This window comes from Azospirillum rugosum (genome assembly GCF_017876155.1).
Taxonomy (GTDB): domain Bacteria; phylum Pseudomonadota; class Alphaproteobacteria; order Azospirillales; family Azospirillaceae; genus Azospirillum; species Azospirillum rugosum.
This window is the reverse complement of the sequence record NZ_JAGINP010000009.1, coordinates 55,631-111,497: the sequence shown is the minus strand read 5'-3', so window position 1 is coordinate 111,497 and position 55,867 is coordinate 55,631. Positions and strand designations below refer to the sequence as shown.

The following is a 55,867-nucleotide window of genomic DNA, read 5'->3' as shown; positions in this document are numbered from 1 at the left end:
CACCGGCTCGAAGGGCGCCTTGGTCGCCTTGTCGGCCACCAGCTCGATGGCGCCGATCAGCCCGACGCCGCGCGCCTCGCCGACCAGCGGGTGGTCGGCCAGCGCCTTCAGCCGGCGCTGGAACAGCGGGGCGACCGCGCGGACATGGCCGACCGTGTCCCGCTCCTCGTAGATCTTCAGCGTCTCGATGGCCACCGCAGCCGCCACGGGGTGGGCGGAGTAGGTGTAGCCGTGACCGAAGGTGCCGATCTTTTTGCTCTCGTCCACGCAGGCCTGGTAGATCTTTTCGCTGACCATGACCGCGGAGATCGGCAGGTAGCCGGACGACAGCTGCTTGGCGCAGGACAGGATGTCCGGCTGCATGCCCATGGTCTGGCTGCCCCAGAAATTGCCGGTGCGGCCGAAGCCGCAGATCACCTCGTCGGCGACCAGCAGGATGTCGTATTTCTTCAACACCGCCTGGATCTTCGGGAAATAGGTGGCCGGCGGCACGATCACGCCGCCAGCCCCCATGACCGGCTCGGCGAACATGGCGGCGATGGTGTCCGGCCCCTCCGCCAGGATCTGCGCCTCCAGGCTCTCGGCCAGGCGGGTGGCGAAGTCCTCCTCCGTCTCGCCCGGCTCGGCGAAATGGTAGTGGTGCGGGCAGTCGGCGTGCAGGATGCGCGCGATCGGCAGGTCGAAGTCGCGGTGGTTGTTCGGCAGCCCGGTCAGGCTGGCCGTCGCCACGGTGACGCCGTGGTAGGCCTTCACGCGCGACAGGATCTTCTTCTTCTCCGGCCGGCCGAGCGCGTTGTTGTAGTACCAGATCAGCTTGATGACCGTGTCGTTCGCCTCCGACCCGGAGTTGGCGAAGAACACCTTGGACATCGGCACCGGGGCCAGCTTGATCAGCCGTTCCGCCAGGTCGATGCCCGGCTCGTGGCTCTTGTGCCCGAAGACGTGGTAGGTGGGCAGCTTCCGCATCTGCCGCGTCGCCGCCTCGACCAGCCGTTCCTCGCCCCAGCCCAGCGACACGCACCAGAGGCTGGCCAGCCCCTCGATGTATTCCTTGCCGCCGTCATCGTAGACGCGCACGCCGTCGCCGCGCTCCACGATCAGCGGACCCTGGGTCTCGTGCAGGTGCAGGTTGGTGTAGGGGTGCAGGAAGTACGCCTTGTCGCGGCTCGCCGCGGAGTTGCCCGCCGCGCCGCTGGACGTTGGGGCGTCGGTGGCCGAAGTTCCGGTCATGGTGTGTCTCTTTCCCTGTGTTCGCCGCCGGTGTTTTTGCTGCCGGTGTTCGAAATGTTAAACGGCACCGCCGATCATACGCAGGGAACGGCTTTCCGACAAACCCCCTTCGGGCAAACTCACAACGCGGTCATCCCCGCCGCGCGTCGCACGGCAGGGTGGCGCGTGGCCGGAAATTGGAAAAAGGGGGTGGGGCCTTACCGCGGCTCCTGCCAGGGCAGATGCTCCGCGCCGACCAGGGCTTCCGCGTCGGCGGCGGGCAGGGGCCGGGCGAAGTGGTAGCCCTGGCCGTAGTCGCAGGCGAGCGCCCGCAGCAGGTTGGCGTCGGCGCTGGTCTCGATGCCCTCGGCGATGACGTCGAAGCCGAGCAGGCGCGCCAGGTCCATGATGATGCGGACGATGGCGCGGTTCTCCTCCGACTGGTGCATGGCCATGACGAAGGAGCGGTCCACCTTCAGGCTGTCGATCGGCAGCTTGTGCAGGTAGGACAGCGACGAATAGCCGGTGCCGAAATCGTCGATGGACATCTTGATGCCCAGGCCGCGCAGGCTCTGCAGCAGCTGGATGGCCTGGTCGGCCTTCTCCATCACCGCGCTCTCGGTGATCTCCAGCTTGATCCAGGAGGGCTCGGCCCCCGTCTCCCGCAGCACGTCGCGGACCAGCGGCACCACGTCCGGGTCGTTCAGCTGGCGGGTGGACAGGTTGACGCTCATGAACAGGGCGGCGGAGCCGGGAAGCCGCTTCTCCTGCCAGTCGGCGATCTGCCGGCAGGCCTCGCGCAGCACCCAGGCGCCCAGCGTGACGATCAGGCCGGTGCTCTCGGCGATCGGGATGAAGACGCCGGGGGGGATGTTGCCGCGTTCCGGATGGTTCCAGCGGACCAGCGCCTCGAAGCCGGCCAGGCCGCCGGTCACCATCTCCACGATCGGCTGGTAGGCGACCCACAGCTCCTCGCCGCGCTCCAGCGCGCGGCGCAGGTCGTGCTCCAGCCGCACCTGCTCCACCACCCGCGCGTGCATCGCCGGGTCGAACCAGGAATGGCGGCCGCCGCCCTGCTCGCGGGCGCGGCCGGTGGCGATCTCCGCGTCGCGCAGCACGTCCTCCGCGCGCTCGTGCGCGGCGCTGGCGCAGGCCACGCCGATGCTCGCCGACAGGAAGACCGAGGCGCCGGAGCTGGACCGCGCCGACCGCACCAGCGCGGCGATGACCTCCAGCCGCGGCTCGATGGCGGCGGGGTCGCACAGCCCGCCGATCAGCAGGGCGAAGGCGTGGTCGCTGATGCGGGCGATCAGGTCGACCGCGCCGGCCTGGTTGCTGAGCCGCGTCGCCACGTCGCTCAGGATCTCGTTGGCGAAGCCCTGGCCCAGGCTGGTGCGGATGTCCACGAACCGGTCGAAATCGACGATGACGACCGTGAAGGGCTCCCCCATCGTGTGGAAGTCGCCCATGTGCTTGACCAGCAGCAGCCGGTTCGCCAGCCCGGTCACCGGGTCGTAGTAGGCCAGCCGGAACAGGTCGTCCTGCGTGCGCCGGCGGTCCGTCATGTTCTGCATGATGACGAAATAGCCGGCGACCGCGCCGTCCGGGCCGCGGTGCGGCACATGCATGCGCACCACATAGTCGTTCCCGCCGCCGGCGCGGGGCAGCCAGCCCTCCGCCTGCACCACCTCGCCCTTCAGCGCGCGCTCGGCCGTGTCCTGGGTGCCGCGCAGCGTGTCGGGGCCCAGGAGGTCGCCGACGGTCAGGCCGAGGATGTCGTCCGCCGTGCGCCCCATCCGTTCCAGATACGCGCGGTTGGCGTAGACGTGCCGTCGCTCCCGGTCCATCAGGGCGACCATCACCGGCAGGATGTCGAGGACCTGGCGCAGCGTGTCCAGCGCCGGAGCGCCGCCTTCGGTGCCGGACAGGGCTGCGGCCAGCGCGACGATTTGAGGATCCGGCTTCATGGGCGAGAGAGGTCGGGGCACCGTTGGAAAATCAATATCCAACAATTACGCGAAACATCGCCCGCGCGTCAAAACCAAAGCCACCGGAAATGGCAATTTGCTCCGACGCTCTATTGTTCGGGCCTGAGCCGGAGGGTTCTCATACCCCAGTATTCCTGCAAACCCAGGTTGACCGGATGATAAGTTCAGGAGTGTTTTCGTTGCGCGCTGCGGTGCAATCGGCGGGTGGCGGCCAACGGGTTGATTCGTATACGTGCATTCGGTTGCCGCCGGCCGAAGCCGGGGCCGGCGAAGCGCAGAGACGTCATGCCTGCGTTCTCCATTCTGATCATCGCCGATGGGCTGGGGCGGAGCTATAATTTCGACCAACGCGCGAGTGGCGGCGCACTCGAATGCCCGGCATTCCCGGCCTTGCCCCGCGCGGCCATCAGGGAGAATCGCCATGGCGTTCAAAGATCTGCTGGTTGTGGTCGACGACAGCGCGGCCTCGGCGGCGCGAATCGACGTTGCCGCCCAGCTTGCCGCCCGCAACGACGGGCATGTCACCGGCCTGTACGCCGTCACCCCGATCGTCCTTCCCGGCTACATCGAGTCCGAGCTGCCGGAGGAGGTGCGCGACAACCAGCGCCGCTACGCGCAGGAACTGGCGGCCAAGGCCGAGGCGCTGTTCGACGCCGCGATGCGCCGGCACGGCCTGACCGACCGGTCCGAATGGCGGCTGGCGCACGGCAACCCGACCGACGCGGCGGCGCTGCACGGGCGCTACGCCGACCTCGTGGTCGTCGGGCAGGTCGACCCCCGGCGCGACCGCGACCGTCCGGTCGTGCTGCCGCAGGATCTGGTGTTCGAATGCGGGCGTCCCCTGCTGGTGGTGCCCTACGTCGGCAGCTTCTACCGGGTGGGCGAGCGCGTGCTGGTCGGCTGGAACGGCAGCCGCGAGGCGGCGCGCGCGGTCGCCGACGCCCTGCCGCTGCTCGCCGCGGCCAAGCGGGTGGTGCTCCTGGCGGTCAACCCGAAGCCCGGCGCCACCGGGATCGGGGACGAGCCGGGGGCAGACATCGCCCGCAACCTGTCCCGGCACGGCTGCCGGGTCGAGGCGACGCGCGTCTCCACCGACCAGGTCGACCCCGGCGACACGCTGCTGAACACCGTGTCCGACGAGTCCTGCGACCTCGTGGTGATGGGCGCCTACGGGCGATCCCGCCTGCGGGAGCAGGTGCTGGGCGGCATGACCCGCTTCATGCTGGAGCACATGACCGTCCCGGTGCTGATGAGCCACTGAGGGCCGGCCGGGCCGTCAGGGCTGGCGTGTGAGCAGGGGGCGGAGGACGGGCGGCGTCCTCCGCCTCTTGCGTTTGCTTGCCTCAAAGGACCCGATGGTGATCCTACGAGGCGCGATGACCAAAGCCATGTGGGAGCAGGTCCAGGCCTGGGTCATCGAAAAGCCGCGCGTTGCTGGTCACCGAATGGAATCGGGTCAACCCGCTTTACCCGATGTGACGGAGGCAGCATGAGCGACGAAATGGCCCACGGCTCCGATCCGCGACCCATTTTGCGGATTGCCACCGTGGCCGCCGAACCCGGTCATGTCCTGCGCATTCGGTGGACCGACGGCACGTCGGCGCGGGTGGACCTGTCAGGCTGGATCGGGTTGCATGATGTTGCGGAACTGCGCGACGACGCGATGTTCCGCCAGCCGGAAGTGGGCGAGTTCGGCGCGTCCGTCCAGTGGGCGGGCAACGAGGATCTGTCCATCGACACCCTGCACCTGGAACTTCTGGCCGAGCAGCAGGCTCCGTTCGGCGCGGCCGAGATCGCGGCGTGGCAGGACCGCCATCGGATTTCCAACCAGGAGGCCGCAGACCTTCTCGACGTCGCCGTGAACACCTGGATGAACTACAAGTCGGGCGCCACCCGCGTGCCACGAGGCGTCGCAATCGCCTGCCGGGCCATGGACCGCGACCCGCTTTTTTTCACCGCCCACTTCCATCCACGGCGCAATGGACGCCCGCCAGCGGCGGCCGAGTAGGCGCGCGCTGTTCCCCCTGAGCCCCCGGCGCCATCCCCATAAAAAAACCGCCGGCGAACCCGTTGGGTTGCCGGCGAGTTGAACAGGGAGGCTTCACGTCTGGGAGACGCTGGGTCCGAAGACCCAACCCCGGAAGCGAGCTTCCGGGACGAAACGCCGGATGCTGCGGCGCAACATCCAACGCTCAAGAATTGACCATTCTGCCCAAATGATTCCACCCCCGAATCGCAAAATCGGCCATGCGATATCCGCATGGCTTCCAAGTCGTTGATTTTGTAAAAGGAAATCTCACAACGATGGTGGTGATGCCAAAGGATAAGGGCATCACCACCCGGCGCGGCAGCGCTATTGCACGCTGCCTTTGTGGGCAGACGGTCCGATCAAAAAGCGGACTCGGCGACCTTCTTGACCAGGAAGTCGCGGAACACGGCGATGCGCTTGGAATGGCGCAGTTCCTCGGCGTACACGAAGTAGGCGTCGACCTTCGGGCCGTCGATGTCCGGCAGCACGCGGGTCAGGTCCTTGCTGTCGCTCACCAGGTAGTCGGGCAGGGCGGCGATGCCCAGACCACTCTCCACCGCGCGGTAGATGGCGTAGTTGCTGTTGACCTGCAGAATCGGGCGGCGGGCGTTGGGGGCGGGGTCTCCCACCTCCATGATCCAGTTCACGTTGGCGATCGGCGCCCGCACGTCCGGCGGGTAGGCGATGATGTCGTGCCCGTCCAGGTCCGCGGCCACCTTCGGCGCGCCGCGCTTCTTCAGGTAGCTCTGGTGGGCGTAGAGGTGGAAATGCACCGACATCAGGTGGCGCTGGATCAGGTCGGGCTGGCGCGGCGTGTTCATGCGGATGGCGATGTCCGCCTCGCGCATGGCCAGGTCCAGCTCGTTGTCGTCGATCAGCAGCGTCAGCTGGATGTCCGGGTAGATCGACAGGAACTCGTTGACGCGCGGCGTCAGCCAGGTCGAGCCGAAGGCCACCGTGGTGGTGACGCGCAGCGGGCCCTTCGGATGCTCCCGGCTTTCGGTCAGCATCGCCTCGGTCATCGACAGCTTCGCGAACACGTCGCGCGCCGTGCGGTGCAGCAGCTCCCCCTGCTCCGTCAGGATCAGGCCGCGGGCGTGCCGGTGAAACAGCGGCACCCCAAGGCTTTCCTCCAGCGCGCTGATCTGGCGGCTCACCGCCGACTGGCTGAGGTTCAGCGTTTCGCCGGCGTGCGTGAAACTTCCAGCCTCGGCCACGGCGTGGAAGACCCGAAGCTTGTCCCAGTCCATCATGCCTTGTCTCGCCCCCGCGCCACGGCGGGAAGCCTCCCGTTCATTCTATAATGGCGGCGCATGGCCGCCATGCATGTTTATACCGGTAACGCGCGGCCAACGCACGCCCGACGACAGGGGCTCGGCACGAAAAAGAGCAAAGCTTGGCAAGAATTTTCGGGCGGGAGGACAAATCAGCACATAAATTTTAGGCGATTTGTTTGAAACTCCGGTGGGCGCAACTGTGGGGTGGTGCGGCCGCCCCTGAAGTTCCCCGGCATCAGGCGGAGTCCGGCGCGGACAGGCGCCCGACTCCGGGAGAGCCCCGTCAAGGCCGACGATCCGTGCTGGGACGGCCGGTGGGGCTTTTCTCCTCTCCGACTTCGCTTTTGGCACCGGCTTCCGGCCGCGACGGCGCGCGTCCGGGCAGCGGGGTCTGCGGGATGGTGCTGGGCGTCGTTTCGATGGACGGCGCCTGGAGGCCGTCGGTGTCGTTGGCGAAGGCGGGCTTGTCGGCGTCCTTCTCGGTCATGGCGGTTGTCCCCTGCGGTTCAGTCGTACCAGGGGACAACAGCGCAGCCCGTCAATCCGCCGAATTCAATCCGCCGCTTCCAGGGCCTGCGGCGGCTCCTTCGCCCGCGCTCGCGCGCGGTGGCCGCTGATCTCCGCGCCCGCGTCGGGCGGCAGCCGCACGAAGAACAGGGCCGACAGACAGGCCATGCCGCCCACCGTCAGGAAGGCCGGGACGAAGTCGGCGGGCGCCAGCTCCGCGCCGCCGGAGACGGCTTGCGTCAGGTGCAGCACCAGGGCGCCCACCGCGACGCCCAGGCTCAGCGACACCTGCTGCACCACGCTGGACAGCGTGTTGGCGCGGCTCAGCCACGGCTTCGCCACCTCGGCGTAGGCGAGGCTGTTCAGGCCGGTGAATTGCAGCGAGCGGAAGAAGCCGCCGGTCAGCAGCGCGCCCAGGATGACCCAGTGCGCCGTGTCCGGCCGGAAGGCCGCGTAGCCCATCAGGATCGCGCCGCTCAGCAGCGCGTTGCCCATCAGCACCCGGCGGAAGCCGGCCATGCGCAGGATCGGCTTGGCCAGCGTCTTCATGGTCAGGGCGCCGACCGCCCCGGCGAAGGTCAGCGCGCCGGATTCGAAGGCAGTGCGGCCGAACCCGACCTGGAGCATCAGCGGCATCAGGAAGGGCACGGCGCCGATGCCGATGCGGAACAGCGTGCCGCCCAGCACCGCCGCGCAGTAGGTGGGCAGCCGGAACAGGCTGGGGTCCAGCACCGGCTTGGGCACCCGGCGGGCGTGGCGCAGGTACAGCCAGCCGGCCGCGACCCCCACCGCCAGCACGCCCACGACGGCGGCCGGCGGCATCACCGTGCGCCCGACATTCTCCAGCCCGAACATCAGCGCGGCCAGCGACACGGCGCTGAGCGCGAAGCCGGCGCCGTCGAAGGGCTCCACCTCCTCCTCCCGCACGTTCGGAATCAGGGTCAGGACTAGCGCGATGCCGACCAGGCTGATCGGCACGTTGATGAAGAAGATCCAGCGCCAGGACGCGTAGGTCGCGATGAAACCGCCGACCAGCGGCCCTACCGCCGGCCCGATCAGCGCCGGGATGGTCATCTGCGCCATGGCGCCGACCAGCTGGTCCTTCGGCACGGTCTTCAGCAGGATCAGCCGCCCCACCGGCACCATCATGGCGCCGCCCAGCCCCTGAAGCACCCGCGCGCCCACCAGCTCGAACAGGCCGTTGGAGAAGCCGCAGAGCACCGACCCCACCGTGAACACCCCGATGGCCGAGGCGAAGACCGTGCGCGCCCCGAACCGGTCGGCCATCCAGCCGCTGACGGGCAGGAACACGGCCAGCGCCAGCATGTAGGAGGTCATGGCGAGGCTGAGCCGCAGCGGCGACTCGCCCATGGAATGGGCGATCTGGGGCAGGGCGGTGGCGATCACCGTCGCGTCCAGGTTCTCCATGAACAGGGCGCAGGCGATGATGAAGGGAGTCAGGCGGGTGGAGCGGGGCATGAGGGGGCAGGGACCGGGAAGGGGAGGTGGCGCGGTTGGTCAATCGTCCAAAACTGGACTTTTCCGGCCGCGCGACCATCGCTATCGCGGGATCCCTGGCATGCGTGGGGATGTTCGGGCGTTGGGCCCCCTCCCACCCGCTCCCGCGGGCACCCTCCCCCGCTTTGCGGTGGAGGGAGGGGCAGCGGCAGTCCCCTCTCCCGCGAAGCGGGGGAGGGTTAGGGAGGGGGCATTCGCCGCTACCCCGCTCACCGCCCCCGGAACACCGGCTTGCGCTTCTCCAAAAACGCCCGATACCCCTCGCGGAAGTCCTCTGTGCCGAAGCAGTCGTAGCATTCGGCCATCTCCGCCTCGGTCAGCGGGGCGGGGTCGGACAGGCGGCGGACGAACTGCTTGTGCAGGCGCGCGGCCAGCGGGGCGCCGCCCGTGATGCGCTCCACCGTCGCGGCGATCTCGCCCTCGAAGGCGTCCTCGGGCACGATGCGGGTGACGAGGCGCTTGTCCTTGGCCTCCGCCGCGCCGAACACCCGGCCTTCCAGCAGGATCTCCAGCGCCGCCGGGCCGCCGGCGATGTCGTGGACCAGCTTCAGCTCCGGCAAGGCCATGGAGATGCCGAGCCGGCTGACCGGCACGCCGAAGCGGCTGTTCTCCGTGCAGACCCGCAGGTCGCAGGCCAGCGCCACCGCCAGCCCGATGCCGCAGCAGGCCCCCTGGATCGCCGCCAGGGTCGGGTGCGGCAATTCGCGCAGCAGGGTCAGCCCCTCGTCCATCAGGACGCCGTAGGCGGCGCCCTGTTCGGGGCTGTTGCGCTCCGTCTCGAATTCGGAGATGTCGGCGCCGGGGCTGAAGGCCCGCCCGCCGGCCCCGCGCAGCACCACCGCGCGCACCGAGTCGTCGGCGCCCAGCTGGCGCAGCAGCGGGATCATCGCGTGCCACATCGGCTTGTCGAAGGCGTTCAGCTTGTCCGGGTTGCTGAGCGTCAGGGTGGCGACGGCGCCGTCGCGCGTCAGGGTCACGGTGCCGGGCATGGCGTTCTCGGGCTCCCCACTTCCATGCGGTTGCGTATGGTGCCTTGCACAAACACCCGCAGCCCGTTCCAGTCAAGTGTGTCGCGTCAAGGCGTTCCGCGCTGGACCGGAGCGTTGCCCGTCCCCATAGTTCGTAACCGTGACCACGGGAACGGAGACAAGGCCGCGATGCGAAACGGACTGGCCGCGCTGCTGCTTGCGGGACTGCTGACGGGAACGCTCGGGGCGCCGCCCGCGCAGGCGGCGAAGGACGAGCTGACCATCGGCCTGACCCAGTTCCCCAGCAACTGGCACCCCTCGGTCGAGGCGATGTCGGCCAAGGCCTACATCCTCGCCATGGTGCGGCGGCCCTTCACCGCCTACGACGCCGACTGGCGGCTGACCTGCATGCTCTGCACCGAGCTGCCCTCCATCGAGAAGGGCACCGCGGAGTACGAGACGCGCCCCGACGGCAAGAAGGGCATCAAGGTCACCTACACCATCAACCCCAAGGCCACCTGGGGCGACGGCAAGCCGGTGACCACCGACGACGTGCTGTTCACCTGGACCGTCGGCAAGCACCCGCAGAGCGGCTACGCCAACTTCGATCTGTTCGCCCGCGACATCGTCGCCATCGACGTGAAGGACGAGCGCACCTTCACCATCCACCGCGACAAGGCGGTCTGCACCTACGCCGAGATCAACGACTTCGAGATCCTGCCGGCCCATCTGGAACGGCCGGTGTTCGAGGCCGACCCGGCCAACTACCGCACGCGGTCCAAGTACGAGACGGACACCACCAACCCCGGCCTCTATTTCGGCCCCTACCGCATCGCGCAGGTGGAAACGGGCAGCCATGTGGTGCTGGAGCAGAACCCGACCTGGTGGGGGCCGAAGCCGCCCTTCAAGCGCGTGGTGGTGCGGGCCATCGAGAACACCTCGGCGCTGGAGGCCAACCTGCTGGCCGGCCAGATCGACATGGTGCCGGGGGAGACGGGCCTGCCGCTGGACCAGGTGCTGGCCTTCGAGAAGCGGCACGGCAGCCGCTATAATATCATCTACAAGCCCGGCCTCTTCTTCGAGCATGTGGAGCTGAACCTGGACAACCCGGCGCTGGCCGACGTGCGCGTGCGCAAGGCGCTGCTGCTGTCCATCGACCGCCAGGCCATCTCCAAGCAGCTCTATGAGGGCCGGCAGCCGGTCGCCGACAACGAGATCAGCCCGCTCGACCGCGTGCATGTGCCGGGCTACCCGACCTATTCCTACGACCCGAAGGAGGCGGCGAAGCTGCTGGACGAGGCCGGCTGGACCGAGCGGCGCGCCGGCGTGCGCCACAACGCCAAGGGGGAGCGGCTGTCGCTGGAGATCATGACCACCGCCGGCAACCGCTCCCGCGAGGTGCTTCAGCAGGTGTTGCAGGCGCAATGGCGGCAGGCCGGCGTCGAGGTGCGCATCGTCAACGAGCCGCCGCGCGTCCTGTTCGGCGACACGCTGGAGAAGCGCCGCTTCAAGTCGATGGCCCTGTTCGCCTGGGTCAGCGCGCCGGAGAACATCCCGCGCACCATCCTGCATTCCAGCATGATTCCGAGCGAGGCGAACAACTGGGCCGGCCAGAACTACACGGGCTACAAGAACCCGGAGATGGACAAGGTCCTGGAAGACCTGGAGCATGTCTGCGAGCCGGACGCCAACCGCGCGCTGTGGGCGAAGCTGCAGACCATCTACGCCCAGGACCTGCCCAACCTGCCGCTGTTCTTCCGCGCCGACCCCTACATCCTGCCGCAATGGCTCGACAACGTGGTGCCGACCGGGCATCTGGACTCCAGCACCCTGTGGATCGAGACGTGGAAGCCGAAGGGGTGAGGGGGGTGAGAGGTAGGTTGTCGCACTGGGCCCCCACCCTAACCCTCCCCCACCTTCGGCGGGGGAGGGAACTCCGCCGCGCGTCCCTGAAAGCCCTCCCCCGCGAAGTGGGGGAGGGTTGGGTGGGGGCCCAACCCAAGCACTTTTCCCCAACCCACCCATGACCCGCTTCCTCGCCTCCCGCCTGCTCCAGGCGCTGGTCGTCCTGCTGCTGATGAGCCTGGCGGTCACCGTCCTGATGACGCTGATGCCGGGCGATCCGGTGGACATGATGCTGGCCGGCAACCCGCGCGCCACGCCGGCCGATGCGGCGCGGCTGAAGGCGCTGTACGGGCTCGACCGGCCGCTGCTGGAGCGCTACTGGCACTGGTTGACGGCGGCGCTGGCCGGCGACTTCGGCTATTCGCGGCTCTATGCGCAGCCGGTTCTGTCCATACTGGGCCCAAGGCTCGGCAACACGCTGCTGCTGCTCGGGCTGTCCATGGCGCTGACGCTGGCGGTGGCGCTGCCGCTCGGCGTCTATGCGGCGCGGCGGCCCTACAGTTGGGCGGACAACGCCATCAACCTGTTCTGCTTCGCCGGCATCTCCGTCCCGGCCTTCTGGCTGGCGCTGCTGCTGATCCTGCTGTTCGCGGTGGAGCTGCAATGGCTGCCGGCCTCCGGCCTCGGCCCCGTAGGAAGCGAGGGCTGGTGGCAGCGGCTGCCCTACCTCGTGCTGCCGGTGGCCTCGCTGACGCTGGCCAGCATCGGCGGCTACACGCGCTACGTCCGCGCGGCGATGCTGGGGGAACTGCGGCAGGACTACATCCGCACCGCCCGCGCCAAGGGGCTGGGGGAGGAGCGGGTGGTCTGGCGCCACGCGCTGCGCAACGCGCTGATCCCCATCGTCACCGTCGTGGCGCTGGAGTTCGGCGCGCTGTTCTCCGGCGCGCTGGTGACGGAGACGATGTTCGCCTGGCCGGGCATGGGCAAGCTGATCTACGACAGCATCATGGGCAACGACCTGAACGTGGCGCTGGTGGCGCTGCTGTTCGCCACGCTGACCACGCTGGTCGGCAACCTGCTGGCCGACGTCGCCTACGTGGCGCTCGATCCGCGCATCTCCTTCAAGGGCGGGGAGTCGTGAGGCCCCGGGTCTCCATGTCACGCTTCCTGCGGCGCTTCGCCCGCCACCGTCTCGCCGTGGCGAGCGCGCTGCTGCTGGTGATCCTGGCCGGCGCCGCCCTGGCCGCCCCGCTGATCGAGGCGCAGCTCGGCCTCGACCCCACGGCGGTCAGCCTGCTCGACCGCTTCGGCCCGCCGTCCTTCGACCACCCGCTGGGCACCGACGAGCTGGGGCGCGACGTGCTGGTGCGGCTGCTCTACGGCGGGCGGGTGTCGCTGTTCGTCGGCGTGGCGGCGGCGCTGGCCTCCGCGGTGATCGGCACGGGCATCGGGCTGCTGGCCGGCTACTACGGCGGGCGGCTGGACGACCTGCTGATGCGCGTCACCGACGGGCTGATCGCGCTGCCGCTGCTGCCCCTGCTGATCGTGCTGGGCGCCATCGACCTGACGCGGCTGGGCATCCCGCCGGAGGTCGCGGGCAGCGAGGACGCCAGCCTGATCCGCATCGTCGTGCTGGTCGCCCTGTTCGGCTGGACGACGGTGGCGCGGCTGGTGCGCGGGGCGACCCTGTCGGCGCGGCGGCGCGACTATGTGCTGGCCGCCGTCGCCATGGGGGCGGACAGCCGCCGCATCATGCTGACCCACATCCTGCCGAACGTCGCCGCCCCGGCCGTGGTGGCGACGACGCTGACCGTCGGCAACGTCATCCTGCTGGAATCGGTGCTGAGCTTCCTCGGCCTCGGCATCCAGCCGCCGCTGCCCTCCTGGGGCAACATGCTGACCAACGCGCAGGAACAGGTCGGCAGCGCGCCGATGCTGGCCGTCTGGCCGGGCCTGCTGATCTTCCTGACGGTGATCGCCGTCAACCTGCTGGGCGACGGGTTGCAGGACGCGCTGGACCCGCGGACGTCGGGGAAGCGGTAATCCACAGCAAAATTTCGTAGGTTGGGTGGAGGCGCCAGCCGCAACCCAACACGCGCGACACCGCGGACGATGTTGGGTTGCGCTGGCGCTCCACCCAACCTACGAAACCTCGAACTGCGGATGTTGGGGAAGCGGTGATCAGCATGGCCCGCGCAGGTCGTTCAGCAGTTCCGGATGGCGATCGAGCAGGAAGAGCAGGTTGCCCATCACCCGGCTCGGCTCGACCTCGCCGCGTTCGTACTTCTCGAACGCGTTCGGGCCGCCGCCGAGGATGCGCGACGCCTCCCGCTGCGACAGGCCGAGCTTCTTGCGGATGCGGCGGACCGTGTGCTGCGACGGAATGCGGTCGACCTCCTCCTTCAGCGTTCGCAGAGCCTCATCCGTGACGGCCATGTCGTCGCCGACATGCACGCTCTCGCCATCATCCTCGGGATAATATCCGGGCAAATCCACGGTCTTGCTGAAGCCCTTGTAGGCGACGGTGAAGGGGCGCACGTCGCGGCGCAGCGTCCGCCCGGTTTCCGGGCAGCGCATTGTTTCCGGTAGCTTGGGGGCCGGCAGGTTGGGGCTTTGGCTTGCCATCGGTCACTTCTCCTTGAAGGACAGCAGGCGGAATTCCGTGATCACGTCGGCGCAGAACTTGACGTAGAGCAGCATGCCCTGCGCGGGTACATGGTAGACGTCCTGCCACAGCGTGTGGTCCGCGTGGGACGTCATTGATTTGTAGAAATGCCGCCGTTCCATGGTTTGGATGACGGCAATCATGCCTGAACGATCAAACCCGAGCGCCAGGGCGTCGGCCAAGGCGGTTCGGGTCGCCGCCAATCGCGACGGCGACGCGAAAGCGGCCTTGAAGGCGTCCAGGTCATAGGTTGGGCGGCGCTTTTCCACGGGCGGAGCATGCCACCAATATGGTGGCGCGCCAAGCGGGTTCCACCATTATGGTGGATCGAATCCTCACTTCTCCCGCTGGAACTTCGTGGCACCCGGTGCCTTCGGCAGCAGGCGCACCGCGTAGGGGCTGGTCTGCATCTGGGCCACGGCCTGGGCCGGGCCGGGCACGCGCTCGTGGTAGCCGACGATGATGTCGGACCCCTCCTGCCGCACCGTGTCGATGGCGACGCCGTAGCCGGCGGTGTCGCGCGGACCGAGGAAGACGCCGACCGCCATCCGGTCGCCGGGCAGGTCGGCGGGGGCCGGCTCGCCGACGCGGGACCACAGCTCGGTCCATTCCTGCGGGGTGCGGGCGACGACGTAGGCGCGCTCGAAGGCCTGGCTGCGGTCGCCCTGCCAATAGGTGCCGGGGGCGGCGTCGGCGGGCAGCAGCGAGCGCGACGCCGTCGCCGCGTCCGGGGCCGTCTGGCAGGCGCCCAGCAGGGGCAGGGCGACCGCGAAAGCGATCAGAGATAGGGCCAGGGAAGCGGCGCGGGACGTCGTCGTTCGCATGCGGTCAGGCGCTCCGGGGCAGGATGGTCTCGACCAGCGTGGCCCAATAGCTGGCGCCCGTGGTCAGGATGTCGTCGTTGAAGTCGTAGTGCGGGTTGTGCAGCCGGCAGGCCGGTCCCGTATGGGCGCCATGGCCCAGCCAGACATAGGCGCCCGGCCGCTCGCGCAGCAGGTAGCCGAAGTCCTCCGCCGCCATGGACGGGTTGGGTGCCCAGGTCACGTTGGCCTCGCCCACCACCTTGGCGGCGATCCCGGCGGCGACCCTGGCCTCGGCCTCCGTGTTCACGGTGGCGGGGTAGCCGGGCCGGTAGTCCAGCACCGCCGTGGCGCCGAAGCCGGCGGCGATGCTCTCCGCCAAGCGGCCGAGCTGCTCGCGGATGCGGGCGCGGGTCGGCTCGGTGAAGGTGCGCACGGTGCCGTGCAGCTTCGCCTCGTCGGGGATGACGTTGTAGGTGGTGCCGGCCTGCACCCAGGTGACGGAGACGACGGCGCTGTCTGCCGGGTCGGTGCCGCGGCTGACCAGGCTCTGCGCCGCCGTGACGATGTGGGCGGCGACCAGGACGGGGTCGATGCTCCGGTGCGGGATGGCGGCGTGGCCACCGTGGCCCGATACGGTGATGGAGAACTGGTCGGCCGCGGCCATCACCGGGCCGGGATGCACGGCGATCCGGTTGGCCGGCAGGTCCGGCCAGTTGTGCATGCCGTAGACCTGCTCGCAGTCGAAGCGCTCGAACAGCCCATCCTCGATCATCCGCCGGCCGCCGCCCTTGCCCTCCTCGGCGGGCTGGAAGATGAAGTGGACCACGCCGTCGAAGTTGCGCGTCTCCGCCAGATAGCGGGCGGCGCCCAGCAGCATGGTGGTGTGGCCGTCGTGGCCGCAGGCGTGCATGGCGCCGGCGTTGGTGGAGGCGTGGGCGAAGCCGTTCGCCTCCGGCATCGGCAGCGCGTCCATGTCGGCGCGCAGGCCGATGGCGCGGGTGTTCCCGCCGCGGCCCGTCAACGTGCCGACCACGCCGGTGCCGGCCAGCCCGCGTTCCACCGCGATGCCCCAGTCGGCCAGCTTCGCGGCGACGAGGGCGGACGTGCGGTGCTCCTCGTAGCCCAGTTCGGGGTGGGCGTGGATGTCGCGCCGCCACGCGGTCATGTCCGCGTGGAATTCGGCGATTCGGTTGATGATGGGCATGTCTCTAACGGTTCTTGTTGTCTTTGTGCGGCAAGCCTGGAAACGGCGGCTCAATAGTCGGGGACGGCCATGCCGCGCTTGACCGCCGGCCGCTCGGCGATGGCGTCGTGCCAGCGCTTCATGTTCGGGTAGCGCTCCAGCAGGCCGGGGTTCGCCAGGCCGGCCACGGCGATGAAGGGATAGCAGGCGATGTCGGCGATGGAGTAGGTCCCGGCGAGGTATTCCACCTCGGCCAGCCGGGCCTCCATGGCGGTGTAACAGCGCACCAGCTCGCCCTTGAACAGGTCGATGGCGTAAGGGATCTTCTCCGGCGCCCGGACGGAGAAGCGGAACATGTCCACCGCCGTCGGGCCCAGGTCGCTGATGCCCAGCTGGAACCAGCTCATCGCCTCGGCGCGGTCGTCCACCCCGTCGGGCAGCAGGCGGCCGGTGCGTTCCGCGTAGTGCAGCAGGATGGCGCCGGAGCCGAACAGGCGGCGCTTCTTGCCGGCGGGCAAATCCTCGACCACCGCCGGCACCTTGCCGATCGGGCTGACCGCCAGATAGTCGGGATGCCGGTTCTCCCCGGCCACGACGTCGATCTTGTGGACCTTGTAGGTGAGGCCCAGCTCCTCCAGCAGGACGGAGGCCTTGTGCCCGTTGGGCGTGGCGAAGGTGTACAGCGTGATCATCGGTGCCCGTCCCCCGGCGCTTCCGAAAGCGTTCGTCGGCGACCACTGTCGCCGATTTGCCCGCGGAAGGCCAGAGGGAGGGGCATCCAGGGACGGCAGGCCGCCTAGGTCGGCCTCCAAAGGAGTCAGTCCGTGCGCGTGGGGAACGCGCCCTGGACCGCGATGCAGTAGGTGAGGCCGAGCTGCGGCGGCTGGGTGGGGATCACCACCGGCATGGGCGCGGCGGTGGGGGGCGCCAGATAGGAGAGCGTCGTGGTCGGCGGCGGTGGCGAGCCGGCGGGCGGCGTGGCCGGAGCGGCAATGGTGGCCGTGCTGGGCGTGGCCGGTATCTGGCTCGGGGCCAGGGTCGTGGTCACCGTGTTCTGGCCGCTCGCAGCGCCGAGCTTGACCGTGGTGAGGCCCGGCGCGCTGCCGGCGCCGACGACCATGCGGCCCTGCAGGTTCGGCAGGTTGAAGGTGCTTCCCGGCGTTCCGCCGTACGTGTTTCCGATCAACGCGTACAGCGCCTGATACTGGACGACCTGCAAGGGCTGGCCGTTCGCCGGCAGGAAATATTGCGGGCAGTAAGGGGTGACGATGGCGCAGACGCTGCCGATGTACGGTTCCGTTTCGCAGGCCGACGCGGGGGCCGCGGCCAAGACGGCGGCTGTTCCCGCCAGGGCCAGCAGGGCGAGTGACGTGTTGTTCATGGGTGATTCTCCATCCGGTGGCGAAGAGGAAGATTATTCGCCATTGGTGGACAGATAATCGAACAAACACAATCCAGGGGTGGGCCTACACAGCCCGGCTGTGGCGCCCGGCGCCCGTGGACAGGTAGGTGTCGAAGCGCGCGGCGACGATGCGCATCAGCGGGCGGGCGGACTCGGGCACGGCGACCCGGCGTCCCTCCACCACGGCGACGCCGTCGGCGACGAGGTCGTCCATGGCGGCGAGATCGGCGTCGAAAGCCCCCGGGTCGCGCCCGTGGGCCGCGGCGACGGCGCCGACGTCCACCGACAGGTCGCACATCAGCCGCACGATCAGGTCGCGGCGCAGCCGGTCCTCGTCGGTCAGGGCGAGGCCCTTGGCGGTGGGGAGGGTGCCGGCCTCGATGGCCTGGGCGTACTGGTCGAAGGGCACGGTGTTCTGCACGTAGCCCTGCGGCAGCGCACCGATGGACGACGCGCCGAAGCCCAGCAGCACCTCCGCATCATCCGTGGTGTAGCCCTGGAAGTTGCGGCTCAGCCGGCCTTCCGCCTGCTGCACGGCCAGCTCGTCGTCCGGCCGGGCGAAGTGGTCGAGCCCGATGGGACGGAAGCCGGCGGCGCCCAGCACGTCGGAGATCGCCGCGAACTGCTCCCACCGGCCGAGCGTGCCGGCCAGCGCCGCCTCGTCGATCTTCTTCTGGTGCGTCTTCATCCAGGGGACATGGGCGTAGCCGAACACCGACAGCCGGTCGGGATCCATGGCCAGCGCGATCTCGGCGGAGCGCGCGACGCTCTCCACCGACTGCTTGGGCAGGCCGTACATCAGGTCCAGGTTGATGTGGCGGATGCCGTTGGCGCGCAGCCACTCCAGCGTCTGCTCCGTCCGCTCGCGCGGCTGGATGCGGTTGATCGCCGCCTGGACGTCCGGGTCGAAGTCCTGCACGCCGAGCGAGGCGCGGTTCACCCCGGCGCGGCCCAGCGCCTCCGCCATTTCCTTCGTCAGGGTGCGCGGGTCGATCTCCACCGCGATCTCCGCGTCCGCGGTGACGTCGTAGCGGGCGCGCAGCAGCGCGATCAGCGATTCGAAGTCCTCCGGGGCCATCATGGTCGGCGTGCCGCCGCCGAAATGGATGTGCCGCACGCGCAACCGGCCGGGGATGCGGTCGGCGACCATGCCGACCTCCCGCCGCAGGTGGCCCAGATACTCCGCGATGGGGGCGTAGCGCGCCACGATCTTGGTGTGGCAGCCGCAGTACCAGCACATCTGCGCGCAGAAGGGCACGTGCAGGTACAGCGATCCCGCGTGGGCGGCGGTGTCCAGCCCCTCCAGCCAGCCGCCGTAGACGCCGGCGTCCACCGCGGCGGTGAAGTGCGGGGCGGTCGGGTAGCTGGTGTAGCGGGGCACGCGCAGCCCGTCGTACTTGGCGAGCAGGCCGGCGTTGAGGGCGGGGGCGGCGGAGCGCACGGGGAGGATCGCGTTCATGGGCGGGAGGATCGTCCAAGCCCGGCCCCCTCGCTTTGACCCACGTCAAGAGTTGACTTCAAGCGACGCGCGGGTCCGGCGACGAAAGGTCTTACTCACCCCGGCAGGCACCCCGGCAGGCACCCCGGCAGGCACCCTCCGGCCAGCGTCATCCGCCCGCCGGCCTGCTCCAGCTGCCGGAAGATCGGTTCGAAGCGGCGGTAGACGCGCTTGCGCATCTCCTCCGTCCCTGCGCTTTCCAGCTCCCGCCGGAACCGTTCGGAGACGCGGCCGGCGGCCAGGAAGGCGTTCCCGCCCGCGACCTCGCGGTACTGGTTCGCGAGGCCCGCGTCCTCGGCGAACAGGCGCTCGATCGTCGCCTTGTCCGGGTGGTCGCCGCGCACCACGACACGGCCGTCGGAAGCGACGTCCAGCGCCACGGGCACGCCGGTGTCCACGCCGGCCAGCGCGAAGCGGCGGTTCAGTGCTTCGTTCAAGGCGGCAGTTTTTGCCGCCAGCAACTCGGCAAAACGTGCCCCGGGGAAAAGTTTGCCGGGTTCCGGCCCACCCGATGCCGGTCCGGCCGATACCGGTGTCGCTGCGACCGGGCACTGTGCGGCCACGTCGGCCTTCATCCGGTCGGCGGTCGATAGGGCTGTCATGCGTCGCTCCCGCTGCTGTCCTTTGGGGACACACAACCGGGGCGATGCAAGGGCTTTGCCGGAATGACTCGTGCCGCCCTTACGCCAATCCCGCCAGCCGGTCCTCCAGGTGCTTGTGCAGCAGGTCCAGGTTTTTGCGGTTGGCCTTGAAGGCGATGTCGAAGATGGTGCCCAGCACCGGGACCGACCCGCCCGCCCAGTCCAGCGCCAAGTTCGCGACCATGCGCGCGACGAGGCTCTTGGGGATGCCGAAGCGGGTGGCCTCCAGGATGATGTAGGCGGACACCACCGCGGTCGCCGTGTCGCCGACGACGGGGAAGAGGCTGGCGATGCCGTCCAGCCCCACCGGGATCCGCGTGCCGGGGATGCGCCAGCGCGTGTCCATCAGCCGGGTCAGCCGGCGCAGGCGTTCCAGCCGATTGAAGTCGATGTCGATGCTCGGCGGCGCGGCCGTGGCGCGCGGGTAGGCTGAGGCGGGCGCTGGACGGGTGCGGGTGGCGGTCATGGCGGTCACCGGAGCGGGGGATGGGGTGCCGGCTGAGGGCACTTCAAACAACCCGCGGCTGCGTCGTCCGGTTCCCGGCCTATCACTCCCGGGCGGAGCCTTCTTTCGGTGTGCCCTTCGGGCGCCGGCTCCCCCTTTGATCGGCCCCGTTCGGTGAGATCCGGCCGCTCAGCGCGCCTCTTCCGCCATCGGCGCCGTCCGCGACGTTCCGGCGGCGTAGAGCAGGCCGTAGCCGAACAGGGCCGACGCGATGGATCCGGCCAGCACGCCCAGCCGCACCGCCACCGCGTGCTCCGGGTCGGGGAAGGCCAGCGTGCCGATGAACAGGCTCATGGTGAAGCCGATGCCGGTCAGCACCGCCACGCCGTAGAACTGCATCCAGTTGGCCCCGGCCGGCAGGGACGACAGGCGCAGGCGGATCGCCAGCCAGGAGGCGAGCAGCACGCCCAGCTGCTTGCCGGCGAACAGGCCCAGCGCGATGCCCAGCGGCACAGGCTCCGCCAGGCTGGAGGGCGTGATGCCCGACAGCGACACGCCGGCGTTGGCCAGCGCGAAGACCGGCAGGATCAGGAAGGCCACCCAGGGGTGCAGCGCGTGCTCCAGCCGGTGCAGGGGGGAGTCCTCGCGCACCTCCTCGGTCCGGTCGCGGCCGTCGGCGCGCAGCGGGATGGCGAAGGCCAGCGCCACGCCGGCCAGCGTGGCGTGGATGCCCGACTTCAGCACGCAGACCCACAGCACGAAGCCCAGCAGCATGTAGGGCGTCAGGCTGCGCACCCCGATCAGGTTCATCCAGAACAGCCCCAGCCCGGCGATGGCCGCGAAGCCCAGCGCCATCGGCACGATCCCGTGGCTGTAGAAGGCGGCGATGATGATGATGGCGCCCAGGTCGTCCATGATCGCCAGCGCCAGCAGGAAGATGCGCAGGCTCGACGGCACCCGCGACCCCAGCAGCGCCAGGACGCCAACCGCGAAGGCGATGTCGGTGGCCGCCGGGATGGCCCAGCCCTGCATCGTCACCGGGTCGCCCCAGTTGCAGACGACGTAGACCAGCGCCGGGACGGCCATGCCGCCGACCGCGGCGATGCCCGGCAGCATGGCCTTCGCCCGGTTCGACAGCTCGCCCGCCAGCACCTCCCGCTTGATCTCCAGCCCGACGACCAGGAAGAACACGGCCATCAGCCCGTCGTTGATCCACAGGATCAGCGGCTTGTCGAGGCCGACCCCGCCCGCCGTGACCGTCACCGGCATGGCCAGCATCGCCTCGTACAGGGGCGCGGCGGCGGAGTTCGCCCAGACCAGCGCGACCGCCGAGGCGATCATCAGGGCGATGCCCGCGGCGGCCTCGTTCTCCAGGAAGACTCGGATGGCGGGGAGCTTCATCGGCAATGGCCTCTCGTCGTCGTTTCAATGTTCAGGGCGTCGGTGACTCCCCAACCTCAACACCGGCGGCGCCGAAGGGTGCTCTGGAATCGGTATGCCGGGCATCTGGGGGGCATGTGGGGACGGGCGGCCGGAAGAATAAGCCGAAGCCAGAGCCGGAATCGCGGCGAATCGACGCGCCCCTGTCGCGCGTTGCCCTGGGCATCGGGTCTAAACCATTGCGGATGCAACGAATAGGCCCGTCGTCTGTTTGGGCATGGCCGCGGGTCCGGATGCCATATGTCCATTGCCCCGCTGGCGCGAAGACGGTGGGTGCGGGAAGAATGCCGGCCACAAGACAACCGAACCAACACGAACCAGAACCCGGTGGAGCAGGCCGTCCGCCAAAGAAGAAGAACGGCCGTTCCGGAAAGGGAGAGCCAATGGACACCTTGTACTGCGCCTGCTGCGGACAGCCGTTCCGCCGTACGTCGCCGCGCGGCCCGGCGCCGCTCTACTGTTCCCGCGACTGCCGCCGCCAGATCGAGGTGCGCCGCCGCGTCTGGGCGGCCATGGGGGGAATCTCCGGAACGCCGTCGGTCGGCGTCCCGGTCCTGGAGCCGATGCGCTCGGCCTGGGCGCTGGAGCATGGGCGCCATGATGGAGGGGGACGGGCGACGGCCTGACCGGCCTCCGGCCTTATGGCGGTCCGTTGCCCGTTTGCCCGGCTTTTGCGCATTTTGTTGCCGATTGTCCGGGGGACCCTCTAAAACGGGGGCAGCGACCACACCATATGTGTGGGCGTCCCCGATCCGAGGGATTTTTCGAACACGGCCATGACCCAGAACACTCGCACTCCCCGCACCACAACTCATCGCCCGACCCGCACCCCGGCCCGCGCCTTCGGCGCGGTCGCCCTGGCGCTGGCCGTCGCGCTGACCGCCGGCACGGCCGACGCCCGTGCGGGCAAGAGCAGCTCGATGGGCAGCCGCGGCTCGCGCACCTACGAGGCCCCGGCGACGACCAACACGGCGCCGAACGCCGCCGCTCCGATGGAGCGGTCGATGGCCTCCCCCGGCATGCAGCAGCAACGTCCCGGCATGGGCGCGGCGGCTCCGGCGGCCCAGTCCGGCGGCTTCTTCTCGCGCGGCGGCTTCCTGCCCGGCCTGATGGGCGGCCTGATCGGCGCCGGCATCGGCGGGATGCTGTTCGGCAGCGGCTTCTTCGACGGCATCGGCAGCTTCGCCGGGATCCTGGGCTTCATCCTGCAGATCCTGCTGGTCGTCTTCCTGGTCCGCCTCGCCATCCGCTTCTTCCGCAACCGCTCCGCCGGGGCGGCGCGGCCGATGGGCATGAGCATGGGCAATGGGATGGGCGCCCCCGGGACGGCTTACGCCGGCCCGACCCAGGCCGGCCCAACCCAGGCCAGCCCGCTGAACCGCGACCCGGCCGACGTCCGCTACAACCCCGTTGGTGGCGGCCTCGGCGGGGGCGGCGCTGCTCCTGCCGGCCGTCCGGGCGTCCGGCGTGACGACGTCGGCATCGGCCCGGCCGACTACGAGGCCTTCGAGAAGACGCTCGTCACCGTCCAGACCGCCTACGGGAACGAGGATCTGGCCGCGCTGCGCTCCGCCACGACGCCAGAGATGAACTCCTACTTCGCGGAGGAACTGGCCCAGAACAACGGCCGCGGCGTGGTGAACAAGCTGTCCGACGTCCGCCTGCTCCAGGGCGACCTGGCCGAGGCGTGGCGCGAGGGCAACATGGAATACGCCACGGTGGCGATGCGCTTCTCGCTGGTCGACGTCACGGTGGACCGCGCCACCAACCGCGTGGTCGACGGCGACCCGAACCGCCCGGTCGAGGCGACGGAGCTGTGGACCTTCACGCGCTCCCGCGGCGGCCGCTGGCTTCTGTCGGCGATCCAGCAGACGCGCTGACCGGTTTCCACATCACCGGGAGTTTCGAAGGGGTGCCCGCAAGGGCACCCCTTTCGATTTTCCGGACTCCCCTGGACGAACGGGTCGTGCTAGAACATATCAGGAACAAATACCTGATGCAGAGACTCGAGTCATGCCCTCAGCCGAGCCCGACCTGCTGCCGTCCGACCCACAGATTCCAGCACCCCGGTCGAACCGGGCCGCGCTGCTGGACGACCTGCGCGCCCGCATCCGGCGGATGGAAGGGCTGGGCGGGGAGGGGGCGCGCACGCTGCCCTTCGGCCTGCCCGAGATCGATGGGGCCTTGCCGGGGGGCGGCCTGCCGCTCGGCTGCCTGCACGAGGTGGCGGGGGATGAGCCCGGCGCCGCCACGGCCTTCGCCGCGGGCCTGCTGGCCCGGCTGGCGAGTGGGGCCGCGCCCGTGGTCTGGGTGGTGCGGGGGCGCGACCTGCACGCGCCCGGCCTGGCGGCCTATGGGCTGACGCCCGACCGGCTGATCGCGGTGCGCGCGACGCGCGAGGCCGACGCCCTGTGGGCGATGGAGGAGGCGCTGCGCTGCCGGCGCCTGTCGGCCGTGCTGGGGGAGGCGGGGGCGCTCGACCTGACGGCCAGCCGGCGCCTTCAGCTCGCCGCCGAGTCGTCGGGTGTGACCGGAGTCCTGTTGCAGCTCGGCCCGCGCCGGTCGGCGGCGAGCGCCGCGGTGACCCGCTGGCGGATCGCGCCGGCCTCCAGCCAGTCTCCGGAACCGGGCGTGGGGGATCCCCGCTGGAGCGTGGCGCTGGAACGCTGCCGCGGCGGACGGCCGGGCGCGTGGCTGCTGGACTGGCGGGACGGCGCGCTGGCCGAGGTCGCAGCGCCGGGCGAAATCGCGAAGCCGGCACGAACCGCGCCGGCCCCAGCACCAGTCCCCGCACCGCTCATCGACCGCCGCGCGGCGATCGCCGCCTGGGCGAACGTCGCGTGACCGACTCCGCCCCGGCGTCCACTGTCGGACAATCAACGCCGGGCGGATGTCGGAAAGGCGTCAGTAGTTGGTCGCCCAGTCCGGCAGGGCGCGCGGGGCCTCGCCGTCGTCGTCCCCATCGGGCGGGAGGGGCATGTCCTCGGCGTAAAGCGGCAGTTGCCGGGCGAATTCCGCGGATTGCTCGGCCCGGCGTTGCTCCAACAGGCGGGCGGCCAGATGTGCGGGCAGCATGGCAGGTCTCCTTCTGAGCGTCGGGGGAGCCTGGGGAGCGGTCCATTTGGCCGCCGCGGCCCAACCCGTCCTGTGTGCCTGGACGCTATCATGCAAGCTACGGGCCTCCGCGTGACCCAGATCACGCTTTGTCGAAACTTTCATGCGGCTGGTTCCTTTTTGCGGCCCGGGACGCCATAGTCGCCGTTTCCTGGGTCGCCTTTTCCCGGACATCGTTTCCCTTCGCTCCTTTCGAGACCGCCATGCACGCCGAATCCTGCCCCACCTGCCTAAAACCTGAGCACCTGTGCGTTTGCGAGGCGGTGGAGCCGATCGACAACGACGTCTTCCTGCTCATCCTCCAGCACCCGCAGGAGAAGCGGGAAATCCTGGGGACGGCGCAGATCGCGCACCTGCAGTTCAAGAACTCGGCCGTGAAGGTCGGGCTCAGCTGGTCGAACCTGAAGCGCATCCTCGGGCGGGAGGTCGACTACAAGCGCTGGGGCGTGCTCTACCTCGGCCCGGTGAAGCAGGGCGACAACGCGCCGAAGGCGGAGGTCGCCGTGGTCGACAAGGCCGGCACTCCGCAGAAGGACAGCGAGGCGGTCCTGGCCGACCTGGAAGGCGTCATCGTGCTGGACGGCACCTGGAGCCAAGCCAAGACCCTGTGGTGGCGCAATCCCTGGCTCCTGAAGTGCCGCCGCATCGTGCTGCACCCGCAGTTCCGCTCGCTCTACGGCCAGGCCCGCAAGGAACCCCGCCGCGAGAGCGTCTCCAGCCTGGAGGCCGGCGCCTTCCTGTTGTCCCGCCTGGAGGCCGACCCGACCATCCTCGACCGCGCGCTGAAGCCCTTCTCCCTGCTTCTGAAGAAGCTGCGCGCCCCGCGTCCGCGGCCAAGGCCGGTGCAGGCGACCCAACCGGCGGGCGAGATGGCAATGGAGGTTCCGGTGGAGGCTGCGGCCGAAACCCCGGCCGAAACGAAGCCGGACACCGGCGGGGCGGAGTGATCCGCCCCCTTTCGGGCTAGCCCCCTCTCCGGTGGGGAGGTCTCGCGCAACCAATGCCCTCTTGCTCTGTTGACGGTGGCATCGGCCGGCTTGGCCTCAACCGAGGGAGCGTTGCATGAGGGGGGTTCTTCTGTGGCTCGTCGGAATTCCGATCCCGATCATCATCCTGCTCTACCTGTTCAACGTGATCTGAGGATGATCCGGATCGGAGCGTGATCCGGGGGTCGATGCCGCTTGACGGTGGAAGGGCCGGGTGCCACATGCGCTTCTCGCGCCCGCACTTCGGGGCGCACGGAAGAGAAGAGGATCATGGCCCGCGACTTCGTTCCCTTCAACGTCACCGTCTGCGGCATCGACGAGCTGATCGGCCACTGCGAGGCCGGGGTGACGCATGTGCTGTCGATCCTCGACCCCGGCCATCCGGAGCCGACCGCCTTCGGCTCCTACGGTGAGCACGAACGGCTGGAACTGCGCTTCCACGACATCATCGACCCTTACATGGGCCAGGTCCTGCCGCAGCGCGCGGATGTGGAACGCATCCTGGCCTTCGGCCGCGACCTGCTGGCCGAGCCCGCGGGCGTGGGCGGCCTGCTGGTGCATTGCCACGCCGGCATCTCGCGCTCCACCGCCGCGCTGACCATGATCCTCGCCCAGGCCCGCCCCGACCGCCCGGCCGCCGACGCCATGGCCGCTGTCGTGGGCATCCGTCACAAGGCTTGGCCCAACCTGCGCATGATCGAGTTCGCCGACGATCTTCTGGGCCGCAAGGGAGACCTGATCTCCGCCGTCCGCGCCCGCCACCGCGCCTACGGCCAGGAGCGGCCCGACCTTGTCCAGTTCATGATCGACAACGGCCGCGTCCGCGAGGTCGCGGACCTGATCGACTGAGGCGCCCGTCAGTTTTTTAGGCGACATCTTATCCATCGTCATCCCCGCGAAGGCGGGGATCCATGACGCTTCTCACATCAGTGCTTGACCAGGCTGGATTCCCGCTTTCGCGGGAATGACGGCTCAGAGAGGCGTGTCTGAGGAGGCGGGAGAGTATCACCGGAAATTCCGCCCCTCCGGGAAGACGCCTGCGGATCGGGCCGCCGACGGGGCCGTCCGCGCCGGTTCCGGCTCCAGCAGCTCGTTCAGGCGGTGGGTCAGGTCGAGGATCCGCTCCACGCGCAGGTGGATGACCACGCCGCCTTCCTCGTTGGGCGGGCTGTCCTTCTCCACGCGGCCGGTGGCGGCGATCAGGCGGGCGCTGAGGATCGCCTTGCGGAATTTTTCGAACACGTCGGGCATGATGACGAGGTTGGCGATGCCGGTCTCGTCCTCCAGCGTGATGAAGACCACGCCGCTGGCGCTGCCCGGACGCTGCCGCACCAGCGCCAGCCCGACCACGGTCAGCCGCGTCCCGGCGCGCGCCGTGCGCAGCCGCTCGGCGGGTGCCACTCCCGAAAATCCGTCGCGCAGCAGCGCCATGGGGTGGGCCTTCAACGACAGGCACAGGCTGCCGTAGTCCATCACCACATGCTCGCCCATGGCCATGGAGGGCAGGGCGACCTCCGGCTCCGCCACGCCGGGATCGTCGAGGCCGGCGAACAGCGGCAGCGGCTGGTCTCCCAAAGCCTTCACCGCCCACAGCGCCGCCCGCCGGTCGAGCCCGGTGGAGCGGAAGGCGTCGGCCCGGGCCAGCCGTTCCAGCGCCGCCACCGGCAGCCGCGCCCGCCGCCACAGGTCGTACGGGTCGCGGTAGCCGGCCCCGCGGTGGAGCACGAGCGCGTGGGCGTCGTCCTCGGTCAGTCCCTTGACGAGGCGAAGGCCGAGGCGCAGGGCGTGGCCGCGCACCATCCCCTCTCCCGTCCCCGGCGGGAGAGGGGGGGTGAGGGCAAGGTCATCCCGAGAAACCTTGCCCTCACCCTCCCACGCCTGTGGGCGTGGGTCCCTCCCTCTCCCGCCGGAGGCGGGAGAGGGGATGACTTCCAGCGTGCAGTCCCACTCGGACGCGTTCACGTCCGGGGGCAGCACGGTCACGCCGTGCTCGCGCGCGTCGCGGACGATCTGGGCGGGGGCGTAGAAGCCCATGGGCTGGCTGTTCAGCAGGGCGGCGGCGAAGATGTCCGGGTGCCAGCGCTTCATCCAGGCCGAGACGTAGGCCAGCAGGGCGAAGCTCGCCGCGTGGCTCTCCGGGAAGCCGTACTCGCCGAAGCCCTCGATCTGCTGGAAGCAGCGCTCGGCGAAGGCGCGGTCGTAGTTGCGGGCGACCATGCCCTCGATGAACTGGTCGCGGAAGGTGTGGACCAGCCCGGTCTTGCGGAAGGTCGCCATGGCGCGGCGCAGGCGGTCGGCGTCCTCCGGGCTGAAGCCGGCGGCGACGATGGCGATCTTCATCGCCTGTTCCTGGAACAGCGGCACGCCCAGCGTCTTCTTCAGCACCGCCTCCAGCTCGGGCGACGGGAAACTCACCGGCTCCTGCCCGGTGCGGCGGCGCAGGTACGGGTGCACCATGTCGCCCTGGATCGGGCCGGGCCGCACGATGGCGACCTCGATGACCAGATCGTAGAAGACCTTGGGCCGCAGGCGGGGCAGCATCGACATCTGCGCCCGGCTTTCCACCTGGAACACGCCGATGGAGTCCGCCCGGCACAGCATGTCGTAGACCTCCGGGTCGTCCTGCGGCACCTCCCACAGGGTCGGGGCGCGCCCAAAGTGCCGCTCCATCAGCTCGAAGCCCTTGCGCAGGCAGGTCAGCATGCCCAGCGCCAGCACGTCCACCTTCAGGATGCCCAGCGCGTCGATGTCGTCCTTGTCCCACTCGATGGTCGTGCGGCCGTCCATGGCGGCGTTGGCGACGGGGCACAGGTCGCTCAAGGGGCCGCGGGTGATGACGAAGCCGCCGACATGCTGCGACAGGTGGCGCGGGAAGCCGATCAGCTCCCCCGCCAGCTCCAGCGTCTGGCGCAGCCGCGGGTCGTCGGGGTCGAACCCGTACTGCCGGGCGCGCTCCTCGTCCACCCCGTCGCGGCTCCAGCCCCAGATGGAGCCGGACAGCCGCGCCACCAGATCGGCCGACAGCCCCATGGCCTTGCCGACCTCGCGGATGGCGCCGCGCGCGCGGTAGCGGATGACGGTGGCGGTCAGCCCGGCGCGGTCGCGGCCGTACTTCTTGTAGATGTACTGGATGACCTCCTCGCGCCGCTCATGCTCGAAGTCGACGTCGATGTCCGGCGGCTCGTTGCGGGCGGCGGAGATGAAGCGCTCGAACAGCAGATCGAACTTCGCCGGGTCGACCGCCGTGATGTCCAGGCAGTAGCAGACGGCGGAGTTCGCCGCCGACCCGCGCCCCTGGCACAGGATGCCTTGCCCCTTGGCGAAGCGCACGATGTCGTGCACCGTCAGGAAATAGGGCGCGTAGCCCAGCCGCCCGATCAGGTCGAGTTCATGCCGCACGGCCTTCTCGACCTTCTCCGGCATGCCGTCTGGATACTTCACCGCGGCGCCGCGCCACGTCAGGTCGGTCAGCGTCTCCTGCGGGCTGCGGCCGTCCTCCGCGACCTCGTCCGGGTATTCGTAGCGCAGCTCCTCCAGCGAGAAGCGGCAGGCCTCGGCGATCTCCACCGTGCGGGCGACGGCCTGCGGGTGGTGGCGGAACAGGCGGGCCATCTCCACCCCGGCCTTCAGGTGCCGCTCCGCGTTGGCCGACAGCCGCCAGCCGGCCTCGTCGATGGTCGTGCCGGTGCGGATGCAGGTCATCACGTCGGCCAGCGGCCGGCGGGCGGCTGAGTGGTAGAGCACGTCGTTGGTCGCCACCATCGGCACCCGCTCCGCCTCCGCCAAGTCGGCGAGCCAGGCGAGCCGCCGGCGGTCGTCGCCGCGGTAGCGGTGGCTGGCCGCGAGATGGAGGGCGCGGCCCAGCTCGTTGCGCCAGCCGCGCAGCTCGTGCAGGAAGGCCTCGTCGCGCCGGTCCGGCGGAACCAGCAGGAACAGCATCCCCTCGGCGTGCTCCAGCACGTCCCGGCGGGCGATGAAGCAGGCCCCCTTCGGCGCCCGCCGCTTGCCCAGCGTCAGCAGCCGCGACAGCCGCGCGTACGCCGCGCGGTCGGTGGGGTAGGCCAGCAGGCTCGCCGCGTCGGTCAGGTCCAGCCGGCAGCCGACCACCAGCCGCAGCCCGTGCAGCTTGGCCGCCTTGTGCGCCTGCACCACCCCGGCCAGTGAGTTGCGGTCGGTCACCGCGATGGCCGCGTGCCCGAGCGATGCCGCGGTCAGCGCCAACTCGTCCGGGTGGGAGGCCCCCTCCAGGAAGGTGAAGCTGGTGGAGACCTGGAGTTCGGCGTAGGGGGTCATGGGGGAGTGCGGGCGCTGGGCCCCCCTCCCAACCTCCCCCCACTTCGCGGGGGGAGGGGCTTAAGGAAAGGGCAGCGGAGTTCCCTCCCCCGTCGAAGATGGGGGAGGGTTAGGGTGGGGGCCCAGTGCGACCACTCCCCCCTCATCCGAAGAACCCGTGCAGGAACCACTGCGCCTTCACGCCGGGCCGGTACAGCCCCTGGCGGAAGACCCAGAAGCGGCGGCCGTCGGCGTCCTCGACGCGGTAATAGTCGCGGACCTCTCCCTCCCGCCGCCACCACTCCGCCTCGATGCGCTCCGGACCGTCGGCGAAGCGCACGCGGTGGAGCGTGCCGCGCCAGCGGAACATGATCGGCGGGTCGTCGGGGACGCGGGCGACGGCCTCGATCGGCTCCGGCGGGGCGAGCAGCCGCACCGGGCGCGGCCGGTCGGCCGGCCATAAGGACGTGGCGGCAATCCCGGACAAAGCCGGCGCGGCGGCGACGCTGCGCTCCGGCAGCCAGCTTTCCCGCGGGACGAGGCGCAGCACCGCGCGCTCCCCCAGACGGTTGCCGAGCCGGTCGACCAGTTCCCCCAGTTCCGATTCGTCGGCCGCACCGCCATCCAGGGCCCTCTGCACGGCGCCCAGCGGTCCGGCCTCGGTGGCGGCCAGCACCAGAACCTCGATGCCGGGGCCGGGCTCGATCCGGTCGAGCTTCTGCGCGAACAGGCGCATCAGGGCGGCGGCGTCGCGCACCGGGCGGCTGGTCCCGATGGCGAGCGTCTGCGGCGGATCCTCCAGCCGGCGGTCCACGCGGTGTGCTTCCAGCACCAGCCGCCGGGCACCCTCGCCGGTTTTCTCCAGCCCGGCGCAGAGCGTGTCGAGCAGGTGGCGGACGGCGCGGGCGATGGGCTCGGCGGTGGCGATGGGCTCAGGGAAGGCGAGGCGGACCCCGTGCGGCGGCACGGGCAGGCGCGGCGACACCGGCTCGTCCAGCCGCCCCAGCGCCTGGTCGAGCCGCAGCAGCACCGCCCGCCCGAACCGCGCGGCGAGCGTGGCGCGGGGCAGGGCGTGCAGGTCGCCGATCCGCCGCAGTCCCACGGCGGCCAGCCCGTCGATGGTGGCGGGGGGGAGCCGCAAGGCGGCGATGGGGAGGGGGTCGATGAGGGCACGCAAGCCCCCACCCTCCCGCTTCGCGGGTCCCTCCCTCCCCCGCTGCGCAGGGGAGGGCCTGTTTGCGGCTTCGCGGAAAGACGGCGGAGTTCCCTCCCCTGCGAAGCGGGGGAGGGTTAGGGTGGGGGCAAACCGCGCCAGCCCCCAGGCCGCCGCCGGCGTGTCGGCCAGCGCGGCGCGCGACTCGAAGCCGGCGCGGGCCAGGCGGGCGCGGAGATCCGCCACCAGCGCCTCCTCGCCGCCGAACAGGTGGGCGCAGCCGGTGATGTCCAGGACCACGCCGTCCGGCCCGTCCGGCGCGGTCCAGGGCGTGTAGCGCGTGCACCAGGCGGCGATCCGCTCCAGAAGCCGGGCGTCCGACTCGGGCTCGGCGTCGAAGGTGGTCAGGCCGGGCTCTCCGCCGCCCCCTCCGCCGCCCAAAATGGCGCGGGCGTCGGCGAGCGTCATGCCGGGCAGGACCCCGGCCTCCTCCGCCGCGCGGTTGACCGCCACCACGGCCAGCCGCCCGCGCTCCGCCAGGATGGCGGCCGACGGTCGGTCGTGCAGCCCGGGGACGCGCCGCGCGCGGGCGTCGGTGGGCAGCCGCGGCAACCATAGGGAAACAATCCGTCGCGCCCCTGGCTGTCCCCCCGACTGCCCCATGCCCATCCTCCTTTCCCGCCCGCTTGGGCCCGCCGATCATTCACGTTCGAACAAAACGGGAACATGATAGCGGCAAAGCGAAGAGGATGGGAGTCCTACTGTGGTGGTTCCCCCGGTCCACTTTATGAGTCCACTTTATGACCCGATCGGGAGTCCTTGTCCGATCCCGCCGCAGCCACGACATTCAGGGGATGAAACCGCATCCGATCAGCGTGGCCGCCGCGCTTCTGTTCGCCGCCTGCACGACCACCGCCTGCACGGCCGACATTCAAGACGAGATGCCGGGCCAGGCCGGAACGTCGCCCACCCAGGCCCAGGCTCCGGCCGGAGTCCGGGTGGCGGACCAGACGGCAGGCCAAACGGCGGGACTAAAGACGTTCCGCCAGCTCCAGGACGAGGCCAACGCCCAGCCCCTCGAATCGAGCCGGAAGGCTCCGTCCCAGCGGTCCCAGGCCCAGCGCTCCCAAAACCAGGACGACCAGACCCGGCAGCGGATGTCGCAGGACCAGCAACAGCAGCAACCGCCGGTGCGCCGCCGCGGCAGCTCCTCCCCGCCGCCGCCGCCCATCGCCCAGCAGGTTCCGCAGGGCCTGCCGCCGGTGGGCTCGACCGAGGCGCAGACCGACCGCTTCAAGCGCGACCTGCTGAGCCCCGAGGTCGACCGCCTGCGCACCGACGACGCCATGGGCCGCCTCGACCCCCTGCAGCAGCGCGAGCTGTTCCGCAAGGAGCAGGACCTGCGCCAGTACGGAACCGGCCCCCGCGGCTATTGATCCCTCTCCGCTCCCGACGGTGGTCACTTGACCCCGCCCGTCTTCGCCCGCCATACCGGCAGCCGCATGGCGCGCGAAAGGGGTAAGGGGCATGGGGGCGATCCGGTCTGTTCTGCTCGCAACGTTGCTGACGGGGGTGTTGATCGGTTTGACGGCGGCGCCCGCCTTCGCGCGGATGACCATCACCGGGCCCTTCGGCACCGGCCTGACGGAGCCGGTGTGGGTGATCCAGCACCTGCTGGGCTTCCTCGCCATCGGGCTGTGGGCCGGGCAGAACGGCGGCCCGGCCGTCTGGCAGCTGCCGGTCGCCGCGCTGACGGCGGTGCTGGCCGCCGGGCTCGCGGCCCAGCTCGGCATCCGGCTGCCCTACGCGGCGCAGGGGCTGGCCGTGTCGCTGATCCTGACGGGCGGTCTGGTCGCCCTCAACCTCAAGGCGCCGCTGGCGCTGGCGGTGCTGACGGCGGCGGTGGCCGCGGCCTTCCACGGCTACATGCACATGGGCGGCGCGCTGTTCTGGGCCGGCCTGTCGGCGGGCATCCTGCTGGTGACCTGCGCCGGGCTCGGCCTCGCCGCGGTGCTGGGGCAGGCGGTGTCGGCGCGGGCGCCGGCCGTGTGTGGCGGCGCGGTAGCACTCGTCGGCGTTCTTGACCTCGCGGGAGTCTTTTAGCGGCTTGCGCCTTGAAAAGGGTCGGGTGCGGGTATTCATCTAGGGTGGTTCCAGATCAGGAAAGGTGGACCCCGGTGCCGCGCGCAGGAGCCAACACCCGCCTTTCCCCGAAAGGCCCTCTCGAAATCGGCCGCCGTTCCCTGCTGGCCGGGATCGCCGGTGCGGCCTTATTGGGTGGGTTGCCGCGGGGCCTTGCGGCGCAGGACATCCGCTATTTCCGGATCGGCACGGGGACGACGTCGGGCACCTATTTCCCGATCGGCGGGCTGATCGCCAACGCCATCTCCAACCCGCCGGGCTCCCGCCCCTGCGACCGCGGCGGCAGCTGCGGCGTGCCGGGGCTGATCGCGGTGGCGCAGGCGACGCTCGGCTCCGTGGAGAACATCGAGCTTCTGCGCTCGGGCGCGCTAGAGGCCGGGCTGGCCCAGGCCGACGTCGCCTACGGCGCCTACACCGGCACCGCCACCTTCAAGGGCAAGGCGCCCTTCGAGGGGCTGCGCACCATCGGCATGCTCTACGCGGAGGCCATCCAGCTCGTCGTGCGGGCCGACGGCGACCTGCGGACGGTCGACGACCTGAAGGGCAAGGCCGTGTCGCTGGGGGAAGAGGGCTCCGGCATCCTGGTGGTGGCGCGCGTGGTGCTTGACGCCTTCGGCCTGAAGGAGGGCGAGCTGAAGGCCGCCTACCTGAAGCCCGGCACGGCGGCCGACCGGCTGGCCAAGGGGGAGCTGGACGCCTTCTTCATGGTCGGCGGCGTGCCCGTGGCCGCGATCACCGACGTGGCGAACCGGCTGCCGATCCGCCTGATCCCGCTGGACGGCGGCATGGCGGACGAGCTGCGCGCCCGACAGCGCTTCTACATCGAGCAGACCATCCCGGCCGACGCCTATCCCGGCGTGGCGGAGACGCCGACCCTGTCCGTGGGGGCGGAGATGCTGGTCCGCGCCGACCTCAACGCCGACCTGATCCACGGCGTCACCAAGGCGCTGTGGCACGAGAACACCCGCCGCCTGCTGATCGAGGGACACCCGAAGGGCCGCAGCTTCGACCCTATGAAGGCGGTCGCCAACGTGTCCGTCCCGCTGCACCCCGGGGCGGAGCGCTACTACCGTGAGATCGGGCTGGTCGGCAACGCCGCCAACGAACCGAACCCCGGCGGGCAATCGCAATAACGGCGACGGCTGTTATTCTGCCCCGGCGCCGCGCCGCGCCAGGAAGCCGCGTGCCGGGTTGTAGCCGTAGATCGCCCCACCCAGGAACACCACCAGCGCCAGCACGGTCCAGCCCAGCGCTGGCGCGTTCAGCTTCATGTAGAGCGCGTGGCGGATCAGCTCGACCGCCTGGCTGAAGGGGTTCACCGCGCAGATGGCGTAGAGCAGCTCCCCCGCCTCCTGCATCTTCCACAGGGGATAGAGGGCGGTGGACAGGAAGAAGGTCGGGAAGATGACGAAGTTCATCACGCCCGCGAAATTCTCCAGCTGGCGGATGGCCGAGGACAGCAGCATCCCCAGCGCCCCCAGCATCAGCCCGCTGACCACCAGCGCCGGCAGCACCGTCACATACCCCAGCGGCGGCGCCTGCACGCCGTAGACCCACGCGATGGCCAGGAAGGCGTAGACCTGGAGGATCGACACCGCCGTCCCGGCCAGCAGCTTCGCCGTCAGCAGGAACCAGCGGGGCAGGGGGCTGACCAGCAGCATGCGCATGCTGCCCATCTCCCGGTCGTAGACCATGGACAGCGAGCTTTGCATCCCGTTGAACAGCTGGATCATGCCGACGAGGCCGGGGGCGATGTAGACCTCGTAGGTGATGTAGGTCTCGTAGGGCGGCGTGATGGCGATGCCCAGCGCCGCGCGGAAGCCCGCCGCGAAGACGAACAGCCACAGGAGCGGCCGGACCAGCGCCGACAGGAAGCGCTCCCGCTGGTGCACGAAGCGCAGCACCTCCCGCCCGACGATGCCGCCCAGCGCGCGGGCGTAGTGCGCGGCGGTCATGGTCATGCCGCCTCCTTCGCGATCAGGCGGTTGAAGCTGTCGGTCAGCGTCTCCGCCCCGGCGTCGCGGTTGACGTCCCCGACCGGCCCGGCCGCGCGGATCCGGCCGCGGTGGATGACCACCACGCGGTCGTCGGGCCCGATCTCGTCGATCAGGTGGGTGGCCCAGAGCACGGCGATCCCGCGCTCCCGGCAGAGGTCGTGGACATGCTCCACGATGGCCCGGCGGGCGGGCACGTCCAGCCCGACGGTCGGCTCGTCCAGCACCAGCAGGGCGGGCTCGTGCAGCAGGGCGCGCGCCAGCTCCACCCGCCGGCGGTGGCCGCCGTTCAGCCGGCGCACCGTCTCGTCGATGCGCTCCGCCATGCCCATCCGCTCCAGCGCCTCCAGCGCGCGCGCCTGGGCGGTGCGGCGGGGCAGGCCGTGCAAGGCGGCGAAATACAGCAGGTTCTGCCGCACCGTCAGGTCGAGGTCGAGCGTCGGCTGCTGGAACACCACCCCCATGCGGGCGAGCGCCCGCGTCGGCTCCGCCCTGAGGTCAACGCCGCCGATGCGGATGGTGCCGCTCGTCGATTCGAACAGGCGGGTGATCAGGGCGAACAGAGTCGTTTTGCCGGCGCCGTTGGGGCCGAGCAGCGCGGTGAAGGACCCGGCCTCCACCGCCAGCGACACGTCCTGCAACGCGAACGCCCCGCGCCCGTAGCCGTAGCTGAGACTTTCGACGGAGAGCGCGGGGGCGGTCATGGGAGGCGCCCCCCAACCCTCTCCCCCCTATAATCCCCTCTCCCCTCCGGGGAGAGGGTTAGGGTGAGGGGGTTGCGCTTCTGCCGGACGCCGCAAGATGGCGGGACCCCCTCACCCCGACCCTCTCCCCAGAGGGGAGAGGGGGAAAGAGCGCGGGCAAGAATTGTCATCCCCATCACCCCTTCACCGCCACGCCCCAGGGATAGCGCCCGACCTTCACGGACTTCAGCACCTTCAACGCCTCCACGTCGATCACCGACACGTCGCCGGACACGCCGTTGGTGGCGTAGAGGCGCTTTTCGTCCGGCGACAGGGCCATCTGCCAGACGCGACGGCCGACCAGCAGATAATCCTTCACCTCGAAGGTCTTCGCGTCCACCACCGCGACGTGGTTGGCGGGGCCGAGCGCCACGAAGGCGTAGCGGCCGTCGGCGGTCAGGCGGATGCCCACGGGCTGGATGCGGTCCTGGGCGACGCCCTTGATCTTGAAGCGGATGGTCTTCTGCACCTGCCGGCTGGCCGTGTCGATGATCGCCAGCGTGCCGCCGACCTCCGACGTCACCCACAGCTGGCGGCCGTCCTTGGTGAAGCGGCTGTAGCGCGGGCGGGCGTCCACCAGCGTGTTGTCCACCACCGCCTGCTTTTCCACGTCGATCCAATGGACCATGTTCGTGGTTTCCGACGTGTTGACCGCCCACTTGCCGTCGGGGCTGACGGCCATGCCCTCCGGCTCCACGCCGACGTCCACCTGGAAGGCGACCTTGCGCGCGACGACGTCCACGACCGTGACGACGTTGTTGTCCTCGTTGGCGATGAACAGCAGCTTGCCGTCCGGCGACAGGGCGAACTGCTCCGGATCCTTGCCCGAGGGCAGGTTGTGGATGATCTGCCTGGTCTTCAGGTCCATCACCTGCACCGCGTCGTCGTCGCTGGCGCAGATGTAGAGCTGCGATCCGTCGGCGCTCAGCGTGATGCCGCGCGGGCGGCGGCCGACCTTAACCGTGTCCGTCACCTCCAGCGTCGCGCTGTCGATGATGGACAGGGTGTTGTCCTTCTCGTTCGACACATAGACGGTGTCGGCCAGGGCGGGAAGCGCACAGCCGGCAAGCAGGGAGGCCCCAAGAATCACGGAGGGCAGCAGGGTACGGCGGATCGTCATGGCGGTCGGGCGTCCTTTCAGCGCGGGCGGCAGCCGGTTTCGGGCTGGTCGTGGCCCAGCGTGTCGAGTTCGGTCTTGGGGTGCAGGAATCCCTCCTGCGGCGAGACGGAGACGAGCGACCGGTCGGCCGCCAGCAGGATGGGCTGGCGCAGCTGCCCGTCCCAGGGGCGGAAGGACAGCGGCACGCCCTTGAAGCCGGCCAGCGTGAAGTCCGGCCCCTTGATGTAGGCCATCAGCGACGCCGGGTCGGTGCTGCGGGTGCGCGTCGCCGCCTCGCCCACCGCGCGGACTGCGGCCCAGACCGCGTGGTCGCGCGGCAGCATGGTCCGCCCGAAGGCGGTTCGGAAGCGGGATTGCAGCTGTGCTGCCCCCCAGCTCTCATGCGCGCGGTGCCAGTTGGTGGGGACGAGGCCCTGGGTGCCGGCCACCGGCCGCGGGTCCCAGGTGCGGTACATGACGTAGTCGCCGAAGTCGCCGATCTCGTCCGCCACGACCAGCACGTCGTAGCGCTTGCCCTGGGTGAAGACCGGGATTTCGGCCTGCGCGGTGCGGCGGGCGTCGTGGTCCTCGCTCCACGCCTTCTCCTCCACCACCTCGGCGCCGAAGCGCTTGGCGGCGCGCTTGATGGCGGCGGCGTAGAGCTTGTCCTCCGGCCGGGTGCCGACCACCAGCAGCCACTTGGTCCAGCGCTTCACCGCCAGATACTGGGCCAGCGCGTCGGCCAGCATGGCGCGGCTCGGCATGGTGTGCAGCAGGTTGGGCGCGCACAGCGCGTTGCGCAGGCTGTCGTCGCTGGAGCCCGCGTCGAACAGCAGCAGGTTCGCCGCCTCCGGCAGCCGGGCGAGCGTGCCCGGCGTCTCTCCCGGAAGATCAAGCACGACGATGCGCTGCCCCTTAGCGGCCAGGTCGCGCAGCGCCTGCGCGGGGTCGCCGTCCTCCGGGACGGTCACCGTCTCCAGCTCGAACTTTTGGCGGAGGAAGCGGCCGGTGGTGTCGTTGTCGGAGATCGCCTGCCGGGCGCCGGCGATGCCCTCGTCGTCGGGCGGGCTGTCCAGGTTGGACAGGGCGGGCGGGCGTTCCATCGCCTGGGTCAGGTAGGCGATGCGGACGGTCGCAGGCTCTTGGGAAAAAGCGGCCGGCGTGGCGAGAAGCCACCCGGCCAGTAGGGAGGAGACCAACGGAATGAAACGCATCGCGGGCTTGGCACTCGCCTGTGTTTCGGGATCACAGGGTAGCCCCGGCGGGCTGCCGCCGGTAATGCAACTTTCGTCCAATGGCGGGCGCTGAAGCGGAGGAAATGGGACGCCGGACGGGCGTGCGGCGCATGGTTGCTACCAAAGTCCAATTATTGGGTGGGCGCACCGCCGGTATGCTCCGGGGCATCGAAAAAACACCCGCAAGGTTTGGAAAGAGGACGCCCACCATGAACGTTCGGCTTCTCCGGCTCACGGCCGCTGGTCTCCTGTTCGGCGGTATCGCGGCCGCCTCGGCCGTGGCCTTCGCCCATGGCGACGTGACGCCCCAGGCGGTCGACACCACCGGCCTGGACAAGCTGGGCGAAGCGTGGCGCGACGCCAATCCCTACCGCGGCAACCCCCGCGCCATCGAGATCGGCGCCTCCGCCTTCAACCAGAACTGCGCGCGCTGCCATGGGCTGGGCGCCGTCTCCGGCGGCATCGCCCCGGACCTGCGCTACCTGGAGCCCGGCGACGTCGGCGACGAGTGGTTCAAGGAGCGGGTGACCAACGGCTCGATCCGCAACGGCGTGACCTACATGCCGAAGTTCGGCGAGGCCCTGGGGCAGGAAGCCCTGTGGGCGATCCGGTCCTGGCTGGAGACGGTGCATCAGGAATGACGGACCTCACGCGACGCCAACTTCTCAGCTTTTCCGCAGCAGCGCTGGCCGCCGGGGCGATCCCCCGGCGCGCCGGCGCGCGTCCGTTGGACGACGTCACGGCGGCCGGACGCCTGCGGGTCGCGGTCTATCGCGACAACCCGCCGTTCTCCTTCCACCGCGACGGCACGCTGGTGGGGGTGGACGTGGACCTTGCCCGCACCATCGCCGAGCGGCTCGGCGTCGGGATCGAGTATATGGAGCTGACGGCCGGCGAGACGGTCGCCGACGACCTGCGCAACGCCGTGTGGAAGGGCCATTACCTCGGCGGCGGCGTGGCGGACATCATGATGCATGTCCCCTACGAGAAGGAGTTCGGCCTGCGCAACCCGGAGGCCGTGCTGTTCGCCCCCTACCAGCGGGAGCATTTCGCGCTGGCCCGCAACCCCATGCGCATGACCCAGCCGATGCTGGCCGCCCTGCCGGACGAGCCGGTGGGGGTGGAGATCGACAGCATCCCCGACTTCTTCCTGCTCGGCGCCTTCGGCGGCCGCCTGCGCGACCGGGTGGTGCACTACATGACCATCCCGCTCGCCGTCGCCGCCCTGGAAAAGGGCGAGGTCGCCGCGGTGGTCGCGACGCAGAGCCAGGTCGAGGCCGCACTGGGCGAGCGGGTGAAGAACTTTCCCGTCACGCCCGTGACCTTCCCCGGCATGATGACGTCCAGCTGGGACATCGGCCTGGCGGTGAAGGACAACTCCCGCGACCTCGCCTACGCCGTGGGCGACATCGTCGCCGCCCTGCTGGAGGACGGCACGGTGGCGGGCGTGTTCGGGAAATACGGGGTGACGCACAACGCCATTCCGACGGAGTAGGGCGCGGATGCCCCCTCCCTAGCCCTCCCCCGCCGTCGGCGGTGGAGGGGATCTAAGCCCCCTCTCCCGCGAAGCGGGGGAGGGTTGGGGAGGGGGCAAAAAGTAAAAAGAGGGGAGGAAAACCAGGAATGCCGAGGCTTCTCATCGCCGCAAGCATCATCGCGGCTCTATCCGCCCCAGCCCTTGCCGCCGCGACGGATCCCCCCGACCCCCTGGCCTCCGTCATGTGGGACGCGCTCCGCCCGGAGCTGTTCGGCAGTGCCCCCATCACCTTCGACGACCGCGTCATCGTCACCGCCCCGGCCAACGCGGAGGATGCGACCGCCGTGCCGGTGCTGGCCGACGCCTCCGCCCTTGGCCGGGTGGAGGAGATGGTGCTGATCTCCGACCTCAACCCCTTTCCCGTCGTGCTGCGCTACCACCCCGTGGCCGCGAAGCCGGTCGTCGGCACGCGCATCCGGGTGCAGCAGGCGACCCCGGTCCGCGCCGCCGCGCGCACGCCGGACGGCGTCTGGCACATCGGGGGCCGTGTGGTGGACGCGGCCGGCGGCGGCTGCACGGCGCCGCCCGTCACCTACGCCGCCAAGGACTGGGCCGACCATGTGGGCGAGGTGCAGGCCCGCGCCTGGCCTCCGTCAGGAGACGACAAGACCGCCCGCGTCCGCTTCCGCGTGCGCCACCCCATGGACAATGGGCTGATCGCCGGCATCCCGGCCTATTTCATCGAAAAGCTCAGCCTGCGCGATTCGGACGGCGCGGAGCTGGCCCGGATCGACGTGCTGGAGCCGGTCAGCGAGAACCCCGTCTTCACGCTCGACGTGACGCCCGGTGCCGCGTCCCGCGCGCTGAAGCTGGTCGGCCGCGACACCCAGGGCGGCGAGATCGAGGCCGCCATCCCGCTCCCCTGGACGCAAGGGTCCCTGCCATGACAATTGGGGCAACGAGGGCGCTCTTATCCTTTCTGCTCATCCTGATCGCCGCGCCCGGCTGGGCCGCCGGCTCGCTGACCTACGGACTGAAGCCGGTTCAAATCGCCCCGGACACCTACGTCTTCGAGGGCACGCGGGAGCATTTCACCCGCGCCAACGGCGGCAACATCCTGAACCCCGGCTTCATCGTCACGGACGCCGGGGTGATCGTCATCCAGTCCGGCCCCTCCCGCCGTTTCGGGGAGGAGATGCGGGCGGCGATCCGCACGGTCACCGACAAGCCCATCCGGAAGGTCTTCATCGGGAACCTGCATCCCGACTACTGGCTGGGCAACCAGGCCTTCGCCGACGTGCCCATCGCAGCCTTGCCCGGCACCATCGAAGGCATCAAGGCCGAAGGCAAGGGCATGACGGAGAACATGTACCGCCTCGTCGGCGACTGGATGCGCGGCACGGAGCCGGTGGTCCCGACGGAGGCCGTCTACGGCTCCACCGTCGTCTACGGCTCGCACCGGCTGCGGTTGATCCCGCTGGAGGGCCACACCGCCGCCGACCTCGCCGTCTATGACGAGACGACGCGCGTGCTGTTCGCGGGCGGGGTCGTCTTCTCCGACCGAACGCCGACCACGCCGCACGCCGACGTCGCCAAGTGGCTGAAAGAGTTGGACGAACTGGAGGCGCTGGACGTCGCCGTGCTGGTGCCGAACCACGGCCGCGTCCGCGCGGACAAGGCGGCCATCGCCCAGACCCGCGACTGGCTGATCTGGCTCGACCGCACCCTGCGGGAGCGGGCGGAGGCCGGCGCCGACATGGCGGACGCCCTGAACCTGCCGATTCCCGACCGGTTCCAGTCCCTGGGCGTCCTGCGCGAGGAGTACCAGCGCTCCGTCGCCCACCTCTGGCCCCGGATCGAGCAGGCCGCCCTGCCGCGGGTGAACTAACCCCGCATCGTTCCTTCACGTCATTCCCGCGCAGGCGGGAATCCAGGGCAACCCGACAGGTTCCCGAGTGGCCCTGGATCCCCGCCTGCGCGCTACGGTATGCACACATTTCGCCATTGCGGTAAGTGGCTGATACAGTGGAGGAAAAGCCCCTCTCCCTTGAGGGGGTGAAGCTGGAGGAGGCCGAAGGCGTCCATAAGCTTCACGGGTTTGGGGTGAGGGTGGCGCCGGCCACAGGCCGGCCGGAACCATCCACCGCGGCCGGGTTTGAGATTTTCTCCGGGCTGCCGCCCGTAACGACCCCTCACCCCAACCCCTCTCCCCCAAGGGGAGAGGGGCTTTTTCCATGCTGCTCAATGCATTATCGCATCCGCGAGATGTGTGCATACCGTAGCGCCTGCGCGGGGATGACGTAAAGGGAAGGTCTTGTCTTTCGTCCAATAATGAAAACGGGGGCAAGCACAGCAAACCCGACCGCCCATCCTACTATTTGCCAATGGACCGATTCCGGACCGCCGATAGACTGCCCTACAGTTGAAAGCATATGGGCTTCGCGGTGCAGCACAGCGCCGCGTCATCCGCCGAACTTTGCAGAAAAAAGCCGGGCTTGGGCGGCCTGGAGGGGCAAACGCCCTCGGTTCGCCCCACGGTTCGTTTGCCAATTTCCCTGGGAGGTATCCGCACCATGAAGCGTCTCTTCCGCACCTGCCTGCTGGCCAGCGCGATGGCGGCCGGCCTCGGCCTGTCCACTCTTGGACTGTCCACTGCGGCGGGCGCCGCCGAAGGTCCGAGCAACGACGACCTCCTGAACGACGCCAAGTCGACGGGCGACGTCCTGACCTACGGCATGGGGCTCCAGGCCCAGCGCTTCAGCCCGCTGGACAAGCTGACGCCGGACACGGTCAAGGGGCTCATCCCGGTGTGGTCCTTCTCCTTCGGCGGTGAGAAGCAGCGCGGGCAGGAGGCGCAGCCCATCGTCCACGACGGCACCATCTACGTCACCGGCTCCTACTCGCGCCTCTACGCGGTGGACGCCAAGACCGGCCAGAAGAAGTGGCAGTACGACCACCGCCTGCCGGAAGGCATCATGCCCTGCTGCGACGTGGTGAACCGTGGCGCGGCCATCTACAAGGACAAGGTCTATTTCGCGACGCTCGACGCCCGGCTGGTCGCGCTGAACAAGGACACCGGCAAGGTCGTCTGGTCGAAGAAGATCGCCGACTACCAGGCCGGCTTCTCGGCCACCGCGGCGCCGCTGATCGTCGACGGCAAGATCATCACCGGCAACTCCGGCGGTGAGTTCGGCGTCGTCGGCGCGGTGGAAGCGCGCGATGCCGAGACGGGCGAGCTGATCTGGACCCGTCCGACCGTCGAGGGCAACATGGGCACCCTCAACGGCAAGGAATCGACCATGACCGGCAAGCTGAACGCCAGCTGGTCGGGCGACCTGTACAAGACCGGCGGCGGCGCCACCTGGCTGGGCGGCACCTACGACCCGGAGACCAAGATGCTGTTCTTCGGCACCGGCAACCCGGCGCCCTGGAACTCGCACCTGCGTCCGGGCGACAACCTCTACACCTCCTCCACGCTGGCCATCGACCCGGCCAACGGCGAGATCAAGTGGCACTACCAGACCACGCCGCACGACGGCTGGGACTTCGACGGCGTGAACGAACTGGTCTCCTTCGACCTGAAGAAGGACGGGCAGGTCATCAAGGCCGGCGCGAAGGCCGACCGCAACGGCTTCTTCTACGTGCTCGACCGCACCAACGGTAAGCTGATCAACGCCTCGCCCTTCGTCACCAAGATTACCTGGGCGAAGGAGATCGACCTGAAGACCGGCCGCCCGGTCTATGTCGACGAGAACCGTCCGGGCGCGCCCGAGGCGGCGGAGAAGGGCAAGTCGGTCTTCGCGGCCCCGGCCTTCCTGGGTGCGAAGAACTGGATGCCGATGGCCTACAGCCCGGCGACCGACCTGTTCTACGTCCCGGCCAACGAGTGGGGCATGGACATCTGGAACGAGCCGATCACCTACAAGAAGGGTGCGGCCTACCTGGGTGCCGGCTTCACCATCAAGCCGCTCTACAACGACTACATCGGTGCCTTGCGCGCGATCGACCCGAAGACCGGCAAGATCGTGTGGGAGTACAAGAACCCGGCCCCGCTGTGGGGCGGCGTGCTGACCACCGCCGGCAACCTCGTCTTCACCGGCACGCCGGAAGGCTACCTGAAGGCCTTCGACGCCAAGTCGGGCAAGGAGGTCTGGCACTTCAACACCGGCTCCGGCGTCGTCGGCTCGCCCGTGACCTGGGAGCAGGACGGCGAGCAGTATGTGGCCGTGGTCTCCGGCTGGGGCGGTGCGGTCCCGCTGTGGGGCGGCGACGTGGCCAAGCTGGTCAAGGACATCAACCAGGGCGGCTCGCTGTGGGTCTTCAAGCTGCCGAAGGCCTGATCCACGCGCTGGTATGACCAGAAGGAGGCGGGTCGAAGCGTTCGGCCCGCCTTTTTCTTTGCGCTTGGAATGGAATGGGACCGAAACGAAATTTCGCATGACCGAATTCTTTGATCAAATATCGTTCATCGGCTTGCGTATTGTTGAGACGTTCGGCATCATGGCGGAAGGAAACGCCCCCGAAACGATGAGCGTGGTAACCACGCCATGAGCAGAATTCTGATTGCGGACGACCATCCGCTGGTTCGCGACGCCCTGCGCAGCGCCGTCCTCTATTCCTGCCAGGCGCAGGAAATCCACGAGGCCGGCTGCCTGGACGACGTCGTCACCACCCTGGCCGCGAAGGGGGAGCTGGACCTCGTCCTGCTCGACCTCAACATGCCGGGCATGAACGGCCTGACCGGGCTGGTGGCCTTGCGCCGGCAGTTCCCGGCCATCCCCATCGCCGTCGTCTCCGCGCACGAGGACCGCAAGGTGATGCTGGAGGCGGTGCGTTATGGCGCGGCCGGCTTCATCCCCAAATCGACCCCGCGCGACGCCATCGCCGGTGCGCTCCGCCGCATCCTGGCCGGTGAGGTCTACCTGCCGGAGTCGGTGGAGGAGGACGCGGCGGCCGAGGACGACGAGACGGCGGAGATCGCGCGCCGCCTGTCCACCCTGACGGCGCAGCAGCTTCGCGTGCTGGAGATGCTGGGAACCGGCAAGCTGAACAAGGAAATCGCCTACGAGCTGAACATCACCGAAACCACGGTGAAGGCGCACGTCTCGGCGATCCTGCAGAAGCTGAAGGTCTACAGCCGGACCCAGGCGGTGGTCTTCGCCAACCGCCTGCAGCTCGAAAGGGCCCGATTCGGGATTTAAGTTACTGCTTCTCCAGCCTCATGCGGCGTGCGTCGGCGGCGGCGCGCGCCGCTTCGCGTCCGGGATCGCCGCGGCCGAGCCCGAAGGGCACCGTGCTGTCCAGGAACAGCGGCGCGTCGAAGAACTCCTCGTCGAAACTCGGCAGCGGCTGGTCCTTGCTGCGCCGCAGGACGCTAGCCTTGCGCGACGCCCGCCGCGCCTCCAGTCCGGGGTCGCGCCGCCCCAACTCTTCGTCACGGCTGGGCCGCTCCAGGATGATGATGGACCCGCCGAGCGGATCCGTGAACAGGACCGGATCCCGCGCCCGGTCGCCGCGGTGCCGGCTGCCGGAATCGAGGATGACGATTTCGCCGGCCTGCGCCGGTCCCGATAAGAGGGCCGTGGCGGCGCCCAGCAGAAGGAAAGGCAGGATCAGGGTTCGCATGATCACCTCCGCCGGACATCATGGGCACTGCCCGTCCGCGCGGGTGTGAGCTGGTTCACAGTTTGGTGCGGATTTCCAAAGGGCCCGTAGGTTGGGTGGAGGCGCAGCCGCAACCCAACAGCGTTCGCTATGCCAGCACCCGGAACGCCGCTTCCGGGCGGGCCAGCAGGTCGGCCCGGAAGGACTCCACCATGGCGTCGTCACGCGCGCCGCGCGGAACGGGGATCGGCACCTCGGCCACTACCCGCGTCGGGCGCGGCGCCATCACCAGGATGCGGTCGGCGAGTTGGATCGCCTCGCGCAGGTTGTGGGTGACGAACAGCACGGTGGCGGGGCGCCGTTCCAGCGTCGCGGCGAGCAGGGCGCGCAGGCGCTGCGCCGTCGGCTCGTCCAAGGAGACGAACGGCTCGTCCATCAGCAGCAGGTCCGGCTGCACGACGAAGGCGCGGGCCAGCGCCACCCGGCGGGCCATGCCGACCGACAGGCGGGTCGGGTATTCGTCGGCGACGCCCGTCAGGTCCATGGCGGCCAGCCACTCGTCCACCAGCGGGCCGCCGCGCAACGCCTTGGGCAGCACCAGCGCCACGTTCTGCCGCACCGTGCGCCAGGGCAGCAGCCGCGGGTTCTGGAAGACGTAGCCCAGCACCGGTTCCCGCCCGCCGAACTCCACCGACCCTTCGAAGGCGCGGTCCAGGCCGGCGGCGATGTTCAGCGTCGTGGTCTTGCCGCAGCCGCTGGGGCCGACCAGCGCCACGAACTCGGCCGGCAGCGCCTCCAGCGTCAGGCCGCGGATGGCCTCCCGCTCGGCGAACCGCTTGGCGCGGATCTCAAGCCTCAGCGCGCACCGGCCGCCAGCGGGTGAGCCGGCTTTCGACGGGTTGCAGGACGCACAGCTCGAGGAGTTGGACGACGGCCACGAAGGCGACGGTGTACGCAAGAATGCCGGCCACATCGAACATCTGGAAGTACAGGTTGATCTGGAACCCCACCCCGTCGCTGCGGCCAAGCAGCTCGACCACCAGCACGATCTTCCAGATCAGCGCCAGGCCGGACCGCGCCGCCGCGGCGAAGTAGGGGGTGAGCTGGGGCAGGATGACGTGGCGCAGCACGTCGGACCGCGCCATGCGGAAGGTCCGCGCCATCTCCACATACTGCTCGTCGATGGCGCGCGCCCCTTCGCGCAGGACGACGGTCGCGTTGGGGATCTTGTTGACCGCGACGGCGCCGATGGCCGCCGCCTCGGTCAGGCCGAACCAGACATAGGCCAGCACGATCACGACCAGCGCCGGGATGTTCAGGAACACGGTCAGCCACGGCCCGAACAGCCGGTCCGCAGCCGCGGAGCGGCCGAGCAGGATGCCCAGCGCCGAGCCCACGGACATGGCGATCACGAAGGCCGCGGCCATGCGCGCCAGCGTGACGCCCAGGTGGTGGAACAGCGCGCCGCTCGACGCCTCGCGGACCAGCGCCTCAAACACGGCGGCGGGACCGGGCAGGGCGCGGCTGGATGCCAGGTCGGCGGCCAACGCCCACAGCCCCACCAGCAGCGCCAGCGACAGGATGGGCCAGAGAACGACGAGGTGGCGCCGCAGTGTCGGCATCAGAAGCGGACCGCCGGCCAGAAGGTGCCGTCGGGCAGGGTGGCCGCGTCGCCGACCAGGTCACGCCCGCCCAGCGACGCCATCAGGGCGTAGAGCGTCGCGGCACCCGCGCGCTCCTCCTCCGTCCAGCGCTTGGGGATGCCGGCGCGGAAATGGTCGCGCAAGGCGCGCCAGGTCGCCTCGTCCTCCGCCTGCATCAGCGGGCGCAGCCGCTCCCACTCCGCGTCGGAGCGGGCCATGATTTCCTTCGCCTTGGCCGACGCGGCAACGAAGCCCGCGAGGACCTCCGGCTTAGTCCGGGCCCAGGTCTCGTGGAAGACGTAGCCGACCGCCGGCACGTCGGTGGCAAGGCCCAGCTGCCGCATCATCTCCCCGACCCCGATGACCGGGCGCATGCCCGCGGCTTCCAGCCGGGCGGCGTAGGGCCAGAAGTTCAGCGCGGCGTCCAGCTCCCCCGCCGCGATCTTCTGGTTCAGCAGCGGCGGGGCGGCGTAGGTCGGCTTGGCCTCCGCGTTCAGGTCCAGCTGGTAGCGGTCGCGGGCCAGCGCCTTCAGCAGCAGCCAGCTCTTGTCGATGGGCGTGCCGGCCACGCCGATGCGCTTGCCGCGCAGGTCGCCCACGCTGCGGATGGCTGAGTCCGCCGGCACCACCAGCGCACCGACCGCGGCGGAATGGGGGATGAAGGTCAGGTCGGCGCCGGCCGCGCGCTGGCGCGCCACCCACAGCCAGTCGCTGGCGATCAGGTCCACCGACCCGGCCTGCAAGGCCACCTGCGTCGCCTGGCTGCCGGCCAGTTCCACGAGCTTCAGCTCGAACCCCGCGGCCTCGTCCAGGCGGTGCTGCCGGATGACGTCCAGCTCCCAGCTGACCGTGCCGAACTTCAGCACGCCGACGGTCACCGTCGGCTTCCCGGCGGCACCCGCCGGTCCGGCGATGCTCACCACCAGAAGGATCAGGGCCGCAAAAATCCGGGCGAGGAGCATCAGGCGCATGGGCGAACCCCTGCGACAAAAATTGCGTATGTGTGCGGAGTGGGTCGCGTCACAGTTGCGCGGTGGACAGGGCGGCGGATCGGCCACCGCCCGTGCCACGCAACAAGGAGATGTCGAGGATGGAGAAAATCCTGACGCTCCTGATCCTGCTGCTCCAGGTGGTCAAGGCGATCCTTGATCTCCTGAACCGGTAGGGATCGGGCTGGGAGGGCGGGGCCTAGGCTCCCCGTTCTCCCAAGCCTGATGATGGTATTTCCGGCCATCTTTTGCAAGTTGGGCATCGGCAGGACAACCGGTTCAGCGACAGTCGGTCGCGCGTGACGTCGGGGGACAAGGATAGGGTCCGCTTCCCACCCCCCGGTATTCGACTATCGGGCAACTTGACCCTTCCGGACCCCGGCGATTTCGTGGGGCGACAAGAAAAAACGGAGGGAGAAGCGGGATGCGGGGGCTGACACGCGGCGCCGGGACGGCGCTTCTGCTGGCGTTCCTGTCGGGCGCGGCGCTGGCGGCGGAACCGGCCCCGATCCCGGACGGCTACCGCATGACCGACTACCGTTCCCCGACGCCGGCCGGGCTGCCGGGGGCGGTCACGGTGGACACCGCCCGGGCCCGCGCGCTGGTGGAGGCGGGCGAGGTCCTTCCGGTCAATGTCCTGAAGCTCGACCGCAGCACGCTGCCCGGCGGCCCCTGGATCGTCGCGAAGCCCTTTCCGCAAATTCCCGGCGGCGTCTGGCTGCCCAACGTCGGTCTGGGCGCCCTGACACCGGAACTGGAAGGCTACTTCCGCGGCCGCCTGGAGGCTCTGACCAAGGGCGACCGCGGCCGCGGGCTGATGTTCTACTGCCTGGCCGACTGCTGGATGTCGTGGAACGCGGCGAAGCGCGCGCTGGCGATGGGCTACCGCCGGGTCTACTGGTTCCGCGACGGGATGGACGGCTGGGCCGAGGCCGGGCTGCCCACCGAAGAGGCCAAGCCGCTGCCGGTGGCCGATCGGTGAGCGTGTCCCGGCGAGCGGCCGTCACTGCTTCAGCGACTTCAGGAAGGCGATCAGATAGTCCTGCTCGGCCCGGTCGGTGATGGCGACGTGGCGCATGCGGGTCCCGGGGACGAACTTGTCGTTGCCGGCGATCCACTGGCGCAGGCTGTCCTCCGTCCAGGTGATGTTGGAGGCCTTCAGCGCGTCCGAATAGTCGAAGCGCGGGATGCTTCCGGCCTTGCGGCCGACGACGTTGTACAGGCTGGGGCCGAAGGCGTTCTTGCTGCTGTCCAGCGAATGGCAGGCCGCGCACTGGTGGAACACCTGCTTGCCGGCGGCTTCTTCCGCGGTCTTGGGCGTCGGGCCGCCGCCCTGGGCGAGCGCCGTGCCGGAGGCGAGCAGGGTGCCGGCGACGAGCGCGAGGATGGCGGATTTCGCGGCGGTGGATTTGGTGATGGTCATGGAAAAGGCTCCCGGTGCCGATGACCCGCGGCCGGTCCCCAGGATGCCGGGCGCCGCGGACGTCGATGCGGCGCATCATAGGAGCGGGAGCTTCGCCGCCTAATTGGACTTTAGAACAAGCCCGCAGCGGCTGTAGGGGAATTGGTGCGAGAGAGGGGAATCGAACCCCTAAGACCTTGCGGCCGGTGGATTTTGAGCCGTTCAACCGAGGTTATCCTATTCCTATCCGGCTCTGCGATATTGCTCGATAATGCCTTGATCCTCCTGGATTTTTGCGGTCGGGCTCTCATCCTGTCCTAGCCGGAACTATGCCATCGCTGGATTTCCGGCCGCTCCTATGCTGCTCCTGAAATCCGGCCTGCCGGAGGGTAGGATGCCGAAGCTGAAGCTCACCAAGACCGCCGTCGATACCGCCGCCCCCAAGGACAAGGACTACGAACTCCGGGACACGATCATACCGGGCTTTCTTCTGAAGGTCACACCGCTCGGTCGGAAGATCTTCATGGTGCAATACACCACCGGCAACGGCCAGCGCCGCAAGCCCGCCATTGGACGTTTCGGGGAGATCACCGTCGAGCAGGCCCGCGCCATCGCCCAGAACTGGCTGGCCGAGGTGCGCAAGGGTGGCGATCCGAGCGCCGAGCGAAGCGCCGCCCGGAAGGCGCCCACCATCAAAGAACTGTGCGAGCAGTTCATTCGCGACTACTCCGAAACCCGGAACAAGCCGGGGACTGTCCGCACCAACCGTGGGTACGTCCGGACCCATATCTTCCCGGCGCTTGGGCACCTGAAGGTGGCAGAGGTGACCCGCGCCGACGTCACCGCGCTGATGAAGCGCATGGAGCGGTCGCCGGTCAACGCGAACCGGGTGCTCGGCTTCCTGCGCAAGATGTTCAACATGGCTGAGGTCTGGGGTTACCGGCCGGACGGCTCCAACCCCTGCCGCCACGTCCCCAAGTACCCCGAGCGCGGCAGGACCCGGCTGATCACGGACGCCGAGCTCCGAATCCTGTACGCATATTTGGACCGGGCGGACGCCGAGGGGCTGGAACACCCCTTTCTTACCCTTGCCATCCGGTTGCAGTTCGAGTTCGCGGCCCGCATGTCGGAGATCGTGCAGCTCGAATGGTCGTGGGTCGATCTTCAGAACCGCCGCGTCGTCTGGCCCGACAGCAAGACCGGTGGAATGTCGAAGCCGATCAGTGCGGAAGCGCTCCGCATCCTTGAAGCCGCTCCGCGCCTGGAGGGATCTCCCTACGTCTGTCCGTCCATCTTTGATCCCACCAAGCCCATGAGCAAAAACACCTATTATCACGGGTGGAAGCGCATCCTGAAACGGGCGGGCCTCCCGCACATCGGCACCCACGGGATCCGCCACCGGGCCGCGACGGACATCGCCAACTCCGGTGTGCCAGTGAAGGTCGGCATGGCCCTGACCGCCCACAAGACGGTGACCATGTTCATGCGCTACGTGCACACCGAGGACGATCCCATCCGGTTCGCAGCCGAGGCGGTGGCGGAACGCCGAAAGGATGTCCTTGCTGGCCGCCGGCCTTCCGCCAAGCCGGCGGAGTCCCCGTCAGCGCCTCCACCAACTCCGCCCGCCGTACCGGGTGCCGACCCCATCGGAGCGACGAATGTCATCCAGGTGGCCGATGACAAGCCGCCCGGCTATGACGACGGCCGGTATACGTCCCGGACGAGGATCGGGAACTACCGTCCGTTCCGGCATCGAGCCGGTTCCAACCGTGCGTTGCCGCCCGGGACGAAGCGTGGCGGCGCCCGTGGAGGGCCGGCGCACGAGACGGTCGACGGCTGATGAGAATGATCGGCAACGGATGGCCGGCGCCGGATCGATTTCGGCGCGTCCGAGTCGCCGGCCACGGCAGTCCGGTCCATCCCTTCAATACTCCGGGCCAGCCATGACGTTGATTCTCAATCCGGGTCGTCCATGAACCCACTAAGCGAGGTCCCGCGCCGGGAAGCGGAGATGTCCGGGCGAGGCCGGATGGCAGGGAGGGGGAGACTCTGCCTACGCCTGTGCTTCCAGGGTGCGGGTTCCGCCCTGATGCCGGCAAGGGCGAAGCTTCCTCCCTTTTCGAAGCCGAGTCGGGCGCGGTCTGCCATCCACTCGTCGTTTGCCTGGACGAACACGCATGCGACACCACCTGTGTAGCACGAGGCGCGCTCGCGGCCCAGTGCACCACGCGCCTATATCCAGGCAGGGCAAGACCGGAAAGCCCACGAAAATGGCAAACTTGCCAGGGTGCCTTCGAGGCCGCCAGAAGCGAGGGAAGAAACTTATGATTTGAGGAGCACCGAGCAGCGGATTGCGGCATAAGTCCCGGCAGCGTCAGCGAGTGCCAAGTGAGCTCCTCGGCGCATCAGCGGAAGTTCGGCAGAACGTAGCAGGAATATGGGCGCAGGATCATGAGTTTCGACGGCAGAGCAGTCGCAAATTTTATCCTCGATTTTTGTGAGCAACGAGACCGCGAGGTTACTAACCTTGCCTTGCAGAAGATCGTATATTTTTGCCACGTCTGGTCTCTCGTCGAATTGGGTCGTCCGCTCGTTAAGCATCAATTCGAAGCTTGGCAGTATGGTCCAGTATTGCAATACTTATATCGTGAATTCAAAGCTTTCGACCGCCAACCCATTCAAGGGAGGGCGACGGAAATTGATCCCGACACCGGAAGGCGGCGCATCGTAAGATATGCGTTTGACCGTGATACGGAGGAGTTGCTGAAGCAGACGGTGGATTTTTATAGCCGCCTCCGCGCGGGCGATTTGGTTGAGCTGAGCCATGCCAAGGGGAGCCCCTGGGACGAGGTCTGGAATCATCAGGGAAGCGTCAATCCTGGAATGAAGATTGGCGACGACCGCATTATCGCGTATTATTCGAAGGTACCATCGCCATACTCCATCCAATAGTCAGGATCCGTATGACCAAGCTCCGCGTGCCCTCCCTCCAGCACCTTGCTCGCAATTGGCGGGCAACCTCGATGGGGGTAAAGCGCGTTCTGGTCGCGCTCGCATTGGATCCTCCCAATTTCACCTACAAGCCGCTGTATAGCGCAATCCATGATTTATTGGTTCTTCGCCAGAGCTACGAGCAAATCGTCGAAGGGATCAGGCGCGGCGTTAAGCGGGAAAGAGTGCAGAGCAATCTGCTCAGCATCTTGCCATTGATTCGCGACTATTTTGACGGGGTGAACCCGAGCTTTGTGCAGGCGGTTGATCGACGCTTCTACCCGGTCGGCCGCGATCTCTTGGTTCCGTTTGATCCGCCGTTGATCTATGGCGTTGGCGGCCAAATCCATTTCCCATGGTTCAGCTTCTGGCGGAGCAACCCGCTGAAAGATGAGACGCTGGCGCTCTTCGTCACGATGGTTGAGGAACTGCTGCTGCAGGATCCTGATCTCGAAGCGGCCCGTTTCACCATTCTGGATTTCAGCGCACCAAAGCCAAAGGCGCCGCGCAGACTGACATTGATTGATGCGCGCGACATCCCGCGCATCACGCCCGAACGGAAGGCCGAGATGCTGGCCATCTTTGTCGACGGTTTCCAGCTGGCTGAGGCTGAGCTTGCCGGCGCGCCTCGCCCGTCCGATGACAAGCGTCCAGGAAGAGGTGATGCAGCGGACGGTCAAGGCGATCTGTTCGACAATCCTCCTTGATCGGACCGGTAAGCGTCCGCTCCCGCGGCACTGGCCAAAGCGAGGGGGCGGTCTCCCTCCAACCCATACTGGCTCCGGCCACCAATCTGAGGCATTGCCAGCGGCCAACGGTCTGACCGCGCCGTCTGCGCACTCTGCCGACGGAGTGCAGGGGGCAAGAAATCCATGGCTTGCCCACCAGCGCCCCCGCTGTCCCCAAGGCCGTGCATGCCGCTGATCCGCCCGTTGCGGTGTGCCCTGTTTGGCCGGGGCGGGGAGCGCTGGCTGCAGTCCGCCCGCCGCGGACGAGCGTCGTGCGGCTCGGCGCGGCGCGAGGAACGCTCACTCGCGCTCCGGCGCGCGGATGTCGGAGGCGACCGCGTCGATGACCCGCCTCAGTTCCTTGGCAATGTCGGCATGGTGTTTGTCGAGGTAGTCCGCGATGGCCGCGTTGCTGAACAGCTTGGTCATGAAGCCCTTGGCGACCACCAGAACCAGCATGGTCTCGCCAAGTGTGTCCTCCACCAGTTTATAATCCTGGTACAGTTTTTCCATCTCCCGCTCCATGCGCGCTATGTCCTCGGGAGTGACACCGCTCGCGGGTTTGGGCTTCCGTCCCTCGACCAGCTGGTCGGGGCGCGTGGTGGCCAGGAGCATCCGCGCGTAGCTGGCGGTGAAGCGGCCGGCCGATATCATCATCTCGGCGGCCACGATCTGGCGCATGGGCTTCATCTTGCGCAGCAGGGCAAACACGCCCTGGCTCACCATCCTGTTCTTCAGCATCTCGACCACCTCGGGGGCGATGCCGTTGAGCAGCTGCTGACGCTCGCGGATGCGGTCGACGTTGACGTTGAGCGACTGTGCGATTCGTTCCGGGGACAGCCCCTTCTCGATCGCCCTCAAGATCATCACGTGTTCCTGGATCGGGCTCAGCCGGTTGATCCGCCGGTTGTAGGTGAAGCCCTCGTCGTCGGTGGACACCAGGCAGACGGCCTCCGCCGCGCCCAGGTCCTTCAGGGCTTCCAGCCGCAGATGGCCATCAAGCAGGATGTAGTATCCGTTCTTGCCGGCTCCTGCGCTTTCCGGGTGAACGGCCAAAGGCTCGATGATGCCGACCTCGCGAATCGACGCCAGGATGGTCCGGTACTTCGGCGAATAGCGGATGTCCTTGCTCAGCGCACGGGTTGGCAGGATCCGTTCGACCGGGAGGGTTATGGTCGTCCCTTCGAAAGCGTTCTGGACCTGGGTCATGGCCGGGCCTCGCGCGGCAGCCGGTCGGACAGCACCTTGGGCAGGTCGTCGATCCCCTCGGCCCGCAGAAGCGTCCGGAAATGCTCGTCCGCGAGGAGCCGGCGCAACGTCGTCACAACGAAGAGGAGGCGCTGCTCGCCGATCTCGGCCTTCTTCACCAGCAGGCTGCGCCGGCGAACCTCCGTCTGGTAGGTCTGAAGCAGCTTGCGCGGGGTGACCGGCACGTCGGTCTTCGGCGCCCAGCGTCCGTACTGCTTGCCCATCACCCGCCGGCGGTCGATCAGCCGGCGGACCTGGATCAGCTGCTCGCCGCGCAGCAGCCCCGTCTCGTAGGCCTGCATCATCGCCACCTGGATCTCTTCGTCGCCCGCGCGGGCGATCTGGGACGCCAGATTGATCGGCAGCCAGCCCTTCTCGACGGCGGCGATGAGACGCTCCTCGCCGGCTTTCAGCAGGACGAGGATGCCGTTGATGTAGCTGGAGTCGAGACCGGTCTTCTGTGCGATCTTCCCGACGCCGTAGCCCCGTTCTTCCAGCACGCGCACGGCGGTGAGCAGATCCCGGTTGGAATGCTTGCGGCGCGCCAGGTTCTCGATCAGGCTGATGAGGTAGAGATCCGCCTCGTCGGCCTCGACCACCACCGCCGGAATGGCCGTCTCGCCGAGCACTTTGAACGCCTCCATCCGCCCCTGGCCACAGACGAGGTCATAGAGCGGTGCTCCGTTGCCGGCGCCGCTTGCGGTCACCGTGATGGGACGCTTCAGGCCGACGGTGGCGATGCTCTCGACGAGGCTGGCGAACACCTTCTGATTGCGGCTCCGCGGGTTGAGAACTCGGATGCGGTCGATCGGGATGAGCTGGATCTCCGACGGGCCGCCGACGTGGTGCGCGGTGGTGGGCGTTCGTGGATTCATGCGGGCACCTCCCTGAGGCGGACACGCTCCGCCATCGTCATCAGGGCATCCAGGCCGCCGAAGCGGTAGACGTCGAGGCCTGTGCCGTTCTCCTCCGCCAAGCGCAGCTTCGCCGCCACCATGTCGATGGCGGGAAGCAGATAGTAATCCTGGACCTTCTCGACGCCGGGGGCCATGCGCACCGCCACGGTGACGTCCGGCAGCAGGCCGGCATCGAGCCGGATCACCCAGCGGCGGGCGCCGGCAGGGGTCTCATGGCAGCGGCTCAGCACCAGGGATACGGTGAACTCCTCGTTGATCCGCAGCAGGTCGGTGCGCGCATCGATCACGACGCGGCCGCCCACCTGACGGATGCGGTCGAGGGTATCCTCGACGACGCGCGGGTGGAGCTCGCGGAGGCGGCGGTTGATCTCGATGTACCGGTAGTCCCGTCGAGGATGGTAGCCGATCAGGGAATAGGCCCGCACCAGGCTGCCGAAGCGGTGCCGGTAGGCACTGCTGGAGGGCATGCCTTCGCATTCGTCGATCACGAGGCCGGACAGATACCCCTGGTGTGCGAGTAGGACTTTCAGCCGCTCCAGCATCTCCAGGTCGGACAGGCGCTGGCTGCGTGCGAGGATGAGCGCCTGCGCCGCTTGGAAGACCTGCGGATCGACCAGGGGGGCGAACGCCCCGTCGGCCCGGATCCACATCTCGGGCCGGTTGACGACGCGCTTGCCCTTCAGCTTGCAGGAAACGCGGTTGTAGACGT

At 69.1% G+C, this 55,867-nt stretch carries 54 protein-coding genes (2 of these 54 cut by a window edge); 23 read left to right on the top strand and 31 right to left on the bottom strand.

The window, feature by feature from the left end:
• Together J2851_RS14065 and J2851_RS14060 are read right to left on the bottom strand one after the other, a co-directional pair.
• On the bottom strand, positions 1-1,230 hold the 5' portion of the coding sequence (locus J2851_RS14065) for an aspartate aminotransferase family protein (protein ID WP_209766917.1). 177 nt of this gene lie to the left of the window's left edge; the window shows 1,230 of its 1,407 coding nt (coding positions 1-1,230); the start codon lies at positions 1,228-1,230; its stop codon lies off the left edge, out of view.
• A gap of 197 nt (positions 1,231-1,427) precedes the next feature.
• Positions 1,428-3,176 (bottom strand): putative bifunctional diguanylate cyclase/phosphodiesterase, encoded by a 1,749-nt coding sequence (locus tag J2851_RS14060; protein WP_209766916.1) that lies wholly within the window; start codon positions 3,174-3,176, stop codon positions 1,428-1,430.
• A gap of 442 nt (positions 3,177-3,618) precedes the next feature.
• On the opposite strand from J2851_RS14060, the gene J2851_RS14055 reads away from it, so the two are divergent.
• The gene (locus J2851_RS14055) at positions 3,619-4,458 is read left to right on the top strand and encodes a universal stress protein (RefSeq protein WP_209766915.1); all 840 of its coding nucleotides are present in this window, start codon (positions 3,619-3,621) and stop codon (positions 4,456-4,458) included.
• Between the two features lie 228 nt (positions 4,459-4,686).
• Positions 4,687-5,205, top strand: coding sequence for a DUF2442 domain-containing protein (locus tag J2851_RS14050; RefSeq protein ID WP_246500648.1), 519 nt, complete (start codon positions 4,687-4,689; stop codon positions 5,203-5,205).
• Positions 5,206-5,585: 380 nt separating this feature from the next.
• On the opposite strand, the gene J2851_RS14045 is transcribed toward J2851_RS14050, so the two are convergent.
• From J2851_RS14045 to J2851_RS14030, 4 genes are all read right to left on the bottom strand, one after another.
• A complete protein-coding gene (locus J2851_RS14045; protein ID WP_209767059.1) occupies positions 5,586-6,476 on the bottom strand; it encodes a LysR family transcriptional regulator in 891 nt (296 codons plus the stop codon).
• 310 nt (positions 6,477-6,786) lie between these two features.
• On the bottom strand, positions 6,787-6,990 hold the full coding sequence (locus J2851_RS14040; protein ID WP_209766914.1) for a hypothetical protein: 204 nt from the start codon (positions 6,988-6,990) through the stop codon (positions 6,787-6,789).
• A gap of 65 nt (positions 6,991-7,055) precedes the next feature.
• Positions 7,056-8,489, bottom strand: a complete 1,434-nt coding sequence (locus J2851_RS14035; protein ID WP_209766913.1) for an MFS transporter — start codon at positions 8,487-8,489, stop codon at positions 7,056-7,058.
• Positions 8,490-8,737: 248 nt separating this feature from the next.
• The gene (locus J2851_RS14030; protein ID WP_209766912.1) at positions 8,738-9,517 is read right to left on the bottom strand and encodes an enoyl-CoA hydratase-related protein; all 780 of its coding nucleotides are present in this window, start codon (positions 9,515-9,517) and stop codon (positions 8,738-8,740) included.
• 168 nt (positions 9,518-9,685) lie between these two features.
• Between J2851_RS14030 and J2851_RS14025 the strand changes: the two genes are divergently transcribed.
• From J2851_RS14025 to J2851_RS14015, 3 genes are all read left to right on the top strand, one after another.
• Positions 9,686-11,359, top strand: a complete 1,674-nt coding sequence (locus J2851_RS14025) for a peptide ABC transporter substrate-binding protein (RefSeq protein ID WP_209766911.1) — start codon at positions 9,686-9,688, stop codon at positions 11,357-11,359.
• Between the two features lie 160 nt (positions 11,360-11,519).
• Positions 11,520-12,485 (top strand): ABC transporter permease, encoded by a 966-nt coding sequence (locus J2851_RS14020; protein ID WP_209766910.1) that lies wholly within the window; start codon positions 11,520-11,522, stop codon positions 12,483-12,485.
• Between the two features lie 14 nt (positions 12,486-12,499).
• Positions 12,500-13,387, top strand: coding sequence for an ABC transporter permease (locus J2851_RS14015; RefSeq protein WP_209766909.1), 888 nt, complete (start codon positions 12,500-12,502; stop codon positions 13,385-13,387).
• Between the two features lie 138 nt (positions 13,388-13,525).
• On the opposite strand, the gene J2851_RS14010 is transcribed toward J2851_RS14015, so the two are convergent.
• From J2851_RS14010 to nhaA, 10 genes are all read right to left on the bottom strand, one after another.
• Positions 13,526-13,969, bottom strand: a complete 444-nt coding sequence (locus tag J2851_RS14010) for a type II toxin-antitoxin system MqsA family antitoxin (protein WP_209766908.1) — start codon at positions 13,967-13,969, stop codon at positions 13,526-13,528.
• A 3-nt stretch (positions 13,970-13,972) separates the two neighbouring features.
• Positions 13,973-14,278: a type II toxin-antitoxin system MqsR family toxin gene (locus J2851_RS14005; protein ID WP_209766907.1), complete on the bottom strand. Its 306-nt coding sequence runs from the start codon at positions 14,276-14,278 to the stop codon at positions 13,973-13,975.
• 66 nt (positions 14,279-14,344) lie between these two features.
• Positions 14,345-14,833, bottom strand: coding sequence for a protease complex subunit PrcB family protein (locus J2851_RS14000; RefSeq protein ID WP_209766906.1), 489 nt, complete (start codon positions 14,831-14,833; stop codon positions 14,345-14,347).
• 4 nt (positions 14,834-14,837) lie between these two features.
• Positions 14,838-16,016 (bottom strand): M20 aminoacylase family protein, encoded by a 1,179-nt coding sequence (locus J2851_RS13995; RefSeq protein ID WP_209766905.1) that lies wholly within the window; start codon positions 16,014-16,016, stop codon positions 14,838-14,840.
• A gap of 50 nt (positions 16,017-16,066) precedes the next feature.
• On the bottom strand, positions 16,067-16,687 hold the full coding sequence (locus J2851_RS13990) for a glutathione S-transferase family protein (RefSeq protein ID WP_209766904.1): 621 nt from the start codon (positions 16,685-16,687) through the stop codon (positions 16,067-16,069).
• Positions 16,688-16,812: 125 nt separating this feature from the next.
• The gene (locus J2851_RS13985; protein ID WP_209766903.1) at positions 16,813-17,376 is read right to left on the bottom strand and encodes a phage tail protein; all 564 of its coding nucleotides are present in this window, start codon (positions 17,374-17,376) and stop codon (positions 16,813-16,815) included.
• An 85-nt stretch (positions 17,377-17,461) separates the two neighbouring features.
• Positions 17,462-18,856: an oxygen-independent coproporphyrinogen III oxidase gene (gene hemN, locus J2851_RS13980; protein WP_209766902.1), complete on the bottom strand. Its 1,395-nt coding sequence runs from the start codon at positions 18,854-18,856 to the stop codon at positions 17,462-17,464.
• A gap of 95 nt (positions 18,857-18,951) precedes the next feature.
• Positions 18,952-19,332, bottom strand: a complete 381-nt coding sequence (locus tag J2851_RS13975) for a hypothetical protein (RefSeq protein WP_209766901.1) — start codon at positions 19,330-19,332, stop codon at positions 18,952-18,954.
• Positions 19,333-19,576: 244 nt separating this feature from the next.
• On the bottom strand, positions 19,577-20,002 hold the full coding sequence (locus tag J2851_RS13970; protein ID WP_209766900.1) for a DUF4112 domain-containing protein: 426 nt from the start codon (positions 20,000-20,002) through the stop codon (positions 19,577-19,579).
• A 168-nt stretch (positions 20,003-20,170) separates the two neighbouring features.
• Complete coding sequence (nhaA, locus tag J2851_RS13965; protein WP_209766899.1) at positions 20,171-21,382, bottom strand: Na+/H+ antiporter NhaA; 1,212 nt, start codon at positions 21,380-21,382, stop codon at positions 20,171-20,173.
• A 422-nt stretch (positions 21,383-21,804) separates the two neighbouring features.
• Between nhaA and J2851_RS13960 the strand changes: the two genes are divergently transcribed.
• From J2851_RS13960 to J2851_RS13950, 3 genes are all read left to right on the top strand, one after another.
• Positions 21,805-22,047, top strand: coding sequence for a hypothetical protein (locus J2851_RS13960; RefSeq protein ID WP_209766898.1), 243 nt, complete (start codon positions 21,805-21,807; stop codon positions 22,045-22,047).
• A 150-nt stretch (positions 22,048-22,197) separates the two neighbouring features.
• Positions 22,198-23,301, top strand: coding sequence for a Tim44 domain-containing protein (locus J2851_RS13955; protein WP_209766897.1), 1,104 nt, complete (start codon positions 22,198-22,200; stop codon positions 23,299-23,301).
• 133 nt (positions 23,302-23,434) lie between these two features.
• Positions 23,435-24,265 (top strand): ImuA family protein, encoded by an 831-nt coding sequence (locus J2851_RS13950; RefSeq protein WP_246500647.1) that lies wholly within the window; start codon positions 23,435-23,437, stop codon positions 24,263-24,265.
• A 60-nt stretch (positions 24,266-24,325) separates the two neighbouring features.
• Here the strand turns inward: J2851_RS13950 and J2851_RS13945 are convergent, their stop codons facing one another.
• Positions 24,326-24,496 (bottom strand): hypothetical protein, encoded by a 171-nt coding sequence (locus J2851_RS13945; RefSeq protein WP_209766896.1) that lies wholly within the window; start codon positions 24,494-24,496, stop codon positions 24,326-24,328.
• Between the two features lie 242 nt (positions 24,497-24,738).
• Between J2851_RS13945 and J2851_RS13940 the strand changes: the two genes are divergently transcribed.
• Both J2851_RS13940 and J2851_RS13935 read left to right on the top strand, forming a co-directional pair.
• Positions 24,739-25,482 carry a tRNA-uridine aminocarboxypropyltransferase gene (locus J2851_RS13940; RefSeq protein WP_209766895.1) on the top strand — a complete coding sequence of 248 codons (744 nt, stop codon included), beginning with the start codon at positions 24,739-24,741 and terminating at the stop codon, positions 25,480-25,482.
• Positions 25,483-25,791: 309 nt separating this feature from the next.
• On the top strand, positions 25,792-26,370 hold the full coding sequence (locus J2851_RS13935) for a tyrosine phosphatase family protein (RefSeq protein ID WP_209766894.1): 579 nt from the start codon (positions 25,792-25,794) through the stop codon (positions 26,368-26,370).
• A 156-nt stretch (positions 26,371-26,526) separates the two neighbouring features.
• On the opposite strand, the gene J2851_RS13930 is transcribed toward J2851_RS13935, so the two are convergent.
• Positions 26,527-29,814: an error-prone DNA polymerase gene (locus tag J2851_RS13930; RefSeq protein ID WP_209766893.1), complete on the bottom strand. Its 3,288-nt coding sequence runs from the start codon at positions 29,812-29,814 to the stop codon at positions 26,527-26,529.
• A 142-nt stretch (positions 29,815-29,956) separates the two neighbouring features.
• Complete coding sequence (locus tag J2851_RS13925) at positions 29,957-31,558, bottom strand: Y-family DNA polymerase (protein ID WP_246500646.1); 1,602 nt, start codon at positions 31,556-31,558, stop codon at positions 29,957-29,959.
• A gap of 242 nt (positions 31,559-31,800) precedes the next feature.
• Here J2851_RS13925 and J2851_RS13920 point away from each other — a divergent pair, with 242 nt between their 5' ends.
• From J2851_RS13920 to J2851_RS13910, 3 genes are all read left to right on the top strand, one after another.
• Entirely contained in the window at positions 31,801-32,382 is a 582-nt protein-coding gene (locus tag J2851_RS13920; RefSeq protein WP_209766891.1) for a hypothetical protein, read from the top strand.
• Positions 32,383-32,518: 136 nt separating this feature from the next.
• Positions 32,519-33,049, top strand: coding sequence for a HupE/UreJ family protein (locus J2851_RS13915; protein ID WP_307419640.1), 531 nt, complete (start codon positions 32,519-32,521; stop codon positions 33,047-33,049).
• Positions 33,050-33,123: 74 nt separating this feature from the next.
• Complete coding sequence (locus tag J2851_RS13910) at positions 33,124-34,221, top strand: TAXI family TRAP transporter solute-binding subunit (protein WP_209766889.1); 1,098 nt, start codon at positions 33,124-33,126, stop codon at positions 34,219-34,221.
• Positions 34,222-34,233: 12 nt separating this feature from the next.
• Here the strand turns inward: J2851_RS13910 and J2851_RS13905 are convergent, their stop codons facing one another.
• From J2851_RS13905 to J2851_RS13890, 4 genes are all read right to left on the bottom strand, one after another.
• Positions 34,234-35,043: an ABC transporter permease gene (locus tag J2851_RS13905; protein ID WP_209767057.1), complete on the bottom strand. Its 810-nt coding sequence runs from the start codon at positions 35,041-35,043 to the stop codon at positions 34,234-34,236.
• A gap of 2 nt (positions 35,044-35,045) precedes the next feature.
• A complete protein-coding gene (locus J2851_RS13900; RefSeq protein WP_209766888.1) occupies positions 35,046-35,786 on the bottom strand; it encodes an ABC transporter ATP-binding protein in 741 nt (246 codons plus the stop codon).
• Positions 35,787-35,961: 175 nt separating this feature from the next.
• Positions 35,962-36,945: a YVTN family beta-propeller repeat protein gene (locus J2851_RS13895; RefSeq protein ID WP_209766887.1), complete on the bottom strand. Its 984-nt coding sequence runs from the start codon at positions 36,943-36,945 to the stop codon at positions 35,962-35,964.
• Positions 36,946-36,962: 17 nt separating this feature from the next.
• The gene (locus tag J2851_RS13890) at positions 36,963-38,138 is read right to left on the bottom strand and encodes an ABC transporter substrate-binding protein (protein WP_209766886.1); all 1,176 of its coding nucleotides are present in this window, start codon (positions 38,136-38,138) and stop codon (positions 36,963-36,965) included.
• A 230-nt stretch (positions 38,139-38,368) separates the two neighbouring features.
• Here J2851_RS13890 and pedF point away from each other — a divergent pair, with 230 nt between their 5' ends.
• The 6 genes from pedF (at position 38,369) to J2851_RS13860 (ending at position 44,837) form a co-directional block, all read left to right on the top strand.
• Entirely contained in the window at positions 38,369-38,800 is a 432-nt protein-coding gene (pedF, locus tag J2851_RS13885; RefSeq protein ID WP_209766885.1) for a cytochrome c-550 PedF, read from the top strand.
• Positions 38,797-39,654, top strand: a complete 858-nt coding sequence (locus J2851_RS13880) for a substrate-binding periplasmic protein (protein ID WP_209766884.1) — start codon at positions 38,797-38,799, stop codon at positions 39,652-39,654. Before pedF ends, J2851_RS13880 begins: the two co-directional genes overlap by 4 nt.
• A gap of 128 nt (positions 39,655-39,782) precedes the next feature.
• Positions 39,783-40,583, top strand: a complete 801-nt coding sequence (locus J2851_RS13875; RefSeq protein ID WP_209766883.1) for a quinoprotein dehydrogenase-associated SoxYZ-like carrier — start codon at positions 39,783-39,785, stop codon at positions 40,581-40,583.
• The gene (locus J2851_RS13870) at positions 40,580-41,524 is read left to right on the top strand and encodes a quinoprotein relay system zinc metallohydrolase 1 (RefSeq protein WP_209766882.1); all 945 of its coding nucleotides are present in this window, start codon (positions 40,580-40,582) and stop codon (positions 41,522-41,524) included. Before J2851_RS13875 ends, J2851_RS13870 begins: the two co-directional genes overlap by 4 nt.
• A 685-nt stretch (positions 41,525-42,209) precedes the next feature.
• Entirely contained in the window at positions 42,210-43,976 is a 1,767-nt protein-coding gene (locus tag J2851_RS13865; protein ID WP_209766881.1) for a methanol/ethanol family PQQ-dependent dehydrogenase, read from the top strand.
• A gap of 207 nt (positions 43,977-44,183) precedes the next feature.
• Positions 44,184-44,837 carry a response regulator gene (locus J2851_RS13860; protein WP_209766880.1) on the top strand — a complete coding sequence of 218 codons (654 nt, stop codon included), beginning with the start codon at positions 44,184-44,186 and terminating at the stop codon, positions 44,835-44,837.
• A 1-nt stretch (position 44,838) separates the two neighbouring features.
• Here the strand turns inward: J2851_RS13860 and J2851_RS13855 are convergent, their stop codons facing one another.
• From J2851_RS13855 to J2851_RS13840, 4 genes are all read right to left on the bottom strand, one after another.
• On the bottom strand, positions 44,839-45,261 hold the full coding sequence (locus J2851_RS13855; RefSeq protein ID WP_209766879.1) for a hypothetical protein: 423 nt from the start codon (positions 45,259-45,261) through the stop codon (positions 44,839-44,841).
• Positions 45,262-45,388: 127 nt separating this feature from the next.
• Positions 45,389-46,198 carry an ABC transporter ATP-binding protein gene (locus J2851_RS13850; protein WP_209766878.1) on the bottom strand — a complete coding sequence of 270 codons (810 nt, stop codon included), beginning with the start codon at positions 46,196-46,198 and terminating at the stop codon, positions 45,389-45,391.
• Entirely contained in the window at positions 46,089-46,862 is a 774-nt protein-coding gene (locus J2851_RS13845) for an ABC transporter permease (RefSeq protein ID WP_209766877.1), read from the bottom strand. Before J2851_RS13845 ends, J2851_RS13850 begins: the two co-directional genes overlap by 110 nt.
• Positions 46,862-47,854 (bottom strand): ABC transporter substrate-binding protein, encoded by a 993-nt coding sequence (locus J2851_RS13840; RefSeq protein WP_209766876.1) that lies wholly within the window; start codon positions 47,852-47,854, stop codon positions 46,862-46,864. The genes J2851_RS13845 and J2851_RS13840 overlap by 1 nt, the downstream gene beginning before the upstream one ends.
• A 442-nt stretch (positions 47,855-48,296) precedes the next feature.
• Between J2851_RS13840 and J2851_RS13835 the strand changes: the two genes are divergently transcribed.
• The gene (locus J2851_RS13835; RefSeq protein ID WP_209766875.1) at positions 48,297-48,854 is read left to right on the top strand and encodes a rhodanese-like domain-containing protein; all 558 of its coding nucleotides are present in this window, start codon (positions 48,297-48,299) and stop codon (positions 48,852-48,854) included.
• A gap of 21 nt (positions 48,855-48,875) precedes the next feature.
• On the opposite strand, the gene J2851_RS13830 is transcribed toward J2851_RS13835, so the two are convergent.
• Complete coding sequence (locus tag J2851_RS13830) at positions 48,876-49,295, bottom strand: c-type cytochrome (protein ID WP_209766874.1); 420 nt, start codon at positions 49,293-49,295, stop codon at positions 48,876-48,878.
• Positions 49,296-49,668: 373 nt separating this feature from the next.
• Here J2851_RS13830 and J2851_RS13825 point away from each other — a divergent pair, with 373 nt between their 5' ends.
• From J2851_RS13825 to J2851_RS13815, 3 genes are all read left to right on the top strand, one after another.
• Positions 49,669-51,114, top strand: coding sequence for a tyrosine-type recombinase/integrase (locus J2851_RS13825; RefSeq protein ID WP_209766873.1), 1,446 nt, complete (start codon positions 49,669-49,671; stop codon positions 51,112-51,114).
• A 611-nt stretch (positions 51,115-51,725) separates the two neighbouring features.
• Positions 51,726-52,226: a Panacea domain-containing protein gene (locus tag J2851_RS13820; protein ID WP_209766872.1), complete on the top strand. Its 501-nt coding sequence runs from the start codon at positions 51,726-51,728 to the stop codon at positions 52,224-52,226.
• Between the two features lie 11 nt (positions 52,227-52,237).
• Positions 52,238-52,972: a hypothetical protein gene (locus tag J2851_RS13815; protein WP_209766871.1), complete on the top strand. Its 735-nt coding sequence runs from the start codon at positions 52,238-52,240 to the stop codon at positions 52,970-52,972.
• Positions 52,973-53,293: 321 nt separating this feature from the next.
• On the opposite strand, the gene J2851_RS13810 is transcribed toward J2851_RS13815, so the two are convergent.
• The 3 genes in view from J2851_RS13810 to J2851_RS13800 are tightly spaced (each overlapping or abutting the next) and all read right to left on the bottom strand, a layout consistent with a single transcriptional unit that may run on beyond the window.
• Positions 53,294-54,202 carry a plasmid partitioning protein RepB C-terminal domain-containing protein gene (locus tag J2851_RS13810; RefSeq protein ID WP_209766870.1) on the bottom strand — a complete coding sequence of 303 codons (909 nt, stop codon included), beginning with the start codon at positions 54,200-54,202 and terminating at the stop codon, positions 53,294-53,296.
• Positions 54,199-55,116: a plasmid partitioning protein RepB C-terminal domain-containing protein gene (locus tag J2851_RS13805; protein WP_209766869.1), complete on the bottom strand. Its 918-nt coding sequence runs from the start codon at positions 55,114-55,116 to the stop codon at positions 54,199-54,201. The genes J2851_RS13810 and J2851_RS13805 overlap by 4 nt, the downstream gene beginning before the upstream one ends.
• A protein-coding gene (locus J2851_RS13800) for a recombinase family protein (RefSeq protein WP_281416028.1) crosses the window boundary here: on the bottom strand, positions 55,113-55,867 show its 3' portion. Its footprint extends 766 nt past the window's final position; 755 of the gene's 1,521 nt are visible here — the last part of the coding sequence; its start codon lies beyond the right edge, outside the window; its stop codon occupies positions 55,113-55,115. The genes J2851_RS13805 and J2851_RS13800 overlap by 4 nt, the downstream gene beginning before the upstream one ends.

Coding starts and splice junctions, on each gene's coding strand:
- J2851_RS14060 (WP_209766916.1), bottom strand. CDS start 3,176: ATGAAGCCGGATCCTCAAATCGTCGCGCTGGCCGCAGCCCTGTCCGGC.
- J2851_RS14055 (WP_209766915.1), top strand. CDS start 3,619: ATGGCGTTCAAAGATCTGCTGGTTGTGGTCGACGACAGCGCGGCCTCG.
- J2851_RS14050 (WP_246500648.1), top strand. CDS start 4,687: ATGAGCGACGAAATGGCCCACGGCTCCGATCCGCGACCCATTTTGCGG.
- J2851_RS14045 (WP_209767059.1), bottom strand. CDS start 6,476: ATGGACTGGGACAAGCTTCGGGTCTTCCACGCCGTGGCCGAGGCTGGA.
- J2851_RS14040 (WP_209766914.1), bottom strand. CDS start 6,990: ATGACCGAGAAGGACGCCGACAAGCCCGCCTTCGCCAACGACACCGAC.
- J2851_RS14035 (WP_209766913.1), bottom strand. CDS start 8,489: ATGCCCCGCTCCACCCGCCTGACTCCCTTCATCATCGCCTGCGCCCTG.
- J2851_RS14030 (WP_209766912.1), bottom strand. CDS start 9,517: ATGCCCGGCACCGTGACCCTGACGCGCGACGGCGCCGTCGCCACCCTG.
- J2851_RS14025 (WP_209766911.1), top strand. CDS start 9,686: ATGCGAAACGGACTGGCCGCGCTGCTGCTTGCGGGACTGCTGACGGGA.
- J2851_RS14020 (WP_209766910.1), top strand. CDS start 11,520: ATGACCCGCTTCCTCGCCTCCCGCCTGCTCCAGGCGCTGGTCGTCCTG.
- J2851_RS14015 (WP_209766909.1), top strand. CDS start 12,500: ATGTCACGCTTCCTGCGGCGCTTCGCCCGCCACCGTCTCGCCGTGGCG.
- J2851_RS14010 (WP_209766908.1), bottom strand. CDS start 13,969: ATGGCAAGCCAAAGCCCCAACCTGCCGGCCCCCAAGCTACCGGAAACA.
- J2851_RS14000 (WP_209766906.1), bottom strand. CDS start 14,833: ATGCGAACGACGACGTCCCGCGCCGCTTCCCTGGCCCTATCTCTGATC.
- J2851_RS13995 (WP_209766905.1), bottom strand. CDS start 16,016: ATGCCCATCATCAACCGAATCGCCGAATTCCACGCGGACATGACCGCG.
- J2851_RS13990 (WP_209766904.1), bottom strand. CDS start 16,687: ATGATCACGCTGTACACCTTCGCCACGCCCAACGGGCACAAGGCCTCC.
- J2851_RS13985 (WP_209766903.1), bottom strand. CDS start 17,376: ATGAACAACACGTCACTCGCCCTGCTGGCCCTGGCGGGAACAGCCGCC.
- hemN (WP_209766902.1), bottom strand. CDS start 18,856: ATGAACGCGATCCTCCCCGTGCGCTCCGCCGCCCCCGCCCTCAACGCC.
- J2851_RS13970 (WP_209766900.1), bottom strand. CDS start 20,002: ATGACCGCCACCCGCACCCGTCCAGCGCCCGCCTCAGCCTACCCGCGC.
- nhaA (WP_209766899.1), bottom strand. CDS start 21,382: ATGAAGCTCCCCGCCATCCGAGTCTTCCTGGAGAACGAGGCCGCCGCG.
- J2851_RS13960 (WP_209766898.1), top strand. CDS start 21,805: ATGGACACCTTGTACTGCGCCTGCTGCGGACAGCCGTTCCGCCGTACG.
- J2851_RS13955 (WP_209766897.1), top strand. CDS start 22,198: ATGACCCAGAACACTCGCACTCCCCGCACCACAACTCATCGCCCGACC.
- J2851_RS13950 (WP_246500647.1), top strand. CDS start 23,435: ATGCCCTCAGCCGAGCCCGACCTGCTGCCGTCCGACCCACAGATTCCA.
- J2851_RS13945 (WP_209766896.1), bottom strand. CDS start 24,496: ATGCTGCCCGCACATCTGGCCGCCCGCCTGTTGGAGCAACGCCGGGCC.
- J2851_RS13940 (WP_209766895.1), top strand. CDS start 24,739: ATGCACGCCGAATCCTGCCCCACCTGCCTAAAACCTGAGCACCTGTGC.
- J2851_RS13935 (WP_209766894.1), top strand. CDS start 25,792: ATGGCCCGCGACTTCGTTCCCTTCAACGTCACCGTCTGCGGCATCGAC.
- J2851_RS13930 (WP_209766893.1), bottom strand. CDS start 29,814: ATGACCCCCTACGCCGAACTCCAGGTCTCCACCAGCTTCACCTTCCTG.
- J2851_RS13920 (WP_209766891.1), top strand. CDS start 31,801: ATGAAACCGCATCCGATCAGCGTGGCCGCCGCGCTTCTGTTCGCCGCC.
- J2851_RS13905 (WP_209767057.1), bottom strand. CDS start 35,043: ATGACCGCCGCGCACTACGCCCGCGCGCTGGGCGGCATCGTCGGGCGG.
- J2851_RS13900 (WP_209766888.1), bottom strand. CDS start 35,786: ATGACCGCCCCCGCGCTCTCCGTCGAAAGTCTCAGCTACGGCTACGGG.
- J2851_RS13895 (WP_209766887.1), bottom strand. CDS start 36,945: ATGACGATCCGCCGTACCCTGCTGCCCTCCGTGATTCTTGGGGCCTCC.
- J2851_RS13890 (WP_209766886.1), bottom strand. CDS start 38,138: ATGCGTTTCATTCCGTTGGTCTCCTCCCTACTGGCCGGGTGGCTTCTC.
- pedF (WP_209766885.1), top strand. CDS start 38,369: ATGAACGTTCGGCTTCTCCGGCTCACGGCCGCTGGTCTCCTGTTCGGC.
- J2851_RS13880 (WP_209766884.1), top strand. CDS start 38,797: ATGACGGACCTCACGCGACGCCAACTTCTCAGCTTTTCCGCAGCAGCG.
- J2851_RS13875 (WP_209766883.1), top strand. CDS start 39,783: ATGCCGAGGCTTCTCATCGCCGCAAGCATCATCGCGGCTCTATCCGCC.
- J2851_RS13870 (WP_209766882.1), top strand. CDS start 40,580: ATGACAATTGGGGCAACGAGGGCGCTCTTATCCTTTCTGCTCATCCTG.
- J2851_RS13865 (WP_209766881.1), top strand. CDS start 42,210: ATGAAGCGTCTCTTCCGCACCTGCCTGCTGGCCAGCGCGATGGCGGCC.
- J2851_RS13860 (WP_209766880.1), top strand. CDS start 44,184: ATGAGCAGAATTCTGATTGCGGACGACCATCCGCTGGTTCGCGACGCC.
- J2851_RS13855 (WP_209766879.1), bottom strand. CDS start 45,261: ATGCGAACCCTGATCCTGCCTTTCCTTCTGCTGGGCGCCGCCACGGCC.
- J2851_RS13845 (WP_209766877.1), bottom strand. CDS start 46,862: ATGCCGACACTGCGGCGCCACCTCGTCGTTCTCTGGCCCATCCTGTCG.
- J2851_RS13840 (WP_209766876.1), bottom strand. CDS start 47,854: ATGCGCCTGATGCTCCTCGCCCGGATTTTTGCGGCCCTGATCCTTCTG.
- J2851_RS13835 (WP_209766875.1), top strand. CDS start 48,297: ATGCGGGGGCTGACACGCGGCGCCGGGACGGCGCTTCTGCTGGCGTTC.
- J2851_RS13830 (WP_209766874.1), bottom strand. CDS start 49,295: ATGACCATCACCAAATCCACCGCCGCGAAATCCGCCATCCTCGCGCTC.
- J2851_RS13825 (WP_209766873.1), top strand. CDS start 49,669: ATGCCGAAGCTGAAGCTCACCAAGACCGCCGTCGATACCGCCGCCCCC.
- J2851_RS13820 (WP_209766872.1), top strand. CDS start 51,726: ATGAGTTTCGACGGCAGAGCAGTCGCAAATTTTATCCTCGATTTTTGT.
- J2851_RS13815 (WP_209766871.1), top strand. CDS start 52,238: ATGACCAAGCTCCGCGTGCCCTCCCTCCAGCACCTTGCTCGCAATTGG.
- J2851_RS13810 (WP_209766870.1), bottom strand. CDS start 54,202: ATGACCCAGGTCCAGAACGCTTTCGAAGGGACGACCATAACCCTCCCG.
- J2851_RS13805 (WP_209766869.1), bottom strand. CDS start 55,116: ATGAATCCACGAACGCCCACCACCGCGCACCACGTCGGCGGCCCGTCG.